Genomic DNA, 57,671 nt, shown 5'->3' on the forward strand with positions numbered 1-57,671 from the left:
CCATCTGTGGTCGGCGCTGACGTCTCTCGCGTCAGCGCCGAGGGAGGAGCGTACGCTTACGGGCCTGTCGGTCCTCTTGCAATCGAACGCCCTGAAACGCGCTCTGCAGCCCTATTGCCTTGGCGGTCCCTCCGGACGCCTGCTTGATGCTGAATTCGAGCGCCTTGGCGAGTCCTCCGTCCAGGCGTTTGAGACCGAAGGTCTGATCGGAACGAGTGCTGCGCCAGCCGTCCTCGCGTACTTCTTCCATCGGATTGGAGACCGTCTCGACGGCCGTCCCACGCTTCTCATCATTGATGAAGGGTGGCTTGCCCTTGACGACGAGGATTTTGCCGGCCAGCTCCGGGAATGGCTGAAGACGCTTCGCAAGAAGAACGCCTCCGTCATCTTCGCCACCCAGTCGCTATCCGATATCGACGGCTCCGCCATCGCACCGGCGATCATCGAAAGCTGTCCAACGCGGCTGTTGCTGCCGAACGAGCGGGCGATCGAACCGCAGATCACCGCGATCTATCGCCGCTTCGGCCTCAATGACCGCCAGATCGAGCTTCTGGCCCGGGCGACGCCCAAGCGTGACTACTACTGCCAGTCGCGCCGGGGCAACAGGATGTTCGAGCTTGGGCTTGGCGAAGTTGCGCTCGCCTTTACGGCAGCCTCTTCCAAGACGGACCAGGCTGCCATCGCGCAACTCCTCGCCGAGCACGGACCTGACGGCTTCGTACCGGCCTGGCTTCAGCACCGCGGCGTCGCCTGGGCCACGGACCTGATTCCCAGTCTCGTAAATCTGGAGAAGTTGCAATGAGGCGCCTTGGTCTATTCGCCGCGGCTGGCACGATCGCATTCACGCTTTGCGTCACGGCACCCGCACGAGCGCAGTGGATCGTCTTCGATCCCAACAACTACGTCCAGAACGTGCTGACCGCCGCGCGCGAGCTGCAGCAGATCAGCAACCAGATCACCTCGTTGCAGAACGAAGCGCAGATGCTGATCAACCAGGCCAGGAATCTGGCAAGTCTGCCGTATTCTTCGCTCCAGCAACTGCAATCATCGATCCAGCGTACCCAGCAGTTGCTGGCCCAGGCCCAGAGGATCGCCTACGACGTCCAGCAGATCGACCGCGCGTTCTCGACGAGCTATGCGCCGGCGAGCGGTAGCCAGTCCAGCCAAGCGTTGATCATTAGCGCTCAATCCCGGTGGCAGAATTCTGTCGCGGCGCTGCAAGACGCGCTCCGGGTCCAGGCCGGTGTCGTCGGCAACCTCGATACCAACCGCATCCAGACATCGGCGCTCGTGACGTCGAGCCAGGGCGCCAGCGGCGCCCTGCAGGCGACCCAGGCCGGCAACCAGATCCTCGCGCTTCAGGCGCAGCAGCTTGCCGACCTCACCGCCACTGTCGCGGCACAGGGCAGGGCACAGAGCCTTGAAGCGGCGCAGCGCGCCGCAGCCCAAGACCAGGGACGCGAACAGCTCCGGCGGTTTCTGACACCGGGGCCGGGCTATCAATCCCAGGACGTGCGGATGTTCCACTGATGACTGATACTGGCCCATTCAAAGCGCTATCGCTACTCATGTCGGTCGGGGTGCTGGCCGTCGCAGGCTGCGCGATCCAGCTTCGTGGCGGAGAAAATACCTCTGCGATGCAAACGGCAGAGCAGGCCAAAGACGTTGACCGTTCCGAGCTTGAGCGCTGCCGCACCGTCTCTTCGGAAGATGCCGCCGGCTATCAGCATTGCCAGAAGGTCTGGGCTGAAAATCGCCGTCGCTTCTTTGTCAGGCGGGACGGTGCTGCCGCTGCGGTAACCGGCCCGACAGCCCTGCCAAAAGATCAGAGCCGGATGCCGCAAGGATATCCGTCCGCGGCGGTGCCCGGGGAAGGTAAGCCATGACCGGCACCGGCATTATCGACCAGTTCCTTGAGACATTCACCCGCTACATCGACAACGGCTTCGGGCTTTTGGGTGGCGAGGTCGGGTATCTCGCGACAACGCTGGCCGCCATCGATATCACGCTCGCCGCGCTATTCTGGAGTTGGGGCACGGACGAGGATATCATCGCGCGCCTCGTCAAGAAAACGCTGTTCGTTGGGGTCTTCGCGTATCTGATCGGTAATTGGAATAACCTGGCACGGATCGTCTTCGAGAGCTTTGCCGGTCTCGGACTGAAGGCATCTGGTTCGAGCCTCTCCGCGTCAGACTTCCTGCGACCGGGAAAGATCGCCCAAGTCGGGCTCGATGCCGGAAGGCCGATGCTGGATTCGATCTCGAACCTGATGGGCTACATCAGCTTCTTCGAGAATTTCGTCCAGATTGTCGTTCTCCTGTTCGCCTGGGTCGTGGTGCTGCTCGCCTTCTTCATTTTGGCGATCCAGCTCTTCGTCACCCTGATCGAGTTCAAGCTGACGACGCTGGCCGGCTTCGTGCTCATACCCTTTGGCCTGTTTGGAAAGACGGCCTTCGCGGCAGAACGGGTCCTGGGGAACGTCATATCCTCCGGGATCAAGGTCTTGGTCCTGGCCGTCATCGTCGGCATTGGCTCAACCCTGTTCTCGCAGTTCACGGCGGGTTTTGGCGGCGCGCAGCCTACAATCGAAGATGCGATGACGCTGGTGCTCGCGGCTCTGTCCTTGCTGGGGCTCGGCATCTTCGGTCCCGGAATCGCAAACGGCCTGGTGTCAGGCGGACCCCAGCTCGGCGCCGGCGCTGCGATCGGGACAGGTCTTGCTGCCGGCGGCGTCGTTGCGGCAGGTGCAGGTCTTGCCGCCGGTGGTGCTGGTCTGGCTGGGGGTGCGCTCGCAGGTGCAGGGCGCGGTGGGGCTGCCATGGTGAGCGGCGCATCTGCGGCCTATCGAAGCGGCGGCCTTGCGGGGGGCGCGGAGGCGGGTGGCTCGGCTGCCATGAGTCCATTGCGTCGAGCCGCGGCCGCATTCGCCAGTAGCGGGCAAGCGAGTGAGCCGGCCGCAAGTACGTCCACCGAGGGGCAGCCCGATTGGGCGCGGCGCATGAAACGCGGTCAGACCATTCGGCACGGCGCGTCGGCGGCCGGTCATGCCGTGCGCTCTGGCGATCAAGGCGGCAGTGGCTCTTCTGTCGATCTCTCGGAAGGAGAGCGCTGACAGGCAGCCCAACCTGCTGGTTCGCCGGGCCAGCAACGGCGTCAAACGGCACACCGCACACTCGCAACCAATCACTCGATCTCAGGGGCAACTATGTTCAGACGACCTTCCGTTCACTACGGGCGCACGCCCGAGCCGGTCACGCCCTACCAAAAAGCAGCGCAAGTCTGGGACGAACGCATTGGATCTGCGCGCGTGCAGGCCAAGAATTGGCGCTTGATGGCCTTCGGTTGTCTCATGCTCTCGGGCGGCCTGGCCGGTGGACTTGTTTGGCAGTCAGCACAAGGATCGATCACGCCATGGGTCGTCGAGGTCGATCGCCTGGGCCAGGCCCAGCGGGTTGCGCCAGCCAACATCGACTATCAGCCCACGGACGCTCAGATCGCCTACCACCTGGCGCGCTTTATCGAGGACGTCAGAGGCTTGCCGGCTGACGGCATCGTGCTGCGCCAGAACTGGCTTAGGGCTTATGACTTTACGACCGATCGCGGAGCGGCTGCGCTCAACGATTTTGCGCGCAACAATGACCCCTTTGCCAGGCTGGGCAAGGCGCAGATCTCCGTCGATGTCTCGAGCGTCATTCGGGCCTCTTCAGAAAGTTTCCGGGTCGCATGGACCCAACGCATCTACGAGAACGGCTCGCTGAGCGCGACCGAGCGCTGGACCGCGATTCTCACGGTGGCCATCGAGACGCCGCGCGATGCCGAACGCCTGCGTAAGAATCCCCTTGGCGTCTACGTCCGCGCCATCAACTGGTCGAAGGAGTTGGGTCAGTGATCAAGACGACGCGTGACACGTGTTCAAAACGTCCGATCCAACACCGCAACTGCAGTTCGAACAGGTGCAAGCTCGCGGCTTTGAGGCGAGCGCTTTTACTAGCTCTGCTGCTTAGCACATCAGCCCTCGCTGGATGCGCCACCTACATTCCGCCGGAAATCAGCTATGACGCGGAGGTCCCGCCGTTGCCAGCGCCTCCAGCGGCACTCGATGACCGACCTCAGCCGCTTCACGTTCCGCCGCTATGGATACCTGTCCTCGGCGGCAAGTCGGGGGCCAAGGAAGAGGCTGAACCCGTGAGCCGGGTTGAGACCGCAAACAGCGCGGCGCGAGTCGAGCCACGCAAAAGGGGGTACTTCAACGCAGCGCAAATTTACGCATTCAGCCCAGGGGCGCTCTACCAGGTCTACGCCGCTCCCGGACAGATCACGGACATCGCGCTGGAAGAGGGAGAGCAATTGACGGGATCCGGACCGATCGCGGCCGGAGATACCGTGCGCTGGGTCGTGGGAGATACCGAGAGCGGGAGCGGGGACACGCGCCGGGTCCACATCTTGGTGAAGCCGACCCGGGCCTCAATCGAGACGAATCTTGTCATCAACACGGACCGGCGCACCTACCTGATCGAGCTCCGCTCCCGCGAACGGCCGTACATGCCATCCGTAGCCTGGTACTACCCGGAAACGGTTCGCGAACGCTCGCGCTCCGTCGCCCTCAGACCCGTCATTCCAGATCCAGCGCAGCGTGTCTTTCGTTACGCGATCGACGGCGACAGTCCACCTTGGCGGCCGCTCGCAGCGTATGACGACGGCCGAAAGGTCTATATCGAATTCCCTCAAGGGATCGTCCAGGGCGAGATGCCACCGCTCTTCGTCATCGGACCCGACGGCAAGACTGAACTCGTCAACTATCGCGCCTTCGGCAACGTGCTGATCGTGGACCGGCTGTTTGCAGCCGCAGAACTGCGGCTCGGCGGTGAGCATCAGCAGAAGGTCAGAATCGTCCGGACTGACGGGAGGCCGTCGTCATGAACACGAAGAACGAAAACAGCTCTGACGGGGTCATTCCGCCGCAAACGCCGGAGCAGCATTCCAGGAGCTTCCGACTACGAGCCGAACCCCCGCGGGTCACCCGATTGTCGCGCAAGGTACTGGCGGGAGGGAGCGCGGTTGCCCTGCTGGTTATCGGCGGAGCCGTATTGTGGTCATTGCAAAGCAATCGCCCTCGCAACCAGACGACCGACGAGCTCTATAGCACCGATCATCACAATCTCGCTGACGGGATTGAGGCGCTGCCGAAGGACTATACTGGCGTTTCGCGCCAAACCGTGCCGCAACTTGGCCCGCCGCTCCCAGGCGACCTCGGTCGACCGATCCTGGCCGCTCAAGGCCAGTCGCCGACCACCGGCGGAGATCCGGAACAGCAACGCCGGGATCAAGAGAGCGAGGCGGCCCGTATCAGCCATCTGTTCGCGTCGAGCATTGGGAGAGAACCGCGTCCGCCCGGCGCTACGGCAGCTGGAGGCGAGCACTTCGTGCCGCCGAACGCAACGAGCACCGGCGAGGATGGATCTGCAAAAAACGCGCAGGACAGAAAACTTGCCTTTGTGAACGCTTCTGTGGATCGCCGCACGGTAAGCCCTGACCGCGTCAGCAGGCCCGCTTCACCGTACGTTGTGCAGGCTGGGACGGTTATTCCAGGAGCGCTGATCACCGGGATCAGGTCAGATCTTCCCGGCCAAGTCACGGCCCAGGTGACAGAGAACTTATACGACACTCCGACAGGTCGCTTTTTGCTCGTACCTCAGGGTACGCGTCTGATCGGCATGTACGATAGTCAGGTCACCTTCGGACAGTCCCGCGTGCTGCTCGTCTGGACGCGGTTGATCATGCCGAATGGACGTTCAATCGTTCTCGAGCGGCAGCCTGGCGCTGACACCGCGGGATATGCGGGTCTCGAAGATCAGGTTGACAGTCATTGGGGCGAACTCTTCAAGGCTACGGCACTATCGACGTTTTTGGCTGTCGGGACTGAACTCGGCGCCGGGTCGGACACCAACAGCAACGACAGCGCAATCATCCAAGCATTGCGGCACGGCGCCTCGGACTCACTGAACCAGACCGGACAGCAGGTAGTTCGGCGCAGTCTCAACATCCAGCCCACGTTGACCGTGCGACCAGGTTTCCCGGTTCGCGTTGTCGTCAATCGCGACCTCATACTTGCGCCGTACGGAGGATAGGGGATGTCCAAGCTTAGAATAGGAGCGCTGCCCGACGACAAGCCCGTCAAGGTCGCCATTGAGCTTCCGGCATCGGTGCATCGAGATCTCGTCGCCTATGCGGAGGCCCTGGCACGCGAAAGTGGGCAGCGCATCGACCCGGCAAAGCTGATCGCGCCCATGCTGGCGCGCTTTATGGCCACGGACCGCGGATTTGCAAAGGCGAGACGGGCCGGTCACGCCCAGGCAGTCGGTGGCGGCGAGGGATAGCGTTCTGCCAACAGATCGAGGAAACGCTTCAGAGCCGGATTCTCATTGTCGTCGCGCCAATGGGCATAAAAGTCCACCCGGCTTGGTCCCGCTCCGTCCTGCAACTCCCTGTACACGAGGCCTGCAAAACTTGCACCAATATCCGATTCCATCACCAGGCTGAGCCCCATGCCCATACTCGTCAGACTCTTGATAATGCCGCGGCTTACGTCATGGCGCTGCACCCTGGGTCGGTCGTCGGGTAGTAGGAGTTTCGAGATCAGCAGATCCTCAAGTTCTCGTCCGGGATCATACTCGCTTACAAGAATCGTCTGGTCACGCAAATCGGTCCAATAGATGATCTCACGTGACGCGAGGCAGTGATCCTGAGGCAGCGAGATCAGGATGCGTTCGCTCCAGAGCAATAGTGATCTGGTGCCCCTTGAAGGCAGACGTCCAGGGCTAACGACAACGTCGACGGTTCCGTTACTTAGCGCAGTCATCAGACGGAAGCGAGAGCGCTCCATCGTTGCCAATTCGAGCTGTGGGAGCAGCTTCTTAAGCTCACCTATCGTCGCTCGCAAATTGCCGGTGGACATGGAGGTGAAGAAGCCGATCACAAGATGGCCAGTCTCTCCACGACCACCGGACCTCCCGGTGTCAACGAGCATGTCGACTTGTTCCAGAATCAACCGTGCGATCCGCAGAATGGCCTGTCCAGCCTGAGTAGGCTTAATTCCTCCGCTTGAACGCTCAAACAGTGAAGTACCCACGAGGTGCTCGAGTTGACCGATAGAGCGGCTGAAGGCGGTATGTTTGATTGCAAGCGCCTCCGCGGCTCGTCGAAAGCTTCCGCAATCACAAGCGACAACTGCCAGTCGAAGCTGTTGCAGGTCAATAGCTCTGGCTGCGTTCCGCCGATGATTCCTGATCTCAATATCCGTCATGTTCATAGCTCGCCAGGCAAAGCGCAAGATACGGCGTCCCCGCTCTAGGCGGGGACGCGCATATCGTTTGTTGACATGGACCGTTCTAGGCGGCCGCGAAGATTACTGGCGTCCAAAGGGCCGGTGCCGAAAGACCGCCGGCTTTACGAAGGCTGGCCAGAATATCGCGCGAAATCTCCAGGTAACCCGCCACGGCTAAGGTGTTGCCAATTGCGGAAGGATTGCCAATGCGCCGTAGGGGCCAGCCGGCTCGCCGAAGGATTCTCTCCATACGGACGTCCGTTACGGTGGCGATGTCAGTGAGTTGTCGTGAGAGCCCGAACTCGACCATTCCCGCAAACAGCTCGTAAGCAGCACGAGTGATACCGTGGTCCCCTTTCGGGGCATCGGCAGCAACATCGATTGCGAATCTACTACTTTCCCAAACGAGAGGAGTTGACGGCGCCGGTCGGCCTTCAAGAAGCGCGGGGAAGGTGTCACAAAGCATGGTCGGGCCAAGTGTGGGGAGGAGGCGTACGGAACCTTGCACCTGCCCGTTGTCACATAGCTGGGTTAGGTAAGCGGGATGCAATGCATCAAAATCGTCGATCTCCATGTCGCCACTGGTTTGAACGTCCCATGCCATGCGAAGCTTGAAAACGCGATACCGTAGCCGATGCATTTCGACGAGAGTTTCGGCGAACTGGCCATACAAGGGTGGTGTGATAAGCTGAATCATAGTCCCTCCAGGTGTGTACATCGCCACCTTTGGAGCGGATCACGGATCTTAAGTCATTACCTGTAGTTGTAGGGGGGCTGCGTCCCTAATTTTGCTCTTTTCTTTTCACGGCGGCTAAGCGGGCTACCGCTTGTACAATCGTCCGAACACCGAGTTTTTTCTTCGCGCCTTCTAGGTAGAAGGCAACCGTGTTGCGCGAGATGCCGAGAATGCATCCAATCTCCCAAGCGCTCTTGCCCCGAGCTGCCCACTCCAAGCATTCGAACTCGCGCGGGGATAGGCATGCCCCCTCTATTTCGTGTGCATTTGCTAGCTTTCGCCGGGTATGAGCATGGAAATACATCGCCATTAGCTGAAGAACGCGTCCATGCGATTCAATGAACCGTTCGAATTGTGGGCGGCTCTGGTCAACGGCAAAGGTCAATGCAGCGATGGGGCCGTGGCCATCGTGAATGGGCACCGTAAAGCCAAACCGAATTCCGAATTCCGCGGCCTCTTCGAAAAGCCGATGCTGTGCTTTCGATGTGAACTTCGAGTTGAAATTAACCCCCCATCGAAAGGGCTCGGGGTTTCGAAGAGCTTCTCCGATGACGGGATCAAGCACTTGATAATTGTTTCGTAGATAGTGTGCTACCCACCGCGATGGATATGTAGAGATTAGGCGCGGTTTGCCTTTGTTTGAGTGCTGGAGGGCTAGATAGGCAAAACACGATAGGTCCAAAGCGGTCGCTGTGTCCGCCATGGCTTTGGAGAAGTCTTGGAGATCTTCTGCGGTCGCTAGGAGATCAATGAAATTTTGAAAGATGCGGTGCATCGCTGCCAAGCAAGCCGTGCATGGTGCGAGAGCAGAGATCTCGCCCAATTCGTTGATTGTGCCCACAACAAGTGACCAAAGAGCCGCGCTTCGCGGCCGGTGAAGTCAAGGCAAGACCCTCTTGTACCAAACACCACAACGTCGTGCCTCGTACAGTTTGTCTTTGCCTATTCTCATAACGCCCCCGGCATTTTGTGCCGAAATCGCAGCCGTCACCCCCAAAGCGCCGAATGTGATGCGGCTATGCAACTGGCCAGGGGCCTGCATGTGCCGGGACTCTGCGTTGACCGGCCAGAAAGGCCAGTTTGCCGACCAAGCTGATCATCGACCAAGAGACTCACCGGATCATCGGCGGTGTGATCGTTTGGCCCGCAGGCTGGCGACATGATCGGAGAACCTGTCCGGCGATCGAGATGGGCGCCGATGCAATTGATATCAGCAAAACCATTCATCCGCATCCGACGTTCGGAGAAACAATAGGCCTGGCTGCCGAAGTACGAAGGTGTTTGCACGGATGTGTTGCCGGGTGCGAAGAGGTCGACCAAGCGCGCGAGCCACTAGAAATTCAGAACATGAGCCTGCATCAGGTGTCTCGCTGCCGATCGTTCATATGGGACCCGAATATGGCGGGAACTTCTCGGAGGGAGGTCAAGGTACCTTTGAGCGTTCAGGAGGAGGAATTTGCCGCGGCATGTCAATACGTCGTTCTGGAGAGAAGACCTGATCTAGTAGCATCCATCGTCATTGTAGACAGCCAGCTCAGGATTGGGAATGATCCGCATGTTCGGTCGCATTTGTAGAACTCGGTCTTGCCAGATTGGTGCGAGTTCTACATCTCGCAATCGAAGGCAAGGCGATGGCGCTGGAAAAAAAGTGCCTAGGCTCCTGTTCGACCTGTCGAGCTTCAGAAGAAAGACGCTCCGCGCGCTAGGTGGAGACGATCGAGGACAGCACCTCGGGAAATAGGCGCGATTTCGTCAGCGCGCGATTTAAAGGAATGGACACTCATCATCGCAAAACCCAGGCAGTCATCCTCGGCAGAACCCTCGGCGATTGGGAGTTCTGAACTGCAAAAGCAGGTATGGCGGCGCGGGCATTGCGAGATCTGAGCCGGGCGATGAAATGACCTGTTCTGGACGTGGGGAGCCTGGTGATCGACCCTTCAAGTTTCGCGCGCGCTTTTTGGTGCAGTCGAAATCGTACCTCGCGTCAAATGCCGAAAATGGCGCTGAGAGCTGCGGACTTCAGCCCAAAATGCGGTCTGATGTGCACGACAGTATTGCTGCTTGATGTCGTTCGTTAGATTTCCGCGATCGAATTCTGCATTCGGCGTTTGCGAAAGATATCCGATCTTTCGTTTCCTCCCTCTACTTGGCCCGGCGCGATCGGCGGGCCCTTTCTCAAGGTCTGGCTACATCTGGTGCCGCGACGAAACGGCGCTATTTCGCGATTCTTGCTTGCGCTTACGGTAACAAACGCTAGTTGTTTCTATGCTCCGGACCAGACTACGAATCTAAGGGGCGGACGTTCGAATCGTTCCGGGCGCGCCATTCAGCTTTGCTTTCATTAGATTTTCTTGGCTCCGGCTGAACGCGTTACCGAGCGTTACCGTAGAACGTCCATGGTGTTTGGCGGTGCGTTGCGGTTTCCAACATTGACTTGCACCGTCGCAGTCGTTCCGACGATCAGGCGATCGACATCTTTGCGCGGGATGCGGACCCGAACCGGAATGCGCTGGGCGAGCCTGACCCAGGAGAACGATGGATTGACGCTGGCGAGCAGGCTTGACCCCAAACTTCGATCGCGGTCCTCGATTCCGCCAGCGATACTCTCGACCCGACCGCTCAGCGTCGTTCCGCTCATCAGCTTCACGTCAACGGCGTCACCGACGTGGATCCGCGGGATCTTGGTCTCCTCGAAATAGCCTTCGACACGCACGGTGTCGATGTCGATCAGCGCCATGATGCCGCGCCCCGCGGCGAGATAGGTGCCGGGCCGTAAATCGAAATTGGTCACGCGGCCGTTCGCGGGCGCCCGGATTTCGGATCGATCGAGATCGAGCCGCGCGATCTGAAGGTCGGCCACGGCCTCACCATAAAGCGCCTTGGCTTGCAAATCCGTAGCGCGGATCGTCTCGCGCTGTTGCTGCGACACGACACCTTCGCTCAGCTTCTCGTATCGTGCGCGGTCGCTCGCTGCCTTCTCCGCGGCGGCTTCGCGGTTGGCCAGAGACGCCTCTGCTTGTTGGACGGCGAGGCGGAAACGGTCGGGATTCAGCCGCAGCAAGATATCGCCCTTGCGGACGACCTGATTGTCCCGGACCAGCACCTCGTCGACCAGCCCGGAGACATCGGCGGCAACGGCGATGATGTCGGCGCGGACGCGGCCGTCCCGTGTCCATGGCGCCGCCTCATAATGCTCCCACATGCCGATGCCGACCGGTGCCGCGACGCTCACCATCAGGACAGTGAGCATCATGCGGGGAAACATCGAACTCATCGTTGTCATAGCGGCAGCTTTCCCAGAACAGCGTAGAAGATCTTGGTCAGAATGACGAAGACGGCGAAGTCGAACAGCGCGGGGTGCCACGCATACCTTCGAATATGGACGCCGATGAATTTGCGGTTGGCCGCGGAGGCGATAAAGCAGGCCGCGAGCGCACAAGCACAGGCCAGCGCAAACGTCGGAACGTAGGCGCCGGCAATGGCGATTTCCTCGTTCATGGCATGGCCTTTCTGGACAAAGCATGAGCATCCGGAAACATCGTCCGACGCAGGCCGATCAGCGCGAGCGTTCGCTGCTGGCAGGCGGTCGTGTCTTTGCGCGTGTCGCACAGCGCGTTGTCGATCGCGGCCAGAAGGGCGCGCGCATCGTCAGGCGTCAGTTTCGCGTTGCCGCGGGCCAGCCAGCGGAATGCCTGCGACAGCATCGGCAGAAGCTGCTGGAGGCCAGGGTCGCTGCGCTCGTCCTCGTGCACTGCGGCTTGCCTGAGCGCGAGCAGATCGAGGCCGATTTGCAGCGCGGCCAAAGGACGGGCTTCCACCGCGATGTCCGTCGTCGCGCCAGCCAGCCGAGGGATCACCAGGCCGAATCGATCAAGCATGATGCTGGTCCATCTGGCGCGGCTCATCGGCCGCCGTGCAGCAGCCAGCCTCGCCAGATCGGACCAGCCGTGGCGCAGCAGACGCTGCGCCGCTCCCGATGCCGACAGTGAACGCAGCAATCGAATTGCGATGAACGCTGTGAGAAGTCCGATCATCGCAGCCGCATTGCTATTGATGAACAGAGCGAAGTCGGCGCTGAATTTGTTCTGGAGGTCGAGCGCGCTGATCAGTCCGAGACCGAGCGCCAGCGCCTTGATGAAATGCCGGGGATTGGCCTGCAGATAGCCGATCACCAGAAAGGTCGGCGCCAGCGAGAACACCAGCATCGGAAAGCCGGTGATGGCCGGGAAGATCACGAACAGGTAGATCGCGGCGATCGGCAGGCAGGCCAGCGTCCAGAGCGCGGAGCAAATCAGCGTTGGCGCGGGATCGTCGAGGCTGCTGTAGAGCGCCGCGGCGATGGCGGCGATTTGCGTGGCGACGCCGCCTTCCGGCCAGGCCGTCGTGATCCAGACCGTGCAGCAGCCGAGCACGGCGACGCCAAGAGCCACGACCGACAGAACGGCAAGGCCGGGATCGCTGTGCAGGCGTCGCCTCACGTGTCGATCCCGCAGGCCAGCTTGGCTCCAAATGGCAGGGTGAGCACCGCTGTGCAATGCGCGCGCCAGGTTTCGCGCGGCAGCCAGCGCTTCGATCAGCGTGGCCAATCTGGCCGCGGTTCCGGCCTCGATCAGCCGATCCCATTCGCTGCGATCGTTGCAACAGGTCGCTTCGAACGATGTGCACTTTCTGATCAGTTCGTCGGAAGTGGCCGGTGATCGCTCTGGCGCACGTGTCCAGTCGGCGAGTTCAGACAGCAGGTGGTTCAACTCGGCCGAGCGCCGCTCTCCCAAGGCGGCGAGTCCGTCCTCCACCGACAGCAGCATCGGCAAGACCAATGCGAGCTGGTCCTGCACGGCACCGATGGCGCGCAGGTCCGGCTTGCTCGCGGCGGTGTCGTAGCGCAGGTGCGTCGACAGGATCTCGATTTGCGTGATGTCCGCAGCGAGCTTCCAGCGCCCCGTATTCGGTGCCTTGTCGACGCGCGCGCAGAGCACATCGGTGGTCCGGGCGAAGGCGTCCGACAATGCGGCGCAGAGGGATTTCAGCACAGGAGTAGTGACGTCGCGCGGGAACAGCAGGGTGTGCACCAGGGTCGCACAGCCGATGCCGAGCAGGATCTCCTCGACACGCGACAGCGCGGTCACAAATACCATCGCCGGAACGTGGACGCTCGAGAACGCGATTGTCGTCGCGGTGTAGCCTGCCAGCAGGAAAGCATAGCTGCGCGGCGTGCGGTCCTGCAAGGAGATATAGAGGCAGAGTCCGGCCCATGCGGTAACGGCAACCGACAATAACGCGGGTTGATCGACCAGGATCGGGACCAGCGCCAGCGCCGCGCAGGCGCCCAGCAATGTCCCGACAAAGCGGTAGACGGCGCGTGACCGAACCGCGCCGGCGAACGGCTGTGCGGTCAGATAGACCGTGAGCATCGCCCAATACGGCCGCTCCAATCCGAGCCGGAAGGCAAAATAGATCGCGAGCATTGCCGCGATGAAGGAGTTCGCCGAGAACAGCGCCCATTTCGGATCGAGCCGGCCGGGCGCTGCTGCTGCGAGAAGCCGAGACAGAAATGGTGAAGGCATGATGTGATCGTCCGTGAAGCACGGAGACCATAGGCGTTGCTGCGTCGAGAGAATTTCGTTATTCTGCCAATTAATTGCTAAAGGATGACAATGCGCGGCACGCTCTATCAGCACTATCGGCGGTTCGATCCTGACATTTTGGACCGTCCGATCGTGGCCGGCATGGTGGATACCCGGGAGCAGGAGGACGAACTGCCGGTTCATATCCATCGCAAGGGACAGCTCGTCCTCGCCCAGCGCGGCGGTGTGACGTGCGAAGTGCCGAGCGGCCTGTGGATGGTCCCGCCGCGCTGCGGCGTCTGGATTCCCGGCGGTATGCCCCACAGCAATCGCGTCAGCGGCAACGCCAGCCTGCTGTTTCTCTATGTGGACATGGATGCGGCGAGCGTGCCGCAGGAATGCTGCACGCTGTCGATCTCACCGCTGTTGCACGAGCTGATCCATCGGATGGCGACGCTGCCCCCGCTCTACGATCCCGACGGCCCGCCCGCGCAGATCGCCGCGGTGCTCCTCAACGAGTTGATCGCCATGCCGACCGAACGGCTGCATCTTCCGATCACGCGGAGTTCGAAACTGCGTATGATCGCCGATGCCTTGATGGACAATCCGGCCGACCGTAGGACCGTGGCGGAGTGGGCGCAAGCCGTCGCGCTCGGCGAGCGGACGCTGATGCGCATTGTGCTCGCCGAGACCGGCATGACCTTCAGTCGCTGGCGTCAGCAGCTTCAGATCATCGTCGCCATCCAGAAATTGTCTGCTGGCAACACGGTTCAGTCCGTGTCCGAGGCGCTCGGCTACGAGTCGGTGAGTGCGTTCATCACCATGTTCAAGAAGGCGCTTGGCAAATCGCCGGCGCGCTACTTCTCCGAGCGCGAGGCCGGCCAGGCTGGCCCGGGGGAGACCTGCCGCGAGACGAACTGCAAGCTTCGCCGGATGCCTGAGGTGCGGGACGCGCTTAATGGACTTTCGCAACGCGGATGGCTGGAGTTAGAGCGCTTCGTTTCGGACGATCTCGATGCCGAAGCCTGACAGTCCCTTGAAGTGATGCGTCGACGACGTGAGGTGACGGATGGAGCTGATCTTGAGATCCCGCAGGATCTGGGCGCCGACGCCGATCTCGCGCCATTGCCGATTACGGTCGTCTTCGCGCGAACTGATCGGGCCTAGCGGCGCAGGCGGAACGCCCGCCGCGCCGTCGCGCAGATAGACGAGCACGCCGCTGCCATTATCCTTGAAGCGTTGCAGAATGACGTTCATCTTGGCCTGTTCCTGACCCGAGAACAAATCGCGCAGGATGTTGGGTTTGTAGAAGCGCGTAAGGACGTTGGTGCCGTCGCCCAGTTCTCCGTAGATATAGGCGACGTGATGAATGGGGTCGAACGGCGAGCGATACGAATAGCCCTGGAGCGGGCCGATCGGGCTCTCCGCCGTGACGCTCGAGACGCGCTCGATCAGCGTCTCGCGGGCCTGCCGGAAGCTGATGAGGTCTGCGATGGTGACCTGTTTCAGCTTGTGCTTGTCGGCGAACGCCGCGACTTGCGGCCCCTTCATCACCGAGCCATCGTCGTTCATCAGTTCGCTGATGACGCCGACCGGCTCGAGACCTGCCAGTCTGCACAGGTCGACGGCGGCCTCGGTGTGACCCGAGCGCATGAGTACGCCCCCTTCTTTTGCGATCAGCGGGAAGACGTGTCCCGGCCGGCAAAAATCGCCGGCGCCGGCGTTGGGGTTGGCGAGTGCACGGCAGCACGAGGCCCGCTCTTCGGCCGAGATGCCCGTACCGTTATCCGGCCGGTAGTCCACTGACACGGTGAACGCCGTGGTGTGAGCCGAGTCGTTGTTGACAACCATCGGGTCAAGCCGCAGGCGTCTCGCGTCTTCGAGGGTAATCGGAGCGCAGACGATTCCCGATGTATGGCGAATGATGAAGGCCATCTTCTCAGCGGTACACCGCGAGGCGGCAACGATGAGGTCCCCTTCGCCCTCGCGATCGTCGTCGTCGGTGACCACGACGATTTCGCCGTCGGCGAGCGCCTGCAGGGCCGCTTCGATCACACCCGTCATCTCGGTCGCTCTGCTCGCTGGAACCGACGGGTGCTCGCGTTGGGTCTTGTGCGGATTGTCAGGCTCGCAGCGCCGCTCGAGCACTCTGCCGATCTTAACTTCACCATTATTGTCAACTGGCCGGAGCGCATGGCGGGGCGCCTCATAGTCTTTCCACGCTGTAGCTGGGACGATTGGTGTCCAGCCCGATCGGCGCATCGGACAGCAAAGGACCAGTTGGGTCGTATCGGGGTCTTGGTGAGCGCTCCAGAGGGCGCGAGGGGTTGGCGCAAGCCTTGACGGTGACCGGCCGATTGGTGTCGATCGGCAGCACGGTCTTGTACGAAATGCGCTTGAGGGCCAGATTTGATCGAATGCTGCTGACGCCGGGGATGCGGGATAGTTTGTTGACAATCAGGTCTTCGAGATCTTCGATGTCGGCCGCCATGACGCGGAGCATGTAGTCGCTCTCACCGGTCATGAGATAGCATTCCATTACCTGGGCCAGCCGGTCGATGGATCGTGTGAAATTCTCGAGGGACGTCTGGACCTGCTTTTCCAGCTTGATCTGGATGAAAGCCGTTACACCAATGCCGAGCACGGCGGGATCGAGAAGGGCGATCCGTCGATCGATCACACCGAGCTTTTCGAGTGATCTGACGCGTGCCAGACACGGCGACGGCGAGAGATTCACGCGTGATGCGAGCTCGACATTGGTCAAGCTCGCATTCTGCTGGAGCTCGTTGAGGATCTTGATATCTATTCTGTCGAGAGAGGTCGTTGACATCGCGTATCTCCCAATTATGGCAGTCTTCTGCAGCGCGTATCACCGTCGTTTGCGGGGTGATGACAATCGCGTGGTAAAAGCTAACCGCAATTGCGCTTGTGGGATTTCGACAAATCATCGACTTATATTGAAAAACCATCAACCTTCGCATTGTGCATTGCGATCAGGAGGTTAGTTGCCTACTTCTGATACATTTTTTGCCTATGCGATATGCAGGCCGACGTTGATCCGCGGATTCGGTCAAGATGTAATGCCCGCCGCTCCATCGATTGGCTCCCCATGTCACTTGACGGGATGTGCAGCAGAGCTCGATGTCGAGAGCTGCCCTGTTTCGTACAACCGCCTGTCGTCGCGTGTGGCCCTGGTCCCACTTCGCTGACCACGCCGCGGGCGTTGCGTGAGACAAAAGGTTCGGCAGCAACGACGCCCACCCTCGTCAACCAGAAAATGGCAAAGATCGGCCGGCTGCAGAGTTGGATCTAGCGACTCGACAAGTTGTTACAGCATAAAATGCTGATGAAGCTTCTGTGACAGGCGTTGTTCAAGCAGTAATGCTGAGAGGCTCGGGCGACTATCCACCCACGATCGCACTTGGGTAGCGACGGTTTGGATGTCGAGCGTGAAACTGAAGCAAGTCTATTTGACAGCGAACGATCCTGGACGCCTGGCCGAGTTCTACGAAGGCCTGGGTCTGAAGGTGCGCTTCGCTGACCCCGGCAAGTGGATCCAGTTCGTGAGCGATGCGGCTGCGTTCTGCGTCGCCGGACCGACGGAGTCGGTCTCGGACCAGCTGCAAGATGCCGTTCTTGTCTTCGATGTCGATGACCTCGAGGCCGCCATGGAGCGTGCCGCAGCCATGGGGGCGCAAGTCGGCGCAGTTCGGGACATGGCCAGTCACGGCCGTGCGGTGAAGGTGCGGGATCCGGGCGGCAACGTCATCCAGTTCTATCAAGCAGCCGGATAGCTCAGACGTTCACCGGGGCAGCGCTGCATGCCCGGACTCACAACCAGACAAAGAGGGCGCATCCATCCCATGAATCCAAGGGTCGTAGCCATGCCGTCCGCAACACCGCCGCTGTCCGAAACGAGCCCACTCGATGCCGCAGCATTCCGCGCTGCAATGCGCAGCGTGCCGGGCACCGTGTCGATCGTCACGGCAGGCCGGGCGCCGAACCGCCATGGTCTGACACTGACGGCGGGCTGCTCACTGTCGGCGGCTCCGCCCAGCGTGCTGGTTTGCGTGAATCGATCTGCCGGTGCGCACGACACCATTCTCAGCAGTCGGTCGTTCTGCTGGAATATTCTGGGGGTCGAGCATCGCGATCTGGCGCTCAAGTTTTCCGGGCAGGACGGCAGCAAGGGCGATATCCGCTTCGGCGACGGTTTGTGGTGCGATCTCAAAACCGGAGCACCGAGTCTGGTCGGCGCGGTCTGCAGCTTCGATTGCCGCGTGGTGAATGCTTACAGCGACAGTAGTCACACCATTTTCACCGGAGAAGTGGTGGCTCAGACCACGAGAGCCGGATGTGAGTCGCTCGTCTACATCGACGGATGTTTCGCCGCGCCAAAGGCGGTCTGAAACACAGACGACGTCAGGCGCCGCTACGTTTCCGCTACAGCCAAGATGGAACCGATCAGCATGCAAGGAAGACGAAGACTTTCCATCGCGCATCCATCAGCGGTCGGTCGCTGATGCTGTCGCTCTGGCTCAATGTCATCGCCGGCGGGGTGCTCATCGGACTGGTTTACGGGCTCGTCGCGCTCGGTCTCACGATCATCTTCGGCGTCATGCGCGTGGTCAATTTCGCTCATGGCGAGATGGTCGTGTTCGGGATCTACATCGGATACTGGACCGTTCGAATTTGGGACGTCCCGATCTTTCTAGCCGCTGCGGTCGCCGCGGTCGTCATGTTCGTGTTCGGCTATCTGCTGGAGACGCTCGTCGTGAAGCGGTTCGTCAACCGGCCGCATCATTATCAGTTTATCGTCTTCATCGGCCTCTCACTGCTTTTCAGCGGCGTATTGCTGATGTCGTTCGGTCCGGATCCGCGGCCGACGGCGTCTCAGCTGTCCTTCCAAACCGTGAGCGTGGGACCGCTCACCTTGGATTGGGCCCGCATCCAGGCGGCCGCTACGGCCGGCCTGCTAATCGCCGCACTGGGAGCCTATCTGAAGTACTCCGCATTCGGCCGATCGCTGCGGGGCGCCGCCAATAATCGACTCGGCGGACTGGTGGTCGGGCTTAATATCCCTCGGGTCTATGCGGTGACCTTCGGCATCGGAGCCGCCTGCGCTGGCGTCGCCGGCGCATTGATCTCGCCGCTGTTCGATGCGCAACCCTATCTCGCCGTCGACTTCACGCTGCTGGCCTTCGTGACGGTGATCGTCGGCGGTCTCGGCAGCTTCGGCGGCGCTCTTCTGGGCGGCCTGACGATCGGAGTCGCCGAAGCGATCGCGGCCTTGATGTTCACGCCGTCGATGAAAACTGCACTCCCTTACGCGCTCCTGATAATCATCCTGATTTTACGTCCGAGGGGGTTTTTCGGTGCAAAGGACATCTGATCAAGCCAGCGACACCAAGCGTTGGGGCGCCGGCGCTCTGGTCTTCGCCGCCCTGGCCATGGTGGGTGGCATGTCCAACGCCTACGTCATCTCGCTTCTGACGATCGTCCTGTTGTTCACCTTCCTGGGACAATCGTGGAACCTGATGCTCGGGATCGGCGGGCAGCTATCCATCGGTCACGCGCTGTTCGTTGGAATCGGTGCGTATGCGGTGGCGATCCTGAACATCAAATACGGCGTCACCCCGTGGATCGGTCTGCTGCTGGGCGCGGTGATTGCGGGCTTCGTCGGCGCGGTGCTGGCGTGGCTGAGCTTCCGCTTCGAGGTCCGTGGCATCTATTTCGCGCTGCTCACGATCGCAGCCGCCGAATTCGCCCGGATCATGTTCGGCGGGTGGGACTATGTCGGCGGCATGCAGGGCCTGTTCTATCAGGCGCCGAGCGGCACGATGGACCTCGGGATGCTGCGCGGTGACGCGCGGTTTTACTACTTCGTCGCGCTCGCGCTTGCGGCCATCGGCGTCGCGGGAACGGAGCTGATCTCGCGGTCCTATTGGGGCTATGTCTGGCGGGCGATGCGGGACGACGACGAGGCCGCCCGCGCGCTGGGGGTGCGGACGTTTCGCCACAAGGTGCTGGTGGTCTCGATATCGGCCGCGACGGCCGCGATCGGCGGCGGCGTCCTGGGCCTGGTGCAGGGCGCGATCTTTCCGGATTCGATCATGGGCATGGCGATCTCGGTCGATGTCCTGATCGGCCCCGTGGTTGGCGGATTGGGCACTGCATTCGGCCCGCTGGTCGGCTCGATGGCCGCGATCCCGCTGCATCACGCCATGGGGGCGCTCGGCGACAGCCTGGGGCTCCCCGGACTGAACAGCGTCGCCTACGGGGCGGTGCTGATCCTGGTCGTGTGGTTTCTGCCCGACGGCATCTGGCCGGCGATCGTCCGGCTCTACGGGGCGATCCAGCTGCCGGCGCGCGGCCGGATCTCACAACTGCGGAAGGCCGAGGAATGACCGCGCTGCTCGAAGTGAAGAACTTGACCAAAGCGTTCGTTGGATTGGTCGCGGTCAATGACGTCAGCTTCTCACTGCAGGCAGGCCGCATCACCGCCCTGATCGGGCCGAACGGCGCCGGCAAGACCACCTGCTTCAATCTCGTCGCCGGGGCGCTGAGACCGACCGCCGGGCAGGTGTTGTTCGAGGGGTGTTCGCTCGAGCGCGAGCCGCCCGAAGCGGTGTGCCGCATGGGCATTGCGCGCACCTTCCAGATCGTCCGGCCGATGAAAGATATGTCGGTGCTCGAGAATGCCATGGTGGGCGCCTTCAGTTGGACGACGAACGTCAAGGAGGCGCGGGACAAGGCGTATGAGTCGCTCGAAAATGTCGGGCTCGCCGGCAAGGCGAATGCCCGGACGGATCAGTTGACGTTGCCCGATCGCAAGATGCTCGAGATGGCGAAGGCGCTCTCGACTCGCCCTAAGTTGCTGCTGCTCGACGAAGTGATGGCGGGGCTGCGTCCGACCGAAGCGGCCGGCGTCGTCGGCGTGCTGCACCGGCTCGCCGAGAGTGGACTGACGATCCTACTGGTCGAGCACGTGATGCGGATCGTGATGGAAGTGGCGTCGACCGTGGTGGTGCTTCACCACGGCGTCAAGATCGCCGAGGGCAAGCCGTCAGAGGTGGTAGCGGATCCTGCGGTGCTGGAAAGTTATCTGGGAGCCGGTTTCCATGCCTGACGACGCGCTTCTCGAAATCGACGACCTGTGCGTGGCTTATGACGGCTCCAATGCGCTGAACGGCGTGTCGCTCCGCATCGGCAAGGGTGAACTGATCTGCGTGGTCGGCGCCAACGGCGCCGGCAAGACCTCTCTGATCCGATCAATCGCGGGGATCGTGCCGTCGTCGCGCGGTTCCGTCAGGATCAACGGAGTCGAAATCTCGCGGCGACCGCCGTGGGACATCTGCGAAATGGGCATCGCTCAGGTCGCCGAGGGCCGCCAGATCTTCAGTGCGCTTTCCGTCGAGGACAATCTGCTGATCGGCGGCTCGCTGAAGCGGGCCAGGCACGACCTGGCAAATACGCTTGATTCCGTCTATCAGCTGTTCGGGCGACTTCGCGAGCGCCGCGACCAGCTCGCCGGCACGCTGTCCGGCGGCGAGCAACAGATGCTGGCGATCGGTCGGGCGATCATGTCGAAGCCAGAAATCGTGATGTTCGACGAGCCGTCGATCGGACTGTCGCCGGCGCTGACCGATGTGATGTTCGGCGTCGTCAAATCCCTTAACGAGCAGGGCATCACGGTCCTTCTCGTCGAGCAGAATGTCGCCAAGTCGCTCGCGATGAGCAGCCGCGGCTATGTGCTCGAGAACGGCTCCGTGGTGTTGCATGGATCTAGCCGCGATCTGCTCGAGAACCCCGATGTCCAGCGCGCCTATCTGGGATTGTGAGGCGCGCCGTCTCGGCGAGGCGTCGGGCGTTGCGGCTCTCGTCGCGCCGCCGTTCGGTCCACCGCTCCCCGGCTGTTGCAGCCGCCTCTCGCTTGGGTCTCATTGATGAACACTGCCACTTCTCTCCTGATCGAGCGTGATCAAGACCTGGTCACGATCACGATGAACCGTCCGCCGGCCAATGCGCTGAATGCGCAACTCATCGTCGAGTTGCTGGAGGCGATCCGGCGCCTTGCCGACGACGAGAATCCGCCCGGTATCGTGCTCACCGGAAGCGGCGACCGCTTCTTCAGCGCAGGCGGCGACATCAAGGAAGTCGTCGGGATCGACGTCGCGAGGCCGCGCATCCGGTTCTTCCACGAACTCCTCGTGGCGATGGAGAACTATCCGGGCCCGATCGTCTGCGCCGTCCGCGGCTATGCGGTCGGAGGCGCCCTGGAGTTTCTGCTGCATGCGGACTATGTTGTGGCCGATGCGGTGTGCAAGATTGGATTTCCGGAAATCAACCATGGCCTGCTGCCGGTGACCAAAGGCATGCGCCGGGCCGTCGAGAAGCTCGGCGTGCGGGCGGCGCAAGAGCTGCTCTACTGGGGCGAGCTCGTCGGCGCGGAGCGCGCCGTGGCGATCGGCGCCGTGAATGAGATCGTCCCGACCGAGGAGGTCGCGTCCCGTGCGCGAGACGTGTGCGGCGTGTTGCGGCAGAAAGACCGCAAGCTGTTCCATGCCATCAAGCGATCGCTCAACCTCACCGCGCAAATGAGCGATCAGGCGCTCGAAAAAATGACCGTGGCCGACCTCGATGCCTATGTCACAGCCGAGAGCTCAACCAACGCGCGTGCGAGATTTTTGTCGAAGAACAGTAAGGGCTGAGCCGATGACGCGCGGATATCCCGATCAGATCTATCTGGAGCAGATGAGCCACGAGGAAGTCGCCGCGGCGCTGGCCGATGGGTGCACGACGGTAGTGATCCCGCTGGGGGCCGTCGAGCAGCATGGGCCGCATTTGTCTTTGGGCATGGATGCGGATCATGCCGATGCTCTGGCCGAGCGGATCGCGCGCAGCCGCGGCAACACGCTGGTGGCGCCGACCATCACGGTCGGCTGCTCGTCTCACCATCTGCCATTCGCGGGTACGATCTCGCTACGGCCGGAGACGCTGGAAGCGATTTGTGTCGATTATTGCACAAGCCTGGCGCGGCACGGCTTCAAGCGTATCCTGATTCACTCGGGTCACATCGGCAATTTTCCGGTCCTGAAGGACATGCTCGGTCGCTTGCGCGAGGCCGTCCCCTCGGATGTCGAGATCCTGGCGTTCTTCGACTCGACGAAATGGATCGACACGTGGCGCGATGCGGTGCGCGAAGCCGGAGGAGACGTGTCGGCCGTCGGCGGGCACGCCGACATCGCCGAGACGTCGCTGATGATGGTCATTAGGCCCGACAGCGTCAGACCGGACCGCTTCGAGGTGGGCCATCTTGGCGGCTTGTCGGAGGCTGATCTCGAGCTGATGTGGAAGAACGGCATCCGATCGGTTTCGCAGAACGGCGTGATCGGAAGTCCGATCGGCTCGAGCTACGCCATCGGCGAAGCGTGCCTCGCGGCGGTCGCCGAGTTGCTGATCAAGACCTTCGATAGCGAGGCCGTAGCCGCTAGCGCCCGCCGTTGACGGTCAGCCCGTCCGCTGCGTGGCGAAGCTTCCCGGGGCGTCTGCCATGTTGCGAATGCTGACAGCATAAAATTCGGAAAGCGTTACTACGCAACGCGGCTTTCGGGCGAAAATATCGCCACGCCTATGAAACCCTGTGCCATCTCGCAAGCTAAAAGGATTGAGACATGGCACTTACGTTTGGGTTCTGGTCTGAACAGGAAACCCAGGTCGGCCACAGTTACTCGCGCAGGCTTCACGAACTGGTCGACGAAGTCCGTCTGGCCGAGAAGGTCGGCTTCGACTGCGTCGCGCTCTCCGAGCAGCACGTGGCACTGGGCGGGATCTCGAGCTCGGCGCCCGAAGTGGTGTTCGGCTATCTGGCCGCGGTGACGTCGCGCGTCAAGCTGCGCGCGGCGGTGACGCTGATGCCGCAGCGCATCAATCACGCCTTGCGTTCGGCCGAGCGGCTTGCCGTGACCGACATCCTGTCCAACGGCCGCATGGAATTCTACGGCGGCCGCGCCAACACCACCATCGCGATGCGGGCGTTCAACGTCGATCCGAATGAAACGCTGGCGCAGATGGAAGAAGGACTGGCGCTGCTGAAAACGGCGATGCGCCAGGACATTTTCACGTTTGACGGCAAGTACTACCAGATCCCTCCGCGCCAGCTGGTTCCGAAGCCGCTGCAGAAGCCGCATCCGGTGATCGGGATCGCGGCGACCAGCGAGCGCAGTCATCTCTGGGCGGCCTCGCAGGGCTTCGCCGTGATGAGCAGCAACATCTATCAGGGCTGGGAAGCTCAGCAGAAGCTGATCGACGCCTATCAAAAGAACTGGAAGTGCGACGCGGAGGGACCGCTGCAGCGTCCGCGTATCGGCATTCCGCTGTTCATCGGCATCGGGAAAACGGACGAGCAGGCCAAGGCAGATTATGCCGGCCCGCTAATGCACTATGCCAAGATCTCGACCGATGCCTATCCGCGTCTCGCGGCGATTGCCGACGACTACAAATACATGGGGGAGAGCGTGCCGTCGATGGAGCGCGCCGCCAACGACTGGGACTATCTGGTCAACGAGTCGGCCACGACGGTGTGCGGCAGCCCCGATACGGTCATTCGTCAGATCGAGAAGTTCGAGGCCATGGGTATCGACGAGGTGCTGCTGCACATGGACTCTGTCCCGCACGAAAAGATCATGGAGGCGATCGACATGGTCGGTCGCTACGTCATCCCGCATTTCAACGACGGGAACAATGTCGTACGGCCGACCGAGGAGATCCTCGGGCAGATCCGGCTGATGCGGACCCAGAAGCAGTAATCGAACGGTGAAATCAATGTCGCAATACGGCTACAAGTACCTGATCGTCGAGCAGCGCGCCACTGGCGTCGCGATCGTCACGATGAACCGCCCGGAGATCCTCAACGCGATCAACTGGGAGATGCACGAGGAGCTCGAAGACGTCTTCGTCAAGCTGGATCACGACAGTTCTGTCAACGCGATCGTTCTCACCGGTGCGGGCCGCGGATTTTGCTCTGGTGGCGATCAGAAGTCGCTGGATAAGGGAACGCTGCCGTCCCCTACGCGCAGCGGTCGCCACCTCATCCGCAACATGCTGGAAGTCGAAGTGCCGATCGTCGCGGCCGTCAACGGTGTCGCGGTCGGCCTGGGTGCCACGCTCGCGCTGTTCTGCGACGTGATCTATGCGAGCTCGACAGCCCGTTTCGCCGACACGCACGTCAATGCCGGCGTCGTCGCGGGCGATGGCGGCGCGGTGATCTGGCCGCTGCTGATGGGGCCGGTACGCGCGAAGCACTATCTGATGACCGGCGAATTCATCTCCGCCGAGAAAGCGGCTGCTATCGGCATGATCAACGAGGTGGTCGCAGACGGCAACGTTCTCGATGCCGCGATCGAATACGCCGAACTGCTGGCAAGCGGGCCGAAGGAATCGATCGTGTGGACCAAGTACAGCGTCAACAAGATCATCAAGCAGTACGCCCACCTTCTGCTCGACACCTCTGCGGCGCTGGAGATGTTGACGTTCAAGTCGCCCGAGCGGGCCGAGGCGGTTGCCGCATTCGCAGCCAAGCGCAAGCGTTTCGCGGAGCGCTGAGATGAACGTCGCTGAGATGACATCCGGCGCCCAGTTGGCGGATACGACCGTCGTGCAGCTTTTGGCCGCGCGACTCGCGGAGCGGTCCGACAAGATCGCCTTGCAACAAAAGCGTCACGGCGCCTGGACCGCCATGACGTGGGGCGCCTATGCGCAGCGTGTCGTGAACCTGGCCAGCGCGCTGCGGCGTGCTGGTCTCGAGCGCGGCGATCGGGTCGCGATCATGGGCGATTCGTCCGAGGAATGGCTGATCGCGGACATGGCCACGATGTGCGCCGGCGGCGTCATGGTGGGCGTGTACTTCACCTCGTCACCCGAAGAAGTGGCTTACTGCTTCACGGATTCAGGCGCGAAGTTCGCGTTCGTCGGCGGGGAGCCGCAGCTTCGCATCGTGCTCGCCTCCGGTCGGGCCGAGCAGCTCCGCGGCATCATCGTGCTCGACCTGGATTGGACCGGCGAGGCCTCGGCGTCGATCAAGTCGCTGGCCGACTTTGTTGGAGCACTCGATGTCGATGCGCATGACTATCTGCAGAAGGAGAGCGCGACAGCAAAGGCGTCCGATGTCGTCAGCATCGGCTATACGTCCGGGACGACCGGAAACCCCAAAGGCGCCATGCTGACGCACCTTTCCATTCTCGCCGGCGTTCATTGCATCACCCTGTTCGGCCCCAGCATGCGCGAAGAGGAGCACCGGGTGGTCGTGCATTTGCCGATGTCGCACACCGTGGCGCGCGGGCAGGCGACCACGTTGCCGCTGATCGCCGACGCAGTTCCATATTTCGGCGAGACGACCGCGGATTTCGCCCAGACGATCAAAGAGGTGAAGCCGACCTACTATATGGCGCCGCCGCGGTTCTACCAGCGCTTTGCGACACAGATCCTCAGTAAGGTGCATCCCGCCGGGGAAGCGGGAGATCAGAACTACACGCTCGCCATGACGATCGCGCGCAGGGCGCTCGAAGACCGTCAGCGCGGCCACGAGGATGCCTTCGTCTCGAAACTGTTCGCGGCCTGCCGCGAGCAAGTGTTCCTACCGCTGCTCGCGGAGGTCGGTTTCGACGAGCTGAAGGTCGCGTTCACCTCGTCGGCGGCGATGCCGTCCGAGCTGATGTCGCTGTGGCAGTTGTGGGGCTTGCAGCTCAAGGAGTGCTACGGCCAGACCGAACTGGTCGGTGCCAATCTGGTGCAGATGGCGGAGTGGCCGAAGGCCGGCAACGTCGGGGTCCCTCTGCCGGATCCGGCCTGGGAAACCGCCGTGCTCCAGGACGGCGAGATGATCGTCCGTGGACCGGGATTGTTCGCGGGCTATTGGAACAAGCCGGACGAGACGAAAGCGGCGCTTCGCGACGGCTGGCTCTACACCGGCGACATCGTCGAAGTGTCGCCGGAAGGAACCTTCAAGCTTGTCGACCGGAAGAAGGAGATCATCAACACGTCGAACGGCAAATCGATCAGCCCGACTCAGATCGAAAACGAGCTGAGGCACAGCCCGTTCATCTCCGAGGCGGCTGTGATCGGCGAGGGGCGAAAATATCTCACCGCCCTGATCGAAGTGGATGCCACCGCCACAATGGACTGGGCGAAGTCGCGCGACGACAAGATCGCGAGTTACGCGGACCTGGCAGGCTCCGAGATCGTCAACCGGCTGATCGAGGCGGAGATCGGCAAGGCCAACGGAAGGCTGGCGCGAGCCGAGCAGATCAAGGCGTTCCGCATTCTGCCGGAGGAGCTGTCGCTCGAGAACGGCGTGATGACGCCGACGCGGAAGAAGCGTCGCAAGCAGATCAACGAGCGCTATCAGTCGCTGATCGCGTCGCTCTACGACGAATCCGAGGAGAAATTGATCAAGGCCGAGATGGGCCTTTGACGTCGGCGGCCGCTCCTCAAACGTACGAAACCACTAGTCGAGAAAGATTTCACCCCTTAGCAACAGGACATTGAGATGACCAAGCGAAGCGGAATCACGCGGCGGACGATTGTAGGAAGCGGATTGGGAATTGCGGCAGGCCTGGTATCTAGGCCATCGTTTGCGGCGAACACGAAGGTGAAGGTGGGAGCGATCATGCCCAGCAGCGGCGTGCTGGCGTTTCCCGGTCAAGCCTGCGTGCGCGGCATCGATCTCGGCGTCAAATTCGCGCGTGAGAAGTTCGGCCTCGACATCGAGATCGTTCACGCCGATACGCAAAGCCGTCCGGAGAACGGTCGGATTGCCGCCGAGAGCCTGATCCGGCAGGGCTGCACCGTGCTGATCGGCGCGTGGGATTCCGGCGCCACCATTTCGGCGTTGCAGGCCTGCGAGGCCGCCAAGGTGCCCATGGTGGTCCACATCGCGAGCGCTACCCAGGTGACTTCGCAGGGCTTCACACAGGTGTTCCGCTATTATCCCACGTCGCTGACCATCGTGCGGCAATCGCTGACCGAGCTGAAGTCCGTGCTCGGCACGCTGAAGGATCCGCCGAGCAGCGCGGTCGTTCTCCATCTCAACAACACGATGGGGCAGTCGACGGCGGCCAGCATCGATCAGGCGTGGAAGGAAGTGGATGTTCCGCTCAAGATCGCGCAGTACATTGCCTATGACGAGAAAGCGAAGGATCTGTCGGTAGAGGTCGCCAAGGCGAAAGCGTCGGGTGCCGATGCTTTGATCTCGGTCACGCGCGTCAACGACGCGATCATGATCGCGCGCGAATGCATCAAGCAGGGCTGGGACCCAAAGATGGTGTTTTCGCCCAACTCCAACGGCGTGTCGGACAAGGCGTATCACGACGCGCTCGGAAAGTATGGTGACGGTCCGATTCTGTCGGCGTTGTGGCTCAATCCCAAGGGCGCCGAGACCGACAAGATCGTGAAGATGTTCGCGGCCGACTACCCGAATGACTGGTTCGATGCCAATGCGGGCTGCGCGTTCGAGGCGGTGCAGATCGTCGCAGACGCCGTGACGCGGGCGGCGTCGCCGGAGTCGGCGGCGATTCACGGCGCGCTCAAGAAGACCGACATGAAGCCGATCCTGATGTACGGCGACAACACCAAGTTCGACGAGACCGGCCAGAACATCCACTGTTCGATGGTGATGCTGCAGGGTTTGAAAGGCAGGCCGCGGGTGGTGGCTCCAAAGGCCATTGCGGAAGTGTCGCTCGAGTATCCGCTTGCGCCTTACAGCAAACGCTGACGTCGTTACGGGCGGCCCCACGAAAGCGTCGTGGGGTCGCGGTCGTCAAAGGCTCAGGCAGGGACGTGCGAACTAGGGCAAACCGTCCGAATTGATCAGGCGCGACCGCTCGGCAAGGAAGCGGCGGGGGCTCTTTCCCATCGTCTTCTTGAACATCGTGATGAATGCGCTGGGCGTTTCGTAGCCCAGTTCGAGCGACACAGCCTGGACCGAAGTGCCCGCCGTGAGGCGTTGCATGGCGATCAGAATGTGGAGACGCTGGCGCCAGCGCCCGAAGGTCATCCCTGTTTCCTTGGCGATGAAGCGTGCGAACGTACTCTCGCTCATCGCGTAGCGCGAGGCGACTTCGTCCATCGTGCTGCGGTCGCCCGGATTATTTAACAAGGAGGTCGCGAGGTGTTGAAGACGGGCGTCGGGGGAGATCGGCAGATACATTTCATCCGTTGTCGACATCTGCACGAGTTCGTCGAGCAAAACGCGGCCGAGACGGCTGGTTGGTCCTTCCAGCGGATAGAGCGGTGGGAACACCGAGAGACGGTGGATCAATTCGCGCACCAGCGACGTGATCATCAGCGTGCAGCAGGTCCGCGGCAGCATGCTGACCTGCGGATCGATGAACACGGTGTAGAGTTTGCCGAAATCGGCCACGCAATTGCTGTGCTGCACGCCGGCCGGGATCCATACCGCGCCTTGCGGAGGCACGATCCACAAGCCGCCAGGCGCCCGGCACATCACCGAGCCATGAGATGCGACGACCAATTGGCCTTTGCGGTGTGAGTGCAGCGGCAGATCGTCGTTGTCTTTGCTGGTTTCGAGACAGAATGAAGTGACGGGACGATCGAACTGATCCGGATCGACAGGATCATAGTTGATCCGAAGATCGGGCAGATCCATTCGCGCAAATTCGCGATCGAACTCGGTCTCGGGCGGCATTTCAATCCTGCCAATTCGTCAAGTCGGTCAAGCTTTGATGCAGATCCTGCTGCTAGCCGAGGTTAGCTGTTTTGAAAGGTCAGGTCACTAGTCGCGGCGAGCCGTCGAGTTCGCTGATCTGCGACAAGATGCCCGCTACTGCGGCGTGAGCGCTGAGCGATGCGGCATGCTGCGCCGTGACCAAGCGGGAGCACCTGTCAGGCGGCCGACGGCTCGATCACTCGCCCGATTAAACCAACAGCAGAGAATGCTGCAATGCGAGCCTCGGCGTCCCGCCGGAGCCGGGCAATCTGTCGGAACGCGGCCGTATTCAGCAGCACGTGCCATAGCACCCGATGCTACCAAGTGCGGGCTTTCGAGGAGCCCCACGCATGACTGCACACATCGATCCGCCACGCAAGGCCGTCAACGCCGATCAGGATGCGGTCGAAACCGCCGATTGGCTCGCCTCGCTTGGATCGCTCCACCACAGCGCCGGTGCCGAGCGCGTGCGATACATCCTGGCTGCGCTCGATCGGCGTGCGAAGGAGCTCGGCGTTCTGCTGGACTCTCCGCCGTTCTCGCCCTATCGAAATTCGATTCCGCTTGAGCAGCAGAAGCCCTACCCCGGCGACATCGCGATCGAGACCCGCCTGACGGCAATCATTCGCTGGAACGCGCTCGCGATGGTGGTCCGTGCCAACAAGGCCTATGGGGAACTCGGCGGGCACGTCGCCAGCTACGCCTCGGCGGCAGAGATCTTCGAAGTCGGTTTCAATCATTTCTTTCGCGCGTCAAGCTCCGAGTCGGAGGGGGACTTGGTGTATTTCCAGCCGCATTCGTCTCCTGGAGTCTATGCACGAGCGTATCTCGAAGGCCGATTGTCGGACGAAAATTTGAAGCTGTATCGCCAGGAACTGAGTGGCCCCGGTCTGTCGTCCTATCCGCATCCCTGGCTGATGCCAGAGTTCTGGCAGGTGCCGTCGGCGTCGATGGGCCTCGGCCCGATCAGCGCGATCTACCAGGCGCGGTTCATGAAGTATCTGCAGCATCGCGGCCTGGTGCAGACGGCTGGTCGTCACGTCTGGGGTGTGTTCGGCGACGGCGAGATGGACGAGCCGGAATCGATCGCCGGGCTCGCCCTGGCGGCACGGGAAAATCTCGACAACCTCACCTTCGTCGTCAATTGCAACCTGCAGCGCCTGGATGGGCCGGTCCGCGGCAACGGGCAGGTGATTCAGGAACTCGAATCACTTTTCCAGGGCGCCGGCTGGAACGTCATCAAGGTGCTGTGGGGATCGGACTGGGACGATATCTTCGCGCGCGATATCAAGCATGCGCTGCTGCGCAAATTCGCCGACACCGTCGATGGCAAATATCAGACGCTCGGCGCCAAGGATGGGGCCTACAACCTCGCCAACTTCTTCAGCGAGGATCCCGAGGTCCGGGCGCTAGTTGCGCACATGTCGGACGCGGATATCGACGGCCTGAAGCGCGGTGGCCACGACTTCAAGAAGCTGTTCGCGGCCTTTGCCGCCGCGAAGGACATTAAGGGTCGGCCGACCGTCATTCTGGCGAAGACCAAGAAGGGCTACGGCATGGGCGGCGCCGGCGAGTCGCGCATGACGTCGCACCAGGCCAAGAAGCTCGACGTCGACGCGCTGTATGCGTTCCGCGACCGGTTCGCCCTGCCGCTCAGCAACAAACAAGTCGAGGATCTGGAATTCTTCAGGCCTGCGGAAGACAGCGCGGAAATTCAGTACCTACGCGCCCGTCGCGCGGCACTCGGTGGGTACATGCCGGCGCGGCGACGCGCTTCGGCGGCGCTGCCAGTGCCGCCGCTGCAAACCTACGCGGAGTTCGCGCTGCGCGGCGACGGCAAGGAGACGTCGACCACGATGGCGATCGTGCGGCTGTTCACCAATTTGCTCAAGGACAAAACGCTCGGCCCGCGCATCGTTCCGATCGTCGCCGACGAAGCCCGCACTTTCGGAATGGCGAACCTGTTCAGACAGGTCGGCATCTACTCGCCGGCGGGACAGCTCTACGAGCCGGAAGATGCCGGTTCGATGCTGTACTACAAGGAAGCGATCGACGGTCAATTGCTGGAGGAGGGGATCACCGAGGCGGGGGCGATTTCGTCATGGACCGCGGCGGCGACCTCCTACAGCATCCATAACTTCCCGTTGCTGCCGTTCTATATCTACTATTCGATGTTCGGCTTTCAGCGGGTCGGCGATCTGATCTGGGCGGCGGCGGACCAGCGCGCGCGTGGCTTTTTGATCGGGGCGACGGCCGGCCGGACGACGCTCGGCGGCGAAGGCTTGCAGCATCAGGACGGGTCCAGCCATCTGATGGCGGCGACCGTTCCGAACTGCCGGGCCTACGATCCGGCATTCTCCTACGAGGTGGCCGTCATCGTCGATCACGGCATGCGGTCGATGCTCGAGCAGGGCAACGACGAGTTCTATTACCTCACGGCGATGAACGAGAACTATGCGCAGCCCTCGATGCCCGACGATGCACGCGACGGCATCATCAAGGGTCTCTATCGGGTTCTGCCGAGCGCTGACGGGCCGGCGAAGATCAGGCTGGTCGGCTCGGGCGCCATTCTCCCGGAGGCGCTCGCCGCCGCAGCGATGCTGCAAAGCGAATGGAAAGTGGCCTGTGAAGTCTGGTCGGCAACGAGCTTTTCCGAGCTGGCGCGGGAGGCGCGCGATGTGGAGCGAACTAATCGGCTCTCGCCGCTGTCGACCCCGGTCGAGAGCCACGTCGTACAATGCCTCGGCGGCAAGGTGCCGATCGTCGCGGCATCGGATTATGTCCGGGCGTATCCGCAACTGATCGGTTCTTACATCGAGGCGCCCTATACGGTGCTGGGCACCGACGGCTTCGGGCGCAGCGATACACGCGCCGCGCTGAGATCGTTCTTCGAGGTCGATCGCAAGCAGATCGTCGTTGCGGCGCTGTCGGCACTGGCAAAATTGGGTCAAGTGGCGCGTGAGCAGGTCGCCGAAGCCATCGCCAGCTACGAATTGCCGACCGGCGTTGCATCGCCTTGGTCGCGCTGAGAGAGGGCGAAGCGCGCATGTCTCGTTCAATTGAAGTCGTTCTGCCAGATATTGGGGACTACAAGGATGTCCCGGTAGTCGAAATCAATGTGTCGGTCGGCGACGAGGTCACGATCGACATGCCGTTGCTGTCGATCGAGTCCGACAAGGCGACGATGGAGGTGCCATCCCCAGCCGCAGGCACGGTGGCCAAACTGATGATCGACGTCGGGGTGCGGGTTTCTCAAGGTTCGGTTCTGATGGTCCTCGAAGGTCGCGGCGAATGCACCGCGCCTCCGCCGGCGACTGCGTCGGCACCGCTGGTGGAGCAACGGATCTCGCAGCAGGAGGCGCTGTCACGGCCGGCGCCCGCGGCTCCAGTCGATGACTCGCGAGCACGTGCACAGCAGCCGCAGCCTAGCGGGGCGGCGCATGCATCGCCGTCGGTCCGCGCTTTGGCGCGTGAGCTCGGGGTGACGCTGGACTCTGTCGTGCCCACAGGCCCCAAGGGCCGGATTTTGCGCGAGGATGTGGCGGCCTTCGTCAACGGACTGGGGCGATCGAGACCGGCGATGGCGCCTGAGCCCGGCGCCCCGGTCGATTGGCCCAAGGTGGATTTCGAGAGGTACGGCGCGGTCGAGCGCCTGCCGCTGACACGGATCCAGAAGCTGACCGGTACGAACCTCTCGCGCAACTGGAGCGTCATTCCCCATGTAACGAATTTCGACAGAGCGGATGTGACCGACGCCGAAGCCTTTCGTCAGCTCGCCAATGCCGAGGCCGCGAAGGACACGGCGAAGCTCACCATGGTGTCGCTGCTGATCAAGGCCGCGGCCTTGGCGCTGCAGAAATACCCGCGCTTCAATTCGTCGCTCGATGGCGATGAGTTGATCCTCAAGCACTACGTCCACATCGGCGTCGCTGTCGACACGCCGAGAGGTCTGGTCGTGCCGGTGATCCGGGACTGCGATAAGAAGGGCCTTCGGCAGATTGCCGCGGAGATGCGCTCGCTCGCCGACAAGGCGCACGCGGGGCAGCTCGCGTCGGGCGACATGCAGGGCGGCTGTTTCTCGGTGTCGTCTCTCGGCGGCATCGGCGGTCAGGGATTTACGCCCATTATCAACGCGCCCGAGGTGGCGATCCTCGGCGCCGGGCGGGCCGCCACCGAGGCGGTCTGGAACGGCCGCGAGTTTGAACCGCGCCTCATCCTTCCGATGAGTCTGTCGTGGGATCACCGGGTCGTCGACGGCGTGGCTGGGGCCCGGTTCCTGGGCTTCGTCGCGTCGGTGCTCTCCGATCTGCGGCGCTTCGCATTGTGAGGACGCAGATGCGGACAGAGGAAATCCGGGTCCCCGACATCGGGGATTTCCGAGACGTCGAAGTCGTCGAGGTCCACGTCAGGGCGGGCGACGTCGTCGTGCGGGAACAGGCGTTGATCACAGTGGAATCCGACAAGGCCACGCTGGAGATTCCGTCGCCGATCGCAGGGGTGATCACGAGCATGTCGCTGCGTGTTGGAGACAAGGTGTCTCAAGGCTCCATGATTGGCACGGCGTGGGCGTCGGACGAAGCGGGCGCGCAAGGCGAGACGATCTCGGCGGATCAGGATGTTGGCCAGCGCGCAACAGATTATACGCGCTACGATCTTGTCGTGATCGGAGGCGGGCCGGGCGGCTATTCAGCAGCGTTTCGGGCCGCAGACCTTGGACTGAACACCGCGATCGTCGAACGATACGGCACCTTGGGCGGAGTTTGCCTGAACGTTGGATGTATCCCGTCGAAGGCGCTGCTTCATGTTGCGGCCGTCAAGGAGGAAGCCGAACGGATCGCGGACAAGGGCATTCGCTTCGCCGCGCCGCAGATCGATCTGCAGGAGCTGCGCGCCTTCAAGCACGGCACCGTCAAGAAGCTGACGGATGGGCTGAGCCAGATGGCGGCAGCGCGCCGCGTCACGGTGATCCGCGGCATCGCGAAATTCGCCTCCGCCATGCGGCTCGAGATTGTCGGTGAGGGGGCAGGCTCGCAGCAAATTGAATTTGGTCAATGCATCATCGCCACGGGCTCGCGCGCGGTGCAGCTGGCGGTGCTTCCCAAGGACGCGCGGGTGGTGACCTCGACCGGCGCGCTCGCGCTGCGAAGCATTCCGGGCCGCATGCTCGTGATCGGAGCGGGGATCATCGGGCTGGAGATGGCGACCGTCTACAGCTCGCTCGGCGCCAAGATCAATCTTGTCGAAAGGCTTCCCGATATCCTGGCGGGCGTGGATGCCGACGCGGTGAAGATCTGGCGTTCGCGCAACGCGCATCGCTTCGAGCATATCGACGTCGCAAGCAGCGTATCAACCGCCGAAATCACGCCGGACGGCGTGAGGGTCGGTACCACAGGCGCATCGGTACGGACACGATCGTACGATTTGGTGTTGCAATCGGCCGGCCGTGTTCCCAACAGTAGCGAGCTCGGCCTCGAACGGATCGACGTTGCCATCGATTCGAACGGCTTCATTCAGGTCGACGAGCAGATGAGAACGACGGCGCGCAACGTCTTCGCCATCGGCGACGTCGTCGGCGGTTCGATGCTGGCGCACAAGGCCGTTCACGAGGGGCACGTCGCCGCGGAAGTAGCTGCCGGGAAGCCGGCGGCCTTTACCGCGAAGATCGTCCCCAATGTCGCCTACACCGATCCTGAGATCGCCTGGGTCGGCAAGTCCGAGCGTGATGTCGCCGAATCCGGACGGAAGATCCGTTCGGCAAAATTCCCATGGGCCGCGTCCGGCCGGGCCATCGCGTCGGGCGCGTCCTATGGCATGACGAAGCTGCTGTTCGACGCCGAAACCGGTCGCATCGTCGGGGGCGTGATCGTCGGACCGCATGCCGGCGATATGATCGGGGAAATCTGTCTCGCTATCGAAATGGGGGCTGACGCGATCGATATCGGAAAGACCATTCACCCGCATCCGACCCTCGGCGAGACGATCGGCATGGCTGCCGAAGTCCATGAGGGCATTTGCACCGACCTGCCTCCAATCGCCAGAAAGCGGTAGATCAGTTGGCCCAATCGATGTCCGTTATCGAGGCCCTTGAACAACGTCGCGCCGGCGCCAAGCTCGGCGGCGGCGAGAAGCGTATCGACGCGCAGCATGCGCGCGGCCGCCTCACCGCGCGGGAGCGGATCGATCTACTGCTCGACAAGCATTCGTTCGAGGAGATGGACATGTTCGTCCAGCACCGCTCGACCGAATTCGGGATGGAGAAGACCAAGATTCCGGGAGACGGCGTGGTCACCGGCTGGGGCACCGTCAACGGCCGCAAAACCTTTGTCTTCGCCAAAGACTTCACGGTGTTCGGCGGTTCGCTGTCGGAGACCCACGCTCTGAAAATTACAAAATTGCAGGACATGGCGATGAAGGCGCGCGCGCCCATCATCGGCCTCTACGACGCGGGCGGCGCCCGCATCCAGGAAGGCGTGGCCGCGCTCGCCGGCTATTCCTACGTGTTCCGCCGCAACGTGCTCGCCTCGGGCGTGATCCCGCAGATATCGGCGATCATGGGCCCCTGCGCCGGCGGCGACGTCTATTCGCCTGCGATGACCGACTTCATCTTCATGGTGAAGAATACCAGTTACATGTTCGTCACCGGCCCCGACGTCGTGAAGACCGTGACCAACGAGGTGGTTACGGCGGAAGAACTCGGCGGCGCCTCGGTGCACGCCACGCGCTCCTCGATCGCGGACGGTGCGTTCGAGAACGACGTCGAGACGCTGTTGCAGATGCGGCGGCTGATCGACTTCCTGCCGTCCAACAACACAGACGGCGTGCCGGAATGGCCGAGCTTCGACGACATCGAGCGGGTCGACATGTCCCTGGACACGCTGATCCCCGACAATCCGAACAAGCCCTACGACATGAAGGAGCTGATCCTGAAAGTCGTGGACGAAGGCGATTTCTTCGAGATCGCGGAGAGCTTTGCCAAGAACATCGTCACGGGTTTCGGCCGCATCGCCGGCCGCACCGTCGGCTTCGTCGCCAACCAGCCGATGGTGCTGGCCGGCGTGCTCGACAGCGACGCATCGCGCAAGGCGGCGCGCTTCGTTCGTTTCTGCGACGCCTTCAACATCCCGATCGTGACCTTCGTCGACGTGCCGGGCTTCCTGCCGGGCACCGCGCAGGAATATGGCGGCCTGATCAAGCACGGCGCGAAACTCCTGTTCGCCTATTCGCAATGCACCGTGCCGCTCGTGACCATCATCACCCGCAAGGCCTATGGCGGCGCCTTCGACGTCATGGCCTCCAAGGAGATCGGCGCCGACATGAACTACGCCTGGCCGACCGCGCAGATCGCGGTGATGGGTGCCAAGGGTGCGGTCGAGATCATCTTCCGCAGCGACATCGGCGACCCCGACAAGATCGCGGCCCGCACCAAGGAATACGAAGATCGCTTCCTGTCACCCTTCATCGCCGCCGAGCGCGGCTATATCGACGACGTCATCATGCCGCATGCAACGAGGCGCCGCATCGCACGGGCGCTGGCCATGCTGGGTGACAAGAAGATGGAAATTCCGGCCAAGAAGCACGACAACATTCCGTTGTAGGAAGAGCTGTGTTCAAGAAGATTCTGATCGCCAATCGCGGCGAAATCGCCTGCCGGGTCATCAAGACCGCGCGCCGCATGGGAATTGAGACGGTTGCGGTCTATTCCGAAGCCGACCGCGACGCCCTCCATGTCGAGATGGCCGACGAGGCCGTGCTGATCGGCCCGCCCGCCGCGGCGGAGAGCTACCTGGTCATCGAGAAGATCGTCGAGGCCTGCCGCAAGACGGGCGCGCAGGCCGTGCATCCCGGCTACGGCTTCCTGTCCGAGCGCGAGGCGTTTCCGCGCGCGCTGGAGGCGGCCGGCATCGTCTTCATCGGCCCGAACCCGGGCGCGATCGCGGCGATGGGCGACAAGATCGAGTCGAAGAAGGCGGCAGCCAAGGCCAAGGTCTCGACCGTGCCGGGCTATCTCGGCGTCATCGAGGACGACAAGCACGCGGTCAAGATCGCCGACGAGATCGGCTATCCCGTGATGATCAAGGCATCCGCCGGCGGTGGCGGCAAGGGCATGCGCATCGCGCATTCGACCTCGGAGGTCGCGGAAGGGTTCAATCTCGCCAAGGCCGAGGCCAAGGCCTCGTTCGGCGACGACCGCGTCTTCGTCGAGAAGTTCATCGTCGATCCCCGTCACATCGAGATCCAGGTGCTGGGCGACAAGCACGGCAATGTCGTCTATCTCGGCGAGCGCGAATGCTCGATCCAGCGCCGCAACCAGAAGGTCATCGAGGAGGCGCCGTCGCCGCTGCTCGACGAAGCCACCCGGCGAAAGATGGGCGAGCAGGCGGTCGCGCTGGCCAAGGCCGTGAACTACGATTCCGCCGGCACCGTCGAGTTCGTCGCGGGCCAGGACAAGAGCTTCTACTTCCTGGAGATGAACACGCGTCTCCAGGTCGAGCATCCCGTCACCGAGCTCGTCACCGGCGTCGACCTCGTCGAGCAGATGATCCGCGTCGCCGCCGGCGAAAAGCTCGCGCTGACGCAGAAGGACGTCACGCTGACCGGCTGGGCGGTGGAATCGCGCCTCTATGCCGAAGACCCGTTCCGTAACTTCCTGCCCTCGATCGGGCGGCTGGTGAAGTATCGGCCGCCGGCGGAAGTGAGCAAGGACGGCATCACCGTGCGCAACGACACCGGCGTGCAGGAGGGCGGCGAGATCTCGATCCATTACGATCCGATGATCGCAAAGCTCGTCACCCATGCGCCGTCGCGCGCGGCCGCGATCGAGGCGCAGGCGACCGCGCTGGACTCGTTCTACGTCGACGGCATCCGCCACAATATCCCGTTCCTGTCGGCGCTGATGCATCATCCGCGCTGGCGCGAGGGGCGGCTGTCGACCGGCTTCATTGCCGAGGAATTCCCCAAGGGCTTTGCGGTGCGCGTACCCGAAGGCGAGGTCGCCCGGCGCATCGCCGCGGTCGGCGCCGCCATCGATCACGTGCTGGGTGAGCGCAAGCGGCAGATCTCGGGTCAGATGGGCGGCCGCATCGTGCAGCGCGAGCGTCGCCGCGCGGTCTGGCTCGACCGTCAGGAGATCCAGCTCGAGGTCGCTCGCGAGGGCGACGCGATCGCGGTGCGCTTCGTCGACGCCGAGGGTAAGGCCGGCAATTCGCATCTGTTGGCCTCGCCGTGGAAACCGGGCGATCCGGTCTGGCAGGGCACCATCGATGGCCACTTCGTCGCGGTGCAGGCGCGCCCGATCGCCAACGGCATCCGCCTCGCGCATCAGGGCGTCGAGGTGCCGGTCTATGTCTGGACCGAAGCGGAAGCGACCTCGGCGCGGCTGATGCCGGTGGCGACGGCCGCCGATACCGGCAAGAAGCTGCTTTGTCCGATGCCCGGGCTGATCGTCTCGATCGCGGTAACGGAGGGGCAGGAGGTCAAGGCCGGCGAGACGCTCGCGGTGGTCGAAGCCATGAAGATGCAGAACGTGCTCCGCGCCGAGCAGGACGGCACCGTGAAGAAGATCCACGCCAGTGCCGGTGCGACGCTCGCGGTCGACGCGCTGATTTTGGAGTTTTCCTGAATACCGCAAGAGGCGACCTGAGATGGGCAGCCTGACTGCAGGAATTCCGGTTACTTCCAGGCAGAAGTCATGTTGGGCAGCTCGGCGTCACTTGGGATTAGGTGGACTTGATGAAAACCGAACGGTTGGCATTGGCATCGGGCTTTGCGCCTGCTTCACGCCAGGACTGGCACAAGCTGGTTGATGGCGTGCTAAAGGGAGCGCCGTTCGAAAAGCTGATTGGTAGGACGTACGACGACTTGAGAATCGAGCCGATTTATCTCCGCGCGAAAGACATTGCACTAGTCGACGGGCGGGCACCCGCGGCACCTTGGCAGATCATGCAGCGCATCGATCATCCAGACGCGGTGACGGCCAATAGGCAGGCCCTTCACGATCTGGAGAATGGGGCGACGGGCCTGGCGCTCGTCTTTGCCGGCGCCAACAGCAGCCGCGGGTTCGGTCTCGATCAAACGGTAGGTACCGTCGCCAAAGCTTTAAAGGACGTCCACCTTGATGCCGGCATCGGGATTGAACTCCAAATTGGTACAGACGGGCGACCGCGATCCATGTTGCGGAATATGTGAAGTCGGTCGGTCTCGATCCTGCCGTCTGCGACATTCGATTTGGGCTCGATCCGCTGGGCGCGTGCGCCCTAAGCGGACGCAGTCCATACACTTGGGAAGAAATCGCACGGAACGTTGCCAGCACGATCAAAGGGCTTGTAACGCTGGGGTTCAAGGGGCCGTTTGCCGCGAGCGACGGGCGTATCGTTCATGACGCCGGCGGCTCAGAAGTGCAGGAGCTTGCCTTTGTGCTCGCCTGCGGCGTGGCATATCTGCACGCTATGGAGGCAGCGCGCATTCCGCTGGATCAAGCGCGAAGTATGATCTATGCGCGACTCACTGCTGACGCCGACCAGTTTTTGACTATGGCTAAATTCCGCGCGTTGCGACTCCTCTGGGCGCGCATCGAATCGGTGTGCGATGTGGCGCCGAGGCCGCTGTTCATTGCGGCTGACACGTCCTGGCGCATGTTGACCCGGCGCGATCCCTACGTAAACATGTTGCGCGCTACCTTGGCTACATTCTCTGCGGGAATCGCCGGTGCCAATGCGATCACAGTCCTGCCGCACACGTTGGCGCTCGGCCTTCCAGACTCGTTTGCCCGGCGCGTGGCCCGCAACACGCAGCTTCTGCTGCTGGAGGAAAGCAATCTTGCCAAGGTTAGCGATCCTGCCGCAGGTGCTGGCGGCATTGAGGCGCTAACAACGGAGCTTTGCGACGCGGCCTGGAGGAGTTTTCAAGAGACTGAAAATGCGGGCGGCATTTTTGCCGCTCTACAGCAAGGAACGCTTCAGGCGAAGATCACAGCTACACGCGCAGCGCGCTGTGCAAATCTCGCGAAACGCAGCGACCCGCTGACCGGAGTGAGCGAGTTCGCAAACCTTGGCGAAGGCGCAGCGGCGGTACTAAGCGTAAGACCGATGGCTCTTCCGCTTAGCTTTGATCAGAAGTTCGTATTCGACCCACTGCCGCCGATCCGGCTTGCGGAACCGTTCGAATCGCTCCGCGATAAGTCCGATGCGATATTGAAGCTACTCGGCGCGCGGCCGCGAGTGTTTCTTGCTAATCTCGGCACACCGACCGACTTTACGGCCCGCGCGACATTCGCCAAGAGCTTCTTCGAAGCGGGAGGAATTGAGGCTATCGACGGCGCCGGCTTCGCCGACCCAGCCGAGCTTGCCCTCGCATTCACGGGCTCTGGTGCCGAACTTGCCTGCCTTTGCTCCAGCGATAAGATCTATGCGGAGTGCGCCGAAATCTCCGCCCACGCGCTTCAGCAAGTCGGAGCTAGGCACATCTATTTGGCGGGACTTCCCTCTCTATCCGAGCCCGCGTTTCGGCGGGCTGGCATCTGCAGCTTTATTCACGTCAGTTGCGACGCCTTGGCAACGCTAAATGCCGCTTACAACCGGATCCAAAACCCGAAGGTTTCCGGATAATCGACAATCGAACGCGAACACTCAGATGTCATCCATCAGCGTTATCCCGAATTTTGCAAGTATTGCTTTCGAAAGGTGCTCGGTCGCCGCTTCTTCCGTTTCCGTCGATCCGTGGGTGACTCCGGAGGGCATTCCGGTCAAGTCGGCATACGGAGAAGCAGATATCGCCGGGCTCGATTTCCTTGAGACCTGGCCAGGCATCGCGCCGTTCCTGCGCGGTCCCTACCCGACCATGTATGTCAACCAGCCCTGGACGGTCCGGCAATATGCCGGCTTCTCCACGGCGGAGGATTCCAACGCGTTCTACCGCCGTAACCTCGCGGCCGGACAGAAGGGCCTCTCGGTCGCCTTCGATCTCGCCACCCACCGCGGCTATGACTCCGATCATCCGCGCGTCGGCGGCGACGTCGGCATGGCCGGCGTCGCCATCGATTCCATCTACGACATGCGCACGCTGTTCGCAGGGATTCCGCTCGACCAGATGAGCGTGTCCATGACCATGAACGGCGCAGTGCTGCCGATCCTCGCGCTCTACGTCGCGGCTGCCGAGGAACAGGGCGTGCCGCCGGAGAAGCTCTCGGGGACCATTCAGAACGACATTCTGAAAGAGTTCATGGTGCGCAACACCTACATCTATCCGCCTGCGCCCTCGATGCGGATCATCTCGGACATTTTTGCGTATACCTCGCAAAAAATGCCGAAATACAATTCGATCTCGATCTCGGGCTATCACATGCAAGAGGCCGGCGCGACGCAGGACCTCGAGCTCGCCTATACGCTCGCTGACGGCGTCGAATATCTGCGTGCCGGCCTCGCCGCCGGTCTCGATGTCGACCGCTTCGCGCCGCGGCTGTCGTTCTTCTGGGCGACCGGGATGAACTTCTTCATGGAAGTGGCCAAGATGCGCGCCGCGCGGCTGCTCTGGGCGAAGCTGCTGAAGCCTTTCAATCCGAAGGATCCGCGCTCGCTGTCACTGCGCACGCATTGCCAGACCTCCGGCTGGTCGCTGACCGCGCAGGACGTCTTCAACAACGTGATGCGCACGACTGTGGAAGCGATGGCGGCGACGCAAGGCCACACCCAGTCGCTGCACACCAATGCGCTCGACGAGGCGCTCGCTTTGCCGACCGACTTTTCGGCGCGCATCGCCCGCAACACGCAGCTGTTCCTGCAGCACGAGAGCGGCACCACCCGCATCATCGATCCCTGGGGCGGCTCGTATTATGTCGAGCGGCTGACGCGCGACCTCGCCGCCAAGGCCTGGGGCCACATCCAGGAGGTCGAGGAGCTCGGGGGTATGGCCAAGGCGATCGAGGCCGGCGTACCGAAGCTGCGCATCGAGGAAGCCTCGGCCAAGACCCAGGCCCGCATCGACGCCGGCAAGCAGGCGGTGATCGGCGTCAACAAATACAAGCCGACGGACGAAGCTCCGATCGATATCCTCAAGGTCGACAATACCAATGTCCGCCGGCTCCAGATCGACAAGCTGACGCGGCTGAAGTCCGAACGCAACCAAAAGGACGTCGAGGCCGCGCTCGCCGCGCTGACGCGCTCGGCGGGCGAAGGCAACGGCAATCTGCTGGCGCTGGCCATCGACGCTGCGCGCGCGAAGGCAACCGTCGGCGAGATCTCGGACGCGATGGAGAAGGTGTTCGGCCGGCACCGCGCCGAGATCAAATCCATCACCGGCGTCTACAAGCGGGAGGCGTCCAGCATGGGTAACCGGGTCGAGAAGGTTCAGGCGCTGATCGACGCCTTCGAGGAGGCGGAAGGCCGCCGTCCGCGCATCCTGGTCGCAAAAATCGGTCAGGACGGTCACGACCGCGGCCAGAAGGTGATCGCGTCGGCCTTCGCCGATATCGGCTTCGACGTCGACATTGGGCCGCTGTTCGCGACCGCCGACGAAGCCGCGCGCCAAGCGGTCGAGAACGACGTCCACATCCTCGGCGTCTCCTCGCTTGCCGCCGCCCACCTCACCGCAGTGCCGGAGCTCAAGGCCGCGCTGAAGAAGCAGGGCCGCGACGACATCATGATCATCGTCGGCGGCGTGGTGCCGCCACAGGATTACGATGCGCTCTACGCGGCCGGCGCGGAAGCCATCTTCCCGCCGGGCACGGTGATCGCGGACGCGGCCGAGGAGCTGATCCAGAAGCTCAATGCTCGGCTCGGGCACAGTGAGGCGGCATATAGTAAGCGCCACGGCAGATAGTAACGGCGTATCGGTCCAGATTGAAAGCTCAAAGCCGGGGCGTCGAACGTACGATTTGATCCTGCAGTCCGCAGGCAAAGTGCCTAACAGCGCAAATCTGGGCTTGGAGAAGATTGGTGTAAGATGCGACGCAAAGGTTTCGTTGCAGTCAATAGGCAAATGCGGACGAATTTGCCTCATATTTTCGCGATCGGCGATGTCGCGGGTAACCCGATGCTCGCCCATAAGGCGGTTCACGAGGGGCATGTCGCGGCAGAAGCGGCTGCCGGGCTCAAGAGCTTCTTTGACGCGAAGATCGTCCCGAACGTCGCCTACACTGATCCTGAGGTGGCCTGGGTTGGCATCATGGAACATGAAGCGGCCTCCTCAGGCAGGCACGTTAGATCCGCGAAGTTTCCGTGGGCTGCCTCGGGCAGAGCGATCGCCTCGGGCGCGTCTTATGGCATGAACAAGCTGATCATCGACCAAGAGACGCACCGCATCATCGGCGGTGTGAACGTTGGCCCGCACGCTGGCGACATGATTGGAGAAATCTGCCTGGCGATCGAGATGGGCGCCGATGCAATTGATCTCAGCAAGACCATCCATCCGCATCCGACGTTCGGAGAGACAATAGGCCTGGCTGGCGAAGTGTATGAAGGTGTTTGCACGGATGTGTTGCCGGGTCCGAAGAGATCGACCAAGCGCGCGAGCCACTAGAAATCCAAAAACCTGAGCCGGCATCAGGTGCCTCGCTGCCGTTCGTTCATAGGGGACCCGAATATGGCGGGGAGTTCTCGCAGGGAAGTAAAGGTACCTTTGAGCGTTCAAGAGGAGGAATTTGCCGCGGCATGTCGAGACTTCGTTCTGGAGACGAAACCTGATCTCGCGGCATCCATCGTCATTGTAGACAACCAGCTCAGGATTGTGAACGATCCGCATGTTCGGCTCGCGTTTGTAGAACTTGGTCTTGCCAGATTGGTACGAGTTCTACATCTCGCAATCGAGGGCAAGGCGATTGCGCTCAAAAGAGTGCCAAGACTCCTGTTCGACCTGGCGAGCTATAGAAGGAAGATACTCCGCGCGCTAGGTAGGGACGATTGAGGACAGCCCCTCGGGTCACTAGCACGATTCATTCAGCGCGCAGAGTCATGGAATAGGTACTCATCGACGCAACGGGGACCGGCAGTCATCCCTTGGCAGGAGATTCGGATCTCTGAATTGCAAAGGCGGGTACGGCGGTGCGGGCATTGCGAGATCGGAGCCGGGCGATGAAATGAACCGGACGCGTGGAGCCTGGTGATCGGGACCTTCCAAGTCTCGCGCGCGCTCTTTGTCGTGCTGTCGAAATCGTACGACCCGTCAAATGCGGGAAACGGTGCGGAGAGATGCCGACTTCAGCACAAAATGCGGTCTGACATGTACGATAGTATTGCTGCCGGAGGTCGTTCGTTGGGTTTCTACGATCGAATTCCGCATTCGGCGTCTGCGAAAGATTTGCGATCTTTCGTTTTCCTCCCTCTACTCGGCCCGGCGCGATCGCCGGGCCCTTTTTCTCGGCTGCTGACGATATCTAGTGCCGCTCGAAGCCGGTTGATCAGCGTCGTATGATCTTCTTCAAGATTTCGGTGAGCGCTCGAAATTCATCTTGGGTCAGCGGAGCGAATGTCTCGCCGGAAATCTCGCCAATAGTTTCAATCGCTGCGTCCGCTATCCGTCTTCCCTTCTCGGTCAAATCTATCTCGCGTCGCCGAGGATCCAGAGGGTCTTTGGAGCTCTTGATGAGGCCGCGAGATTTCAGGCGATTGATAACGCCGGTGATGGTCGCCGAATCATAATGAATTAGCCGTCCTAAGTGGTTTTGCGAGCAAGGGCCTACCTCCTTCAATTTCGCTAGCGTCGAGAATTGGGGCCCCGTTAATTCTTCAATCATCTTAGCGGCAAAGATGGACGTGTGAGTACGGAGCGCGACTCGCAACAAAAAGCCCGGTGCGTCATCCAGCCGGTACGAATCTATAGCTTCTTTCACTTTCCCGGCCGCGCGCGGCTTTGTCTTGGGTTGCACCACTTTTTGCTTCCTTGCCGTAGGTTGCCTCAGTTCAAGAAATACAGGCCTCAAGCTCCGAAGGTCTCCGGTGCCGGCCGATTGTCTACATTTCCCGACCTAGGAAATCCATCTTTGTTCGACTTCATTCTGTTTAATGCGATTTGCTTCGTTGAGAGCCCCGGAAGTGGCTCGCTTCGATGCGTCCGTCGTTCGCATATCGAAATCCGCTCCGCCTAAGAGGCAAACCCATTCTCGCACGCGCTGGGCTAGACCGATTCGCTCCGGCTTGCCTCCGATCACGGGAAGAGAACATCTAATACTTGCAAGCAAGTGCAGCACTTGCATACAAGTGATAAATGTTGTAGTGTCCTAAGATTGCTCCCCGGACCTTGGCTTCACGCCTTACGGACCGGCGCACCAAAGTACCATCGGATTTGCGTATGTCGGCGATTGACAACATGAGTTCCGTTCGGCCCGACCTGATCGAAAAGGTTACGGGCCGGGCCGAGTACGTTACCGACCTGACGGTTCCGGGGATGCTGCATGGGTTTGTGGTTCGCTCGCCAGCCATTCATGCCCGCATCGCTTCTATCGATTCGAGCGTTGCACGGGCCATGGACGGCGTTGTGGACGTGCTGATCGGCGAAGACGTCGCCTCGTTCGGTAACTGGGGCGTTGTGCTTAAAGACCGGCCGATCATTGCGACCGACCGCGTGAGATATGTGGGCGAACCCGTCGCCGTGGTGATCGCGGAGACAATCGAGATCGCAGAAAACGCCGCAGAACTAGTCGATGTGGGATACGATGACCTTCCGCGCGCAACGACCATCCAGGAAGCCCTGGCGGAAGAAGCGCCGCTCATCCACGAGCGCCATGAAAATCTGGAAGACTTTTATTTCAAGGGCGGCGCCCGGCCGACCCAGAACACCAACATTTTCCACACTTACCGGAACAACGTCGGAGACGTTGACGCGGCGGAGGCGACCGCAGCGTATATCCACGAAGATCGCTTCACTTTCCCGGCCATTTCTCACTTCGCAATGGAGCCGCATGCGGTCATTGCGGATTTCCAGCGGGACTCTCTGACGGTTTGGGCAGGTGCACAAACGCCGACCGCTGTTCAGAAAGTGCTATCGCGCCTCTTCGGGCTGCAACTGGCCAAGGTCCGGGTGATCGTTCCGTTTGTCGGCGGAGGGTTTGGCGGCAAGGCCTCGGTGAAGATTGAGCCTTTGGTCGCCGCTGCTTCGTGGAAGGTGCAACGCCCGGTCCGGATTGCCCAATCCATAGCTGAATCGATGCTCACGTGCAGAAGGTTGGGCGCCGACATCACGATTCGAACGGCTGTGGACGCCAACGGACGGATCCTCGCCAAGAGCGCCAAACTGCTGCTCGATGGCGGGGCATATTCCGACACAGGCTCGGCCGTCGCCACTAAAGCGGCAAATCGCATCATGGGCCCCTACGCGGTGCCCAATCTGCGTCTTGAGGCCTGCGCGGTCTACACGAACACCGTTCCAGGTGCGGCGTTCCGCTCGATCGGGGGGCCGCAAGCTGTTTGGGCCAAAGAATCGCACATGGATAATGTCGCGGCGGCAATCGGCATGGATCCGTCCGAGTTTCGGTTGCGGAATTTGGCGTCCCGCGGTGAGCGCATCCGCCCCGATTTGCGGGCGTTCGATATGGATATGAGTGAGCTGATGGGCCGAGTGACCCAGTCGTTCGCATCGGAGGTGAAGGCCTCCAACCGGCAAGCGCGCGGATTGGCAGTCGCCGCGACCGATCCGGCCAATACGCCGATTAGTAACGCGATCGTACGTCTCAAGATCGACGGGTCGATCCTCGTTTCGGTCTCCAGCATTGAAGTCGGCCAGGGCGCGCACGCGACCATGGCGCGCATCGCATCGCAGACCTTGAAGCAGCCAGCCTCCGCGGTAACCGTCTTGCGCACCGATACGGCCGTCGCCCCTTACGACTGGGGCACAGGCGCAAGCCGATCGACCGTGGTCGTCGGCCTTTCCATCGAGAATGCCGCACTCGACGCAGCCGATCAGATACTCGAAATGGTTGCTGATGTTTGGGAGCTTCCCCGGGAGAACCTCTCGCTTGTTGAGGGCGGTGTCACGACCGGATCCGAGGTTCTCACTTTCCACCAGATTTTTCACCGCACGCTGGGTGTCGATTCGGGAGAGGTCATCGGCCGCGGCGCGATTACGCCACGCTCGAAGAAGGGCGCCCTGGTTGAGTCCCCTCTGTTCTGGGAGACTTCCGCGGGCCTCGCTGAAATCATTGTCGATGAAGACACCGGCGAGATCCATGTCACCCGATATGCCAGCGCCGCTGACGTCGGCCGCGTGATCAATCGCGTTGCGGCGGAAGGGCAGGACGAGGGGGCTGCAATCATGGGCCTCGGACACGCACTTTATGAAGTGCTGGAGTTCGAGGATGGCCAGCCGGTCAATGCGACGCCGATCGATTATTCGATACCGCGCATCTCCGACGTTCCCCCCATGTTTGACACCATCCTTGTCGAAAACGGCGACGGTCCCGGTCCAGGCGGCGCCAAGGGAATGGGCGAGGGAGCGATCCTTCCGGTCGCGCCCGCGATCGCCAATGCGCTGTTCTCCGCCTACGGCATTCGGATCACCGAGCTGCCAATGACGCCCGAAAAGGTATGGCGCGCCCTGCAGAAGAGGAACTGAATTCATGGAATTCAATATGTCGATGGTGGTGCCCGCGACGCCGGCGGAGCTTTGGAGCACGCTGATCGACGTCCCTCGCATATCGGGTTGCATCCCCGGCTGCGAAAACGTCGAGGAAATCGAGCGGCTTGCAACTTACAAAGCGACCGTCAAACAGAAGATCGGCCCGTTCAAGGTCGAGGTCCCGGCCGACATCATCGTTGAATCGATAACGGAGCCGTCTCACGTCCGCACGCGCGCCACGGGCCGCGACAAGATCACCGGGACGAGGCTGGCGGTTGTTCTCGACGTGACTGTGACGCCGGAAGGGGCGGGGTCCACATTCGCCGTGGACGCGAAGGTCGACGTGCAAGGTCGCCTCGCGACTATGGGGTTCGGCGTCATCAAGCGTCGCGTCGATCAGAACTTCGAGGAGTTCGAGAAGCGGCTCAAAGAAATGTTGGGCGCGACCTGATCATGCTGCCTTCACCCTTCGCATTCGAGAGGCCTTCGACGATTGCCGGCGCCGTACGTGCGGTCGGAAAGTCCGGTGACGGCATGTTCTACTCCGGCGGAACCGAATTGCTACTGGCGTTGAAGTTGCGCGTCATCCATACGGACCGGCTCATCGACATTAAGGGAATCAACGGACTTGACCGCATTGCTCTGAACGATGCGAATGACATCGAACTCGGTGCGCGCTGTACGCACAACAAGATCGCCAATGATCCTGTTATTCGCGCGCATGTGCCGGCGCTGTCCTCGCTCTGTGCCAACGTTGCGAACATCAGGATCCGCAGCGTTGGAACGATCGGAGGCAATCTGTGCTTCGGAGAGCCCCACGCCGATCCGCTGACTATGCTCGCGGCCTTGGACGCACGGCTGGTGCTTATTGGCCCCAGCGGTACGCGTGTCGTTCACGCTGACGATTTCATCCGAAGTGAGCTGGAAACGGTGCGGGAGCCGGATGAGCTTCTGACAGTCATTGCGTTTTCGCGCCCTACCGGACCGGTGACCTATCGGCGGTTCAAGCATGGTGAGAGGCCCTCGGTGAATGTCGCGATGGCTTGGTCGCTGGGCCCCAGCGGAAGGACGATCAGAAGCGCCCGCGTGCGGGTCGGAGCGCTCGGTTCGCGACCTCAGCCTTTGAAGGCCATCGAAGATGTCCTCCAGGGCATATCCGTCGCTGAAGTCCGCCCGGCGATCGAGGCGGTGCTCCCGACGGCGCTGGGCGAGTTGGAAGTCAACGAGGATCGGCATGGCGGCGCCGAATATAAGCGGCACCTTGCAGGTGTCTTGCTTCTGCGAAACGCGGACGAGGCGATCGCCGCAGCCGGGAGCGCGTGAAATGACACATGTGCTGCCCATTTCGTTCTCGCTGAACGGCCAGGCGATCGCGATCGACGTTCCTGCCCATACGCTATTGATCGACCTGATCCGGGATCGCCTTGGCCTGAAGGGGACGAAGCGCTCCTGTGACATGGAGGTGTGCGGCGCCTGCACCGTTCTGCTCGACGGTGAGCCGATCTCGAGTTGCACCACGCTCGCCGTCGATGTCGATCAGCGGGAGGTCACGACGATCGAGGGCGTAACGCCGCCCGAGGGCCTATCGCGGATTCAGAAGGCGTTCGTGCTTCACGGCGGCCTCCAGTGCGGCTTCTGCACGCCGGGCTTCATTATGGCTGTCACAGCGTTGCTGAAGGCGACGCCGCACCCGACTGACGAAGAAATCCGTCACTACCTGCACGGCAACCTCTGCCGCTGCACCGGATACACCAAGATTGTCGAGGCCGTAAGGAGCCTTGCCGCCGAGCAAGTCTCCGAAGACGCCGCCGAGCCCCGTCGCAAGATAGCGCAATGTCGTTTGGAGATATCATGATTCTTGAACAGGTCAGTAAATCGAGTGTCCTCATTGCCGGCGCCGGCATCGGCGGCTTGGCGATGGCGCTTTCGCTGCTTCGTCGCGGCATCGATTGTGACGTATTTGAGCAAGCGTCCGAGTTGCGCGAGGTCGGAGCCGGCCTTTGGATCTCCATGAACGGCGTGCGCGTTCTTCGGGATCTCGGCCTCACCGAACAGGTCGAGCAGAACTGCATCGCGGCCGAGCGACGCTCGATCCGGCTCTGGAACACCGGTGATAGGTGGCCCCTCTACAACCGCAGCTCCGACGCGGCGCGCAATCAGCCCTATCTGCTGCTCCGTGCTCACCTGCTGAAGATTCTCGTCGACGGCGTGCGCGAGTTGAAGCCGGGCGCCATTCATCTGAGCGCCCACGTTGTCGGGTTCAGTCAAGACGACGAAGGGGTTCGGGCCAAGCTTGCTGATGGCTCCGAAGTCGAAGGACGCGCGCTGATCGGCGCTGACGGTGCGCATTCGAAGGTCCGCCTTGGCCTCATCGGCAACATCGAGAGCGAGTACACGAAGGCCATCGCCTGGCGTGGTCTCGTGCCCGTCGACCGCCTTGCGCGGCATCAGCGCGAACCCGAGGTGGCAACCTGGATCGGACCCATCGCTCATGTCACTGCCTATCCGGTCCGTTGGCAGAACACCGTCATGATGACCTTTTCGGGCCAGGTCGACCATGACGACTGGCTCCTCGAATCCTGGTCGGAGAAGGGTTCTGTCGAGGAATGCCTGAAGGACTTCAAGGGCTGGCATCCGGACATCATCGAACTGGTCGGGAATGTGGATACCCTGAACAAGTGGGGACTGTTCGTGCGGCCGTCGCTGGGTACGTGGTCGAAGGGATGCGTCACCCTGCTCGGCGACGCCTGCCATTCGATGCTGCCGTACCTCGGGCAGGGCGTGAACATGGCCCTGGAGGATGCATCCGTCCTCGCCCGTTGCTTCGAGGAGAATCCCGATGACATCGCGGCGGTATTCAAGACGTATCAGGGCCTGCGGCTCGATCGCACCACCAAGGTCGCAAAGTCGGCGGCCGGCATGCTGCCGATCTTTCATAACCAGGCGCTGTGCAAGCCGGAGACAGCGGGTGACTACATCAAGACCCAGTGGGCACCGGACGCGACGGCTGCGCGATACGATTGGATCTACCAGTACGACGCGGCCACCGCGCCGCTTCACTGACATGCTCACGATTGTGACCTCTGGAGCGCAACAGTGACTGGCACCAGGCACCCCTGGGACGACGTGATACCGCTGGACGAGCGCGAAACCTATGCCCTCGCAGGGCTGGGTGGTGCGGCGGGATTCGGCAGACGACCGGCGTTGCTGGTCATCGACGTGCAGTATCGTTCGGTCGGCGACCGGCCGATGCCGATCCGCGACGCGATCAAGCAATACCCCACCAGCTGCGGCGAGGCCGGTTGGCATGCGATCGCACACATCGCCGAATTGGTGCTGCTGTTTCGCGAGAAAGAACGGCCGGTGATTTTCCCGCATGTCGCGCGGAAGGTAGGCCAGGACCAGGGCGCGTTCTCCGCGAAGATCCCGGGTATCATGCGGATCCCGTCCGAGGGCTACGACTTCGTCCGAGAGGTGGCTCCGGAGCCCGGCGAGTTGCTGCTGCCGAAAACTCAGGCAAGCGCGTTCTTCGGCACTCCGCTTGCGACCTATCTGATCGGTGCCGGCGTCGACTCGCTGGTGGTGACCGGCTGCACGACCAGCGGCTGCGTGCGGGCTTCGGTTGTGGATGCGTGCGCGCTGAACTTCAAGTCAATTGTGCCGAGCGATGCGGTCTACGACCGCTCGCCCACGTCTCACGCCGTCAACCTGTTCGATATCGCCAGCAAATACGCGGATGTCATGCCGACGCAGGTCGCCATCGAGCGGCTTCGCGCGCTGTCGGATGACCACACAAAGGATCAGCAGACGTGAGCGGCGCCGCGGCATCCGGATTGCTTTACGGCGCCAATGTGCACGCCAACGGCATTCGGCAGCATTATTTGCGGTTCGGCGGGATCGGGCCGGAGATCATCATTGTCCCTGGCATCTCGACGACTGCGGCGCAATGGGCCTTCATCGCAGAACGCCTGTGCTCCGGACACGACGTTTTCGTGCTCGATGTCCGCGGTCGCGGCCTTTCCGAAAGCGGCCCGCATCTCAATTATTCGCTCGACGCATGCGCATCCGACCTCATCGGGTTCGCTGAAGCGCTTGGAATGGGCCCTTATACGCTGCTGGGCCACTCGATGGGCGGCCGCATCGGAATCCGCGCCGCGCGTTGGCGGCCATCGTCCATGGACCAACTGATACTGGTCGATCCGCCGGTCTCCGGTCCCGGACGCCGCGCCTATCCGATTCCGGTCGAACCGCTTCTCAAATTGCTTCAAAGCGCGAAGCGCGGAGAAGCCGACGCGGCGCTGCGAAGCCCCTCTGCTCCGCGGTGGCCCGAGCTGCACATCCGCACTCGGGCCGAGTGGATGCATACCTGCGACGAGCGTGCTCTCATCGAGAGCCATAAAGGCTTTCATGACGATGATATCCACCGCGACCTCGCCCATCTCGGCGTTCCCACCGCATTGATCGTCGCCGGGCGGGGAGGGGTCATTCGACCCGAAGATGAAGCGGAAATTCGCGGATTGCTGCCGTCGATCGCGATCAGGACGCTGGAAAGCGCGGGTCACCAAATGCAGATCGACGATACCGAGGGCTTCCTTTCGATCGTCGAAGAGCTTCTAGCGCGACCACGCGATCGGTTCGACGGCCGCGTGTCTACGTTCGGCAAACAGGAGATCAGTGAAGATGTCCCGACAAATCGTTGATGTTGAAATGCTCGAGCTCTTCAAGGCCGAGCTGACACTCTGCAAGGTGAAGAAGGGCGAAGTCGTTGCGGTCCTGAGCGGCGGCGAGGATCAGCAGGAATACGCCCAGGCCTTCATGCTGGCCGCGCAGAGCCTCGGCGCAACGACCTTTCATCTCAACGTGCCCAAATACGGCCAGGGCAAGGTCGCAGGCCTGCAGGGCCGGCATGCGCTCACGGGCAACCAGCCGGCGATCGATACGCTCAAGCGCGTGGACATGGTGATCGATCTCCTGGGGTTGCTGTTCTCTCGCGAGCAAGCCGAAATTCAGGAAGCGGGCACGCGCATCTTGCGCGTGATGGAGCCGTTCCACATCCTCAAGAAGATGTTCCCGACCGAAGATCTGCGCCGGCGAACGGAGCTTTCTCGAACCCTCCTCCAGTCGGCCAGCAAAATGCGGATCACGTCGCCCGGCGGAACGGACGTAACTTATGGCCTGAAGCAATACCCGGTCATTTCCGAATACGGATACACGGATGAGCCCGGGCGCTGGGATCATTTCCCGTCAGGCTTTGCCTTCACTCAGGCGACCGATGGCGACGTCAACGGCACGGTCGTGCTGATGCCCGGTGACATCCTCTGCGCGTTCAAGCGTTACATCCAGTCGCCGGTCACGCTGACCGTGAAGGGCGGTTATATCGTCGACCTCAAGGGCGAGGGCACCGACGCGCTCCTCATCAAAAACTATATCGACAGTTTCGGCGATCCGCGCGGCTGGGCGATCTCGCATATCGGCTGGGGATCGAACGAGCGTGCTACCTGGCACCACATCGCGGCCTCCCAGGTAGTCGCGTCGGAGCACATCATGAATGCGCTTTCCTTCTACGGGAACGTCCTGTTCTCGACGGGTCCGAACACAGAGCTCGGCGGTACGAATGACACGCCGTGTCATTTGGACATCCCGCTTCGCGGCTGCAGCCTGTGGCTCGACGATATCCACATCCTCGACAAGGGCGACTTTGCTTATCCGGAATTGAGAGCGCCGGGCCGCTAGGCCCCCGCGCATCAAAATCGGTGCCCGGAGCCGCATTTGCGACTCCCAACGACGCGGAAAGCGTTTCGATAACGACCATCAATTGTCCAGTTCTCTCAACGGGAAGCGCACCACATGTCTACGGCGATCGGAACTTCGGAAGATTACACGGCGAGGCAACGGTATTCGATTATGATCTCGGCGATGCTGGGCTACATTCTCGACTTCTACGACGTTCTGATCTTTCCGTTTCTTTTGCCCGCGATCCAACGGTCGATGTCGCTATCGTTGGCCGAGGTCGGTTCACTGCAAGCTCTGACATTGTTCGGATCGGCCATTGGCGGCGCGCTGTTTGGCATCGTTGGTGATCGACTTGGCCGAAAGACCTCGCTTCAACTCACAATCGCGCTGTTCTCGATTGCCGCGATCATTTCGGCCTTCGCATGGAATTACTGGTCGCTTGCCGTGCTGCGGTTGATCACCGGCATCGGTCTTGGCGGCGAGTATGGCGTAGGCATGGTGCTCTTCAACGAGGCCTGGAAAAAGAGCAGCCGAGGTTTGGGCGCGGCTGCCCTCCAAGGCTGTGCCGTGATCGCGTCATCCACGGCTTCAATCGTTGGCATCTGGCTGATTGCGACGTTCAGCGACGAGTGGAGCTGGCGCATCGGCCTACTGAGTGGCGGTGTGCCCATCCTGCTGATCATCTTCATTCGTTTCTTTATGCCTGAATCCAAGATCTGGCTGGAGTATGAGGCGCAACGCAAGGCCAGTCAGGTCACCGCAGAAGCCCGCACACTTCCCCTTGCGGATCTCTTCCGCAATGGGCTGGCACGGCAGACCGTCATCGCCTCCGTATGGCTGATGAGCTACATGCTCTGCTACTACAGCGTCGTCTCCTTTATTCCGACACTGCTGCTGCGCGATATGCATACGCCAGGTGATGTCGTTCGCACGACAGCCGTTCTGCTCTCGGTGGTCAGCGGCATTTGCTACCTCGCGAACGGCTTTTTCAATGACAGGGCTGGCCGCCGCTTCGGAGCCCTCGTGCCCGCGCTGTTCTGGGTCGGGTCTTTGGTCGGTATGGCTGTGTGGGGGAGCCAGCTCTACGTGGGATCGAAGACTGAGTGGCCGATGTTCTGGCTCTACATCGGCTTCGGCATTGGCAACGTCGCGCTGGGTGTGACGGGCGTCTGGATCTCGGAACTCTATCCGGTCAACCTGCGTGCGACAGCGGTGTCTACATTCTATATGGGAGGTCGCGGGCTCGGCAGCATAGCCCCTGTGATCGTGCCACTTGCGGCCGCCCATTTCGGCGGAAGCCTTCTCAACGGCATGGTTGCGGTGGCCCTTCCCGCTGCGGCCGTCTTCATTCTCGCCTCTCTTTTGCTGCCCGAGACCCTCGGCCGGGATTTGTCCGCGAAGGGCTTCAAGGTCGACACGGAAACGGAGGCCACGATGAAGGCTGCGTCGGTGTCGAGCGTTTGACGCTGGTGGAAGGGCTTGACCGGCGAGATGAGGGTTGTCGACCTGCTCATCTCGTCGATGCATGCGCAGTGGAAAGGAGCTGGCACTCCGTCGTCCGATCCTGGTCAACATGGCGCAAGTGTTGGCCGACTTGTAGCGGCTGTAACGAAACCTAAACCGATCACTTGTAAACAAGCAATAATCTATGCGCCTGAGCCCGCCGGGCAGTTGCCTTGGAAACGTTCCTTGAAATCACTCAATAACATGCCGATCACTCCCAAGATCAGCATTCTAGTTGCGATCTCGATGCTGGGCCTCTTCTCAGCTGGATTGCTTGCGGGCTATTTGATGCAGAAGGAAATGATCAATTCGCGTGTCGAACAGACCCGCGCCATCGTCGAGATCGCCAAGAACTTTGCATTGGGCTTGCAGAAGCAAGTCGAGGCAGGCCAACTCACCAAAGAGGCTGCAATTGCTGAATTTTCCCGCCGTGCTCAGACGATGACGTATGACAAGGGCGCGGGCTATATTTTTGCAAATACGATGGAAGGTGTCGCGGTCGCCTCTCAGGATCCAAAGACAATTGGGGTCAATCGTCTTGACGGCAAGACCAACGGACGTGCGCTGATCCGCGAACTGCGGGACGGCGTGGCGGCGAACGGCGATGTCGTGCTGCGTTACGAGTTTATGAGGCCCGGCGAAAAGGAGCCGATCAGGAAGCTGTCCTACGCGGTAGGCATTCCCGGATGGGACATGTTCGTCGGTTCCGGCGCGTATCTGGATGATCTTGATGCCAAGCTGCAACCGATCATGTGGTCGCTCGGGGGTGCCATCATCGTGATCGGACTGGTCTCGGGTGTCATCGCCTGGTTCCTCGGCCGCAGCATCACTAAACCGTTGGCAGCACTTTGCACGTGCATGAGGCGGCTCGCTGACGGCGAACTCGAACAGGACATTCCAGGTGTAGGTCGGAAAGATGAGATCGGCGCAATGGCCGCGACCGTCCAAGTGTTCAAGGACAACACGATTCGTATTCGGGGGCTGGAGCTGGTCGAGGCCGAAGCTCAACGTCGCACGGCTGCCGAGCGCCGTGCCACCTTGGAGAGCATTGCGAATGATTTTGAGCAAAGCGTCGATGGCATCGTTCGTGCGGTCGCCGCTTCAGCCGCCGATATGCAGGGCACAGCGGATATTATGACCACGACCGCCAGCGATGCCAGTCTGCGCGCGTCCACCGTCGACGCTGCGTCAGAAAAAGCGTCCGGGAACGTCGAAATGGTAGCCGCCGCCGCCGAGGAATTATCTGCGTCGGTAAGGGAGATATCGCAACAGGTGTTGCAGTCGACCGAGGTCGCGCGCCAAGCTGTTGGTGACGCTGAGCGCACAAACGCTACGGTGCAGGTCCTGGCAAGCGGAGCCGAAAAGATCGGCGAAGTTGTCCAACTCATCCATAGTATCGCCACGCAGACCAATCTCCTTGCCCTCAACGCGACGATCGAAGCGGCACGTGCCGGCGACGCCGGACGCGGATTTGCTGTCGTGGCAGCCGAGGTTAAATCGCTTGCCAATCAGACGGCAAAGGCAACGGAGGAGATCTCCGCGCAGGTCGAGACCATGCAGGCAACTACAAACGACGCAGTTCTCGCCATCAACGGAATTACGCAAACGATCGTCAGGATGAGTGACATCACGCTGAGCATTTCCTCCGCGGTCGAAGAGCAGAGTGCTATGACAAGCGAAATTGCGCGCAACATCCAGTCCGTCGCCGCGGGTTCCAACGAAATCAGAGTGCATATAGGCAACGTCAGCACCGCAGCGGCCGCCACCGGTACAGCAGCCGGCGAGGTTCTCACTAATGCGCGTGGGTTGGAGAATCAGTCGGATATGCTGCGTACGGCGGTAGACCAATTTCTGACCAAAATGCGAGCCGCCTGACCGGACGTTCCTGCCAGCGGCGCATCGCTCGCGGGTACTTGAGACGTCGGCGCCCAGCTCGAGGCAACTCCGCCTTTCACATGGCGATTGGGTAGGAAGTTCTTACGTGATGATCGCGCGACCATTGGACGTTTTTATGCGTTGGGTCGCCATTTTTGAGAGATATGTTTCATTTTGCTCATCGAGGTTGACAGTTTTATCTCGTGCTCCGTAGGAATGCCCGGCTTTGGGGATGCGTGCGAGGTTCGACGGAACTTTCAGATGAAAAAGGTGCTCGCCGCCAAACTTCACGGCATCCATGTCACGGAGGCCAATCTTCACTATCACGGCTCGATCACGCTCGATCCGGATCAGTGCCATGAGGCGGGGATTCTGCCGATGGAATTCGTGGAGATCTGGAACAAGAATTCCGGCGCGCGAATTTCGACCTATGTCATCTTTGGCGAACCCGGCTCACGTTGTTGTGTCCTCAATGGTGCCGCCGCGCGCACCTGCCACGTCGGCGACCAGATCATCGTCTGCAGTTCGACGTACGTGGATGGGGCGGAAATCGTTCGGCTGAAACCAAGAATTCTCGCCTTCGATCGCGACAACCACATTACCGATCGCATGACCTATTCCGTCACTCGGGATTGTGCCAAGCGCTATTGCTTCGAAATCCTGGGCTAGGCA

At 61.5% G+C, this 57,671-nt stretch carries 50 protein-coding genes and 1 pseudogene (1 of these 51 running past the window's edge); 41 read left to right on the forward strand and 10 right to left on the reverse strand.

From position 1 onward, the window contains the following. The 8 genes from trbE to RX329_RS14300 all read left to right on the forward strand — a co-directional run. Positions 1–802: the 3' portion of a conjugal transfer protein TrbE gene (gene trbE, locus RX329_RS14265; protein ID WP_317246010.1), read on the forward strand. It extends 1,640 nt beyond the left edge of the window; the window shows 802 of its 2,442 coding nt (coding positions 1,641–2,442); its start codon lies beyond the left edge, outside the window; its stop codon occupies positions 800–802. Further along, the gene (trbJ, locus tag RX329_RS14270; protein ID WP_317246011.1) at positions 799–1,530 is read left to right on the forward strand and encodes a P-type conjugative transfer protein TrbJ; all 732 of its coding nucleotides are present in this window, start codon (positions 799–801) and stop codon (positions 1,528–1,530) included. The genes trbE and trbJ overlap by 4 nt, the downstream gene beginning before the upstream one ends. Next, positions 1,530–1,886 (forward strand): putative entry exclusion protein TrbK-alt, encoded by a 357-nt coding sequence (gene trbK-alt / locus RX329_RS14275; RefSeq protein WP_317246012.1) that lies wholly within the window; start codon positions 1,530–1,532, stop codon positions 1,884–1,886. The genes trbJ and trbK-alt overlap by 1 nt, the downstream gene beginning before the upstream one ends. After that, complete coding sequence (gene trbL, locus RX329_RS14280; protein WP_317246013.1) at positions 1,883–3,112, forward strand: P-type conjugative transfer protein TrbL; 1,230 nt, start codon at positions 1,883–1,885, stop codon at positions 3,110–3,112. Before trbK-alt ends, trbL begins: the two co-directional genes overlap by 4 nt. A gap of 93 nt (positions 3,113–3,205) precedes the next feature. Then, positions 3,206–3,889, forward strand: coding sequence for a conjugal transfer protein TrbF (gene trbF, locus RX329_RS14285; RefSeq protein ID WP_317246014.1), 684 nt, complete (start codon positions 3,206–3,208; stop codon positions 3,887–3,889). A gap of 35 nt (positions 3,890–3,924) precedes the next feature. After that, complete coding sequence (trbG, locus tag RX329_RS14290; protein ID WP_317246409.1) at positions 3,925–4,920, forward strand: P-type conjugative transfer protein TrbG; 996 nt, start codon at positions 3,925–3,927, stop codon at positions 4,918–4,920. Next, positions 4,917–6,128 carry a TrbI/VirB10 family protein gene (locus tag RX329_RS14295; protein WP_317246015.1) on the forward strand — a complete coding sequence of 404 codons (1,212 nt, stop codon included), beginning with the start codon at positions 4,917–4,919 and terminating at the stop codon, positions 6,126–6,128. Before trbG ends, RX329_RS14295 begins: the two co-directional genes overlap by 4 nt. Positions 6,129–6,131: 3 nt before the next feature. Further along, the gene (locus RX329_RS14300; protein WP_231142545.1) at positions 6,132–6,377 is read left to right on the forward strand and encodes a DUF2274 domain-containing protein; all 246 of its coding nucleotides are present in this window, start codon (positions 6,132–6,134) and stop codon (positions 6,375–6,377) included. Here the strand turns inward: RX329_RS14300 and RX329_RS14305 are convergent. The 3 genes from RX329_RS14305 to RX329_RS14315 form a co-directional block, all read right to left on the reverse strand. Then, positions 6,344–7,303, reverse strand: coding sequence for a LysR family transcriptional regulator (locus tag RX329_RS14305; RefSeq protein ID WP_317246016.1), 960 nt, complete (start codon positions 7,301–7,303; stop codon positions 6,344–6,346). The two genes, RX329_RS14300 and RX329_RS14305, sit on opposite strands and share 34 nt — an antisense overlap. An 85-nt stretch (positions 7,304–7,388) precedes the next feature. Next, complete coding sequence (locus RX329_RS14310) at positions 7,389–8,021, reverse strand: acyl-homoserine-lactone synthase (protein WP_317246017.1); 633 nt, start codon at positions 8,019–8,021, stop codon at positions 7,389–7,391. Positions 8,022–8,106: 85 nt separating this feature from the next. After that, a complete protein-coding gene (locus RX329_RS14315) occupies positions 8,107–8,835 on the reverse strand; it encodes a LuxR family transcriptional regulator (RefSeq protein WP_317246410.1) in 729 nt (242 codons plus the stop codon). Between the two features lie 305 nt (positions 8,836–9,140). Between RX329_RS14315 and RX329_RS14320 the strand changes: the two genes are divergently transcribed. Then, positions 9,141–9,635 carry a hypothetical protein gene (locus RX329_RS14320; RefSeq protein WP_317246018.1) on the forward strand — a complete coding sequence of 165 codons (495 nt, stop codon included), beginning with the start codon at positions 9,141–9,143 and terminating at the stop codon, positions 9,633–9,635. Positions 9,636–10,440: 805 nt separating this feature from the next. On the opposite strand, the gene RX329_RS14325 is transcribed toward RX329_RS14320, so the two are convergent. From RX329_RS14325 to RX329_RS14335, 3 genes are read right to left on the reverse strand one after another with little or no spacing between them, the layout of a single operon-like run. After that, the gene (locus RX329_RS14325; RefSeq protein WP_007594476.1) at positions 10,441–11,343 is read right to left on the reverse strand and encodes an HlyD family secretion protein; all 903 of its coding nucleotides are present in this window, start codon (positions 11,341–11,343) and stop codon (positions 10,441–10,443) included. Continuing rightward, positions 11,340–11,558, reverse strand: coding sequence for a DUF1656 domain-containing protein (locus RX329_RS14330; protein WP_219679320.1), 219 nt, complete (start codon positions 11,556–11,558; stop codon positions 11,340–11,342). Before RX329_RS14330 ends, RX329_RS14325 begins: the two co-directional genes overlap by 4 nt. Then, on the reverse strand, positions 11,555–13,624 hold the full coding sequence (locus tag RX329_RS14335; RefSeq protein WP_317246019.1) for an FUSC family protein: 2,070 nt from the start codon (positions 13,622–13,624) through the stop codon (positions 11,555–11,557). The genes RX329_RS14330 and RX329_RS14335 overlap by 4 nt, the downstream gene beginning before the upstream one ends. Before the next feature lie 90 nt (positions 13,625–13,714). Between RX329_RS14335 and RX329_RS14340 the strand changes: the two genes are divergently transcribed. Next, the gene (locus RX329_RS14340) at positions 13,715–14,653 is read left to right on the forward strand and encodes an AraC family transcriptional regulator (protein WP_148754953.1); all 939 of its coding nucleotides are present in this window, start codon (positions 13,715–13,717) and stop codon (positions 14,651–14,653) included. On the opposite strand, the gene ribB is transcribed toward RX329_RS14340, so the two are convergent. Together ribB and RX329_RS14350 are read right to left on the reverse strand one after the other, a co-directional pair. Continuing rightward, the gene (gene ribB / locus RX329_RS14345; protein WP_007594472.1) at positions 14,612–15,688 is read right to left on the reverse strand and encodes a 3,4-dihydroxy-2-butanone-4-phosphate synthase; all 1,077 of its coding nucleotides are present in this window, start codon (positions 15,686–15,688) and stop codon (positions 14,612–14,614) included. The two genes, RX329_RS14340 and ribB, sit on opposite strands and share 42 nt — an antisense overlap. Positions 15,689–15,830: 142 nt before the next feature. Continuing rightward, positions 15,831–16,454 carry an Lrp/AsnC family transcriptional regulator gene (locus tag RX329_RS14350; protein ID WP_317246020.1) on the reverse strand — a complete coding sequence of 208 codons (624 nt, stop codon included), beginning with the start codon at positions 16,452–16,454 and terminating at the stop codon, positions 15,831–15,833. 610 nt (positions 16,455–17,064) lie between these two features. Between RX329_RS14350 and RX329_RS14355 the strand changes: the two genes are divergently transcribed. From RX329_RS14355 to RX329_RS14410, 12 genes are all read left to right on the forward strand, one after another. Further along, entirely contained in the window at positions 17,065–17,418 is a 354-nt protein-coding gene (locus tag RX329_RS14355; protein ID WP_007594462.1) for a VOC family protein, read from the forward strand. A 156-nt stretch (positions 17,419–17,574) separates the two neighbouring features. Beyond that, positions 17,575–18,033 carry a flavin reductase family protein gene (locus RX329_RS14360; RefSeq protein WP_246648545.1) on the forward strand — a complete coding sequence of 153 codons (459 nt, stop codon included), beginning with the start codon at positions 17,575–17,577 and terminating at the stop codon, positions 18,031–18,033. A 113-nt stretch (positions 18,034–18,146) separates the two neighbouring features. Further along, on the forward strand, positions 18,147–19,016 hold the full coding sequence (locus RX329_RS14365; RefSeq protein WP_148754989.1) for a branched-chain amino acid ABC transporter permease: 870 nt from the start codon (positions 18,147–18,149) through the stop codon (positions 19,014–19,016). Further along, complete coding sequence (locus RX329_RS14370; RefSeq protein WP_007594458.1) at positions 19,000–20,031, forward strand: branched-chain amino acid ABC transporter permease; 1,032 nt, start codon at positions 19,000–19,002, stop codon at positions 20,029–20,031. The genes RX329_RS14365 and RX329_RS14370 overlap by 17 nt, the downstream gene beginning before the upstream one ends. Then, positions 20,028–20,753, forward strand: coding sequence for an ABC transporter ATP-binding protein (locus RX329_RS14375; RefSeq protein WP_007594457.1), 726 nt, complete (start codon positions 20,028–20,030; stop codon positions 20,751–20,753). The genes RX329_RS14370 and RX329_RS14375 overlap by 4 nt, the downstream gene beginning before the upstream one ends. After that, a complete protein-coding gene (locus tag RX329_RS14380) occupies positions 20,746–21,465 on the forward strand; it encodes an ABC transporter ATP-binding protein (protein WP_007594456.1) in 720 nt (239 codons plus the stop codon). Before RX329_RS14375 ends, RX329_RS14380 begins: the two co-directional genes overlap by 8 nt. Positions 21,466–21,570: 105 nt before the next feature. Continuing rightward, on the forward strand, positions 21,571–22,335 hold the full coding sequence (locus RX329_RS14385) for an enoyl-CoA hydratase/isomerase family protein (RefSeq protein ID WP_148754957.1): 765 nt from the start codon (positions 21,571–21,573) through the stop codon (positions 22,333–22,335). 4 nt (positions 22,336–22,339) lie between these two features. Beyond that, complete coding sequence (locus tag RX329_RS14390) at positions 22,340–23,131, forward strand: creatininase family protein (protein ID WP_317246021.1); 792 nt, start codon at positions 22,340–22,342, stop codon at positions 23,129–23,131. A 167-nt stretch (positions 23,132–23,298) separates the two neighbouring features. Beyond that, complete coding sequence (locus RX329_RS14395) at positions 23,299–24,432, forward strand: LLM class flavin-dependent oxidoreductase (protein WP_007594451.1); 1,134 nt, start codon at positions 23,299–23,301, stop codon at positions 24,430–24,432. A 16-nt stretch (positions 24,433–24,448) separates the two neighbouring features. Next, positions 24,449–25,228, forward strand: a complete 780-nt coding sequence (locus RX329_RS14400; RefSeq protein ID WP_007594449.1) for an enoyl-CoA hydratase/isomerase family protein — start codon at positions 24,449–24,451, stop codon at positions 25,226–25,228. A gap of 1 nt (position 25,229) precedes the next feature. Beyond that, positions 25,230–27,095, forward strand: a complete 1,866-nt coding sequence (locus RX329_RS14405; RefSeq protein ID WP_317246022.1) for an AMP-dependent synthetase/ligase — start codon at positions 25,230–25,232, stop codon at positions 27,093–27,095. A 195-nt stretch (positions 27,096–27,290) separates the two neighbouring features. Next, positions 27,291–28,394, forward strand: a complete 1,104-nt coding sequence (locus tag RX329_RS14410; protein ID WP_245285905.1) for an ABC transporter substrate-binding protein — start codon at positions 27,291–27,293, stop codon at positions 28,392–28,394. Between the two features lie 72 nt (positions 28,395–28,466). On the opposite strand, the gene RX329_RS14415 is transcribed toward RX329_RS14410, so the two are convergent. After that, complete coding sequence (locus RX329_RS14415; RefSeq protein ID WP_187435289.1) at positions 28,467–29,327, reverse strand: AraC family transcriptional regulator; 861 nt, start codon at positions 29,325–29,327, stop codon at positions 28,467–28,469. A 371-nt stretch (positions 29,328–29,698) separates the two neighbouring features. Here RX329_RS14415 and mdeB point away from each other — a divergent pair, with 371 nt between their 5' ends. The 8 genes and pseudogenes from mdeB (at position 29,699) to RX329_RS14455 (ending at position 43,859) form a co-directional block, all read left to right on the forward strand. Then, positions 29,699–32,377 carry an alpha-ketoglutarate dehydrogenase gene (gene mdeB, locus RX329_RS14420; RefSeq protein ID WP_317246023.1) on the forward strand — a complete coding sequence of 893 codons (2,679 nt, stop codon included), beginning with the start codon at positions 29,699–29,701 and terminating at the stop codon, positions 32,375–32,377. A gap of 17 nt (positions 32,378–32,394) precedes the next feature. Continuing rightward, a complete protein-coding gene (locus tag RX329_RS14425) occupies positions 32,395–33,675 on the forward strand; it encodes a 2-oxo acid dehydrogenase subunit E2 (protein WP_317246024.1) in 1,281 nt (426 codons plus the stop codon). Between the two features lie 8 nt (positions 33,676–33,683). Beyond that, positions 33,684–35,396, forward strand: a complete 1,713-nt coding sequence (gene lpdA, locus RX329_RS14430) for a dihydrolipoyl dehydrogenase (RefSeq protein WP_317246025.1) — start codon at positions 33,684–33,686, stop codon at positions 35,394–35,396. Between the two features lie 17 nt (positions 35,397–35,413). After that, the gene (locus tag RX329_RS14435) at positions 35,414–36,943 is read left to right on the forward strand and encodes an acyl-CoA carboxylase subunit beta (protein WP_219679306.1); all 1,530 of its coding nucleotides are present in this window, start codon (positions 35,414–35,416) and stop codon (positions 36,941–36,943) included. 8 nt (positions 36,944–36,951) lie between these two features. Next, positions 36,952–38,967, forward strand: coding sequence for an acetyl/propionyl/methylcrotonyl-CoA carboxylase subunit alpha (locus tag RX329_RS14440; RefSeq protein ID WP_317246026.1), 2,016 nt, complete (start codon positions 36,952–36,954; stop codon positions 38,965–38,967). A gap of 110 nt (positions 38,968–39,077) precedes the next feature. Further along, positions 39,078–40,951, forward strand: a pseudogene (locus tag RX329_RS14445) (methylmalonyl-CoA mutase family protein). 34 nt (positions 40,952–40,985) lie between these two features. Beyond that, positions 40,986–43,160 (forward strand): methylmalonyl-CoA mutase, encoded by a 2,175-nt coding sequence (gene scpA, locus RX329_RS14450; protein ID WP_317246411.1) that lies wholly within the window; start codon positions 40,986–40,988, stop codon positions 43,158–43,160. 159 nt (positions 43,161–43,319) lie between these two features. Beyond that, positions 43,320–43,859: an FAD-dependent oxidoreductase gene (locus RX329_RS14455; protein ID WP_317246027.1), complete on the forward strand. Its 540-nt coding sequence runs from the start codon at positions 43,320–43,322 to the stop codon at positions 43,857–43,859. An 877-nt stretch (positions 43,860–44,736) separates the two neighbouring features. On the opposite strand, the gene RX329_RS14460 is transcribed toward RX329_RS14455, so the two are convergent. Next, on the reverse strand, positions 44,737–45,207 hold the full coding sequence (locus RX329_RS14460) for a MarR family winged helix-turn-helix transcriptional regulator (protein WP_038944656.1): 471 nt from the start codon (positions 45,205–45,207) through the stop codon (positions 44,737–44,739). 419 nt (positions 45,208–45,626) lie between these two features. Here RX329_RS14460 and RX329_RS14465 point away from each other — a divergent pair, with 419 nt between their 5' ends. From RX329_RS14465 to panD, 11 genes are all read left to right on the forward strand, one after another. Further along, on the forward strand, positions 45,627–47,885 hold the full coding sequence (locus RX329_RS14465; protein ID WP_317246028.1) for a xanthine dehydrogenase family protein molybdopterin-binding subunit: 2,259 nt from the start codon (positions 45,627–45,629) through the stop codon (positions 47,883–47,885). 16 nt (positions 47,886–47,901) lie between these two features. Next, positions 47,902–48,339, forward strand: a complete 438-nt coding sequence (locus RX329_RS14470; protein WP_231142519.1) for a CoxG family protein — start codon at positions 47,902–47,904, stop codon at positions 48,337–48,339. A gap of 2 nt (positions 48,340–48,341) precedes the next feature. Then, complete coding sequence (locus RX329_RS14475; protein WP_007594422.1) at positions 48,342–49,211, forward strand: FAD binding domain-containing protein; 870 nt, start codon at positions 48,342–48,344, stop codon at positions 49,209–49,211. A 1-nt stretch (position 49,212) separates the two neighbouring features. Next, on the forward strand, positions 49,213–49,743 hold the full coding sequence (locus RX329_RS14480) for a (2Fe-2S)-binding protein (protein ID WP_317246029.1): 531 nt from the start codon (positions 49,213–49,215) through the stop codon (positions 49,741–49,743). Positions 49,744–49,805: 62 nt separating this feature from the next. Next, positions 49,806–50,951 (forward strand): FAD-dependent monooxygenase, encoded by a 1,146-nt coding sequence (locus tag RX329_RS14485; RefSeq protein ID WP_317246030.1) that lies wholly within the window; start codon positions 49,806–49,808, stop codon positions 50,949–50,951. 33 nt (positions 50,952–50,984) lie between these two features. Continuing rightward, positions 50,985–51,701 (forward strand): isochorismatase family protein, encoded by a 717-nt coding sequence (locus tag RX329_RS14490; protein ID WP_247385000.1) that lies wholly within the window; start codon positions 50,985–50,987, stop codon positions 51,699–51,701. After that, positions 51,698–52,588, forward strand: coding sequence for an alpha/beta hydrolase (locus RX329_RS14495; protein WP_317246031.1), 891 nt, complete (start codon positions 51,698–51,700; stop codon positions 52,586–52,588). The genes RX329_RS14490 and RX329_RS14495 overlap by 4 nt, the downstream gene beginning before the upstream one ends. Then, positions 52,569–53,621, forward strand: a complete 1,053-nt coding sequence (locus tag RX329_RS14500; RefSeq protein WP_247495137.1) for a leucyl aminopeptidase — start codon at positions 52,569–52,571, stop codon at positions 53,619–53,621. The genes RX329_RS14495 and RX329_RS14500 overlap by 20 nt, the downstream gene beginning before the upstream one ends. 114 nt (positions 53,622–53,735) lie before the next feature. Next, positions 53,736–55,085, forward strand: coding sequence for an MFS transporter (locus RX329_RS14505; protein ID WP_317246032.1), 1,350 nt, complete (start codon positions 53,736–53,738; stop codon positions 55,083–55,085). A 225-nt stretch (positions 55,086–55,310) separates the two neighbouring features. Then, positions 55,311–56,999 (forward strand): methyl-accepting chemotaxis protein, encoded by a 1,689-nt coding sequence (locus RX329_RS14510; protein WP_317246033.1) that lies wholly within the window; start codon positions 55,311–55,313, stop codon positions 56,997–56,999. A gap of 261 nt (positions 57,000–57,260) precedes the next feature. Next, positions 57,261–57,668 carry an aspartate 1-decarboxylase gene (gene panD, locus RX329_RS14515; protein WP_317246034.1) on the forward strand — a complete coding sequence of 136 codons (408 nt, stop codon included), beginning with the start codon at positions 57,261–57,263 and terminating at the stop codon, positions 57,666–57,668. Positions 57,669–57,671 lie beyond the last annotated feature (3 nt).

Source organism: Bradyrhizobium sp. BWC-3-1, assembly GCF_032917965.1.
Taxonomy (GTDB): Bacteria; Pseudomonadota; Alphaproteobacteria; order Rhizobiales; family Xanthobacteraceae; genus Bradyrhizobium; species Bradyrhizobium canariense_D.

What these genes read in the sequence shown, in the direction of transcription:
- trbJ (WP_317246011.1), top strand. Translation starts at nt 799, where the DNA reads ATGAGGCGCCTTGGTCTATTCGCCGCGGCTGGCACGATCGCATTCACG.
- trbK-alt (WP_317246012.1), top strand. Translation starts at nt 1,530, where the DNA reads ATGACTGATACTGGCCCATTCAAAGCGCTATCGCTACTCATGTCGGTC.
- trbL (WP_317246013.1), top strand. Translation starts at nt 1,883, where the DNA reads ATGACCGGCACCGGCATTATCGACCAGTTCCTTGAGACATTCACCCGC.
- trbF (WP_317246014.1), top strand. Translation starts at nt 3,206, where the DNA reads ATGTTCAGACGACCTTCCGTTCACTACGGGCGCACGCCCGAGCCGGTC.
- RX329_RS14295 (WP_317246015.1), top strand. Translation starts at nt 4,917, where the DNA reads ATGAACACGAAGAACGAAAACAGCTCTGACGGGGTCATTCCGCCGCAA.
- RX329_RS14300 (WP_231142545.1), top strand. Translation starts at nt 6,132, where the DNA reads ATGTCCAAGCTTAGAATAGGAGCGCTGCCCGACGACAAGCCCGTCAAG.
- RX329_RS14305 (WP_317246016.1), bottom strand. Translation starts at nt 7,303, where the DNA reads ATGACGGATATTGAGATCAGGAATCATCGGCGGAACGCAGCCAGAGCT.
- RX329_RS14310 (WP_317246017.1), bottom strand. Translation starts at nt 8,021, where the DNA reads ATGATTCAGCTTATCACACCACCCTTGTATGGCCAGTTCGCCGAAACT.
- RX329_RS14315 (WP_317246410.1), bottom strand. Translation starts at nt 8,835, where the DNA reads ATGCACCGCATCTTTCAAAATTTCATTGATCTCCTAGCGACCGCAGAA.
- RX329_RS14325 (WP_007594476.1), bottom strand. Translation starts at nt 11,343, where the DNA reads ATGACAACGATGAGTTCGATGTTTCCCCGCATGATGCTCACTGTCCTG.
- RX329_RS14330 (WP_219679320.1), bottom strand. Translation starts at nt 11,558, where the DNA reads ATGAACGAGGAAATCGCCATTGCCGGCGCCTACGTTCCGACGTTTGCG.
- RX329_RS14335 (WP_317246019.1), bottom strand. Translation starts at nt 13,624, where the DNA reads ATGCCTTCACCATTTCTGTCTCGGCTTCTCGCAGCAGCAGCGCCCGGC.
- RX329_RS14340 (WP_148754953.1), top strand. Translation starts at nt 13,715, where the DNA reads ATGCGCGGCACGCTCTATCAGCACTATCGGCGGTTCGATCCTGACATT.
- ribB (WP_007594472.1), bottom strand. Translation starts at nt 15,688, where the DNA reads ATGACGGGTGTGATCGAAGCGGCCCTGCAGGCGCTCGCCGACGGCGAA.
- RX329_RS14350 (WP_317246020.1), bottom strand. Translation starts at nt 16,454, where the DNA reads ATGTCAACGACCTCTCTCGACAGAATAGATATCAAGATCCTCAACGAG.
- RX329_RS14355 (WP_007594462.1), top strand. Translation starts at nt 17,065, where the DNA reads ATGTCGAGCGTGAAACTGAAGCAAGTCTATTTGACAGCGAACGATCCT.
- RX329_RS14360 (WP_246648545.1), top strand. Translation starts at nt 17,575, where the DNA reads ATGCGCAGCGTGCCGGGCACCGTGTCGATCGTCACGGCAGGCCGGGCG.
- RX329_RS14365 (WP_148754989.1), top strand. Translation starts at nt 18,147, where the DNA reads ATGCTGTCGCTCTGGCTCAATGTCATCGCCGGCGGGGTGCTCATCGGA.
- RX329_RS14375 (WP_007594457.1), top strand. Translation starts at nt 20,028, where the DNA reads ATGACCGCGCTGCTCGAAGTGAAGAACTTGACCAAAGCGTTCGTTGGA.
- RX329_RS14380 (WP_007594456.1), top strand. Translation starts at nt 20,746, where the DNA reads ATGCCTGACGACGCGCTTCTCGAAATCGACGACCTGTGCGTGGCTTAT.
- RX329_RS14385 (WP_148754957.1), top strand. Translation starts at nt 21,571, where the DNA reads ATGAACACTGCCACTTCTCTCCTGATCGAGCGTGATCAAGACCTGGTC.
- RX329_RS14390 (WP_317246021.1), top strand. Translation starts at nt 22,340, where the DNA reads ATGACGCGCGGATATCCCGATCAGATCTATCTGGAGCAGATGAGCCAC.
- RX329_RS14395 (WP_007594451.1), top strand. Translation starts at nt 23,299, where the DNA reads ATGGCACTTACGTTTGGGTTCTGGTCTGAACAGGAAACCCAGGTCGGC.
- RX329_RS14400 (WP_007594449.1), top strand. Translation starts at nt 24,449, where the DNA reads ATGTCGCAATACGGCTACAAGTACCTGATCGTCGAGCAGCGCGCCACT.
- RX329_RS14405 (WP_317246022.1), top strand. Translation starts at nt 25,230, where the DNA reads ATGAACGTCGCTGAGATGACATCCGGCGCCCAGTTGGCGGATACGACC.
- RX329_RS14410 (WP_245285905.1), top strand. Translation starts at nt 27,291, where the DNA reads ATGCCCAGCAGCGGCGTGCTGGCGTTTCCCGGTCAAGCCTGCGTGCGC.
- RX329_RS14415 (WP_187435289.1), bottom strand. Translation starts at nt 29,327, where the DNA reads ATGCCGCCCGAGACCGAGTTCGATCGCGAATTTGCGCGAATGGATCTG.
- mdeB (WP_317246023.1), top strand. Translation starts at nt 29,699, where the DNA reads ATGACTGCACACATCGATCCGCCACGCAAGGCCGTCAACGCCGATCAG.
- RX329_RS14425 (WP_317246024.1), top strand. Translation starts at nt 32,395, where the DNA reads ATGTCTCGTTCAATTGAAGTCGTTCTGCCAGATATTGGGGACTACAAG.
- lpdA (WP_317246025.1), top strand. Translation starts at nt 33,684, where the DNA reads ATGCGGACAGAGGAAATCCGGGTCCCCGACATCGGGGATTTCCGAGAC.
- RX329_RS14435 (WP_219679306.1), top strand. Translation starts at nt 35,414, where the DNA reads ATGTCCGTTATCGAGGCCCTTGAACAACGTCGCGCCGGCGCCAAGCTC.
- RX329_RS14455 (WP_317246027.1), top strand. Translation starts at nt 43,320, where the DNA reads ATGCGGACGAATTTGCCTCATATTTTCGCGATCGGCGATGTCGCGGGT.
- RX329_RS14465 (WP_317246028.1), top strand. Translation starts at nt 45,627, where the DNA reads ATGTCGGCGATTGACAACATGAGTTCCGTTCGGCCCGACCTGATCGAA.
- RX329_RS14470 (WP_231142519.1), top strand. Translation starts at nt 47,902, where the DNA reads ATGTCGATGGTGGTGCCCGCGACGCCGGCGGAGCTTTGGAGCACGCTG.
- RX329_RS14475 (WP_007594422.1), top strand. Translation starts at nt 48,342, where the DNA reads ATGCTGCCTTCACCCTTCGCATTCGAGAGGCCTTCGACGATTGCCGGC.
- RX329_RS14480 (WP_317246029.1), top strand. Translation starts at nt 49,213, where the DNA reads ATGACACATGTGCTGCCCATTTCGTTCTCGCTGAACGGCCAGGCGATC.
- RX329_RS14485 (WP_317246030.1), top strand. Translation starts at nt 49,806, where the DNA reads ATGGCGCTTTCGCTGCTTCGTCGCGGCATCGATTGTGACGTATTTGAG.
- RX329_RS14500 (WP_247495137.1), top strand. Translation starts at nt 52,569, where the DNA reads ATGTCCCGACAAATCGTTGATGTTGAAATGCTCGAGCTCTTCAAGGCC.
- RX329_RS14505 (WP_317246032.1), top strand. Translation starts at nt 53,736, where the DNA reads ATGTCTACGGCGATCGGAACTTCGGAAGATTACACGGCGAGGCAACGG.
- panD (WP_317246034.1), top strand. Translation starts at nt 57,261, where the DNA reads ATGAAAAAGGTGCTCGCCGCCAAACTTCACGGCATCCATGTCACGGAG.